Origin of the sequence: Immundisolibacter sp. (assembly GCF_041601295.1) — a bacterium.
GTDB lineage: Bacteria > Pseudomonadota > Gammaproteobacteria > Immundisolibacterales > Immundisolibacteraceae > Immundisolibacter.
Genome location: NZ_JBFIII010000010.1, coordinates 1 through 41,242 on the forward strand (window position 1 = coordinate 1; position 41,242 = coordinate 41,242).

Annotated in this window: 38 protein-coding genes, 1 tRNA gene and 3 pseudogenes; 17 read left to right on the forward strand and 25 right to left on the reverse strand. The window is 63.8% G+C overall.

All coding sequences use genetic code 11. The features are described from left to right. Positions 1 to 16 precede the first annotated feature (16 nt). The 3 genes and pseudogenes from ABZF37_RS02375 to ABZF37_RS02385 form a co-directional block, all read left to right on the forward strand. A pseudogene (locus ABZF37_RS02375) lies at positions 17 to 265 on the forward strand (His/Gly/Thr/Pro-type tRNA ligase C-terminal domain-containing protein); the annotation flags it as partial. A gap of 275 nt (positions 266 to 540) precedes the next feature. Beyond that, entirely contained in the window at positions 541 to 1,755 is a 1,215-nt protein-coding gene (gene fic / locus ABZF37_RS02380) for a protein adenylyltransferase Fic (RefSeq protein WP_372716363.1), read from the forward strand. A gap of 21 nt (positions 1,756 to 1,776) precedes the next feature. Then, positions 1,777 to 2,331: pseudogene (locus ABZF37_RS02385) on the forward strand (type IIL restriction-modification enzyme MmeI); the annotation flags it as partial. Between the two features lie 74 nt (positions 2,332 to 2,405). On the opposite strand, the gene ABZF37_RS02390 reads toward ABZF37_RS02385, so the two are convergent. Both ABZF37_RS02390 and ABZF37_RS02395 read right to left on the reverse strand, forming a co-directional pair. Beyond that, positions 2,406 to 2,651: a hypothetical protein gene (locus tag ABZF37_RS02390; protein WP_372716365.1), complete on the reverse strand. Its 246-nt coding sequence runs from the start codon at positions 2,649 to 2,651 to the stop codon at positions 2,406 to 2,408. Between the two features lie 117 nt (positions 2,652 to 2,768). Beyond that, positions 2,769 to 2,844: transfer RNA gene (locus ABZF37_RS02395), tRNA-Phe, on the reverse strand. A gap of 250 nt (positions 2,845 to 3,094) precedes the next feature. Between ABZF37_RS02395 and gloA the strand changes: the two genes are divergently transcribed. The 4 genes from gloA to ABZF37_RS02415 all read left to right on the forward strand — a co-directional run bounded on the left by gloA (position 3,095) and on the right by ABZF37_RS02415 (position 7,886). After that, positions 3,095 to 3,502 carry a lactoylglutathione lyase gene (gene gloA, locus ABZF37_RS02400; protein WP_372716367.1) on the forward strand — a complete coding sequence of 136 codons (408 nt, stop codon included), beginning with the start codon at positions 3,095 to 3,097 and terminating at the stop codon, positions 3,500 to 3,502. Between the two features lie 220 nt (positions 3,503 to 3,722). Further along, the gene (locus ABZF37_RS02405) at positions 3,723 to 5,276 is read left to right on the forward strand and encodes a glycosyltransferase family 39 protein (protein WP_372716369.1); all 1,554 of its coding nucleotides are present in this window, start codon (positions 3,723 to 3,725) and stop codon (positions 5,274 to 5,276) included. 4 nt (positions 5,277 to 5,280) lie between these two features. Continuing rightward, complete coding sequence (locus ABZF37_RS02410) at positions 5,281 to 6,978, forward strand: ABC transporter ATP-binding protein (protein ID WP_372716371.1); 1,698 nt, start codon at positions 5,281 to 5,283, stop codon at positions 6,976 to 6,978. Continuing rightward, positions 6,978 to 7,886, forward strand: a complete 909-nt coding sequence (locus ABZF37_RS02415) for a lysophospholipid acyltransferase family protein (RefSeq protein ID WP_372716373.1) — start codon at positions 6,978 to 6,980, stop codon at positions 7,884 to 7,886. The genes ABZF37_RS02410 and ABZF37_RS02415 overlap by 1 nt, the downstream gene beginning before the upstream one ends. Here ABZF37_RS02415 and ABZF37_RS02420 read toward each other — a convergent pair whose 3' ends face one another. The 7 genes from ABZF37_RS02420 to rpmH form a co-directional block, all read right to left on the reverse strand. After that, complete coding sequence (locus ABZF37_RS02420; RefSeq protein WP_372716375.1) at positions 7,887 to 8,678, reverse strand: SDR family NAD(P)-dependent oxidoreductase; 792 nt, start codon at positions 8,676 to 8,678, stop codon at positions 7,887 to 7,889. 27 nt (positions 8,679 to 8,705) lie between these two features. Continuing rightward, complete coding sequence (locus ABZF37_RS02425) at positions 8,706 to 10,352, reverse strand: flavin-containing monooxygenase (RefSeq protein ID WP_372716378.1); 1,647 nt, start codon at positions 10,350 to 10,352, stop codon at positions 8,706 to 8,708. 135 nt (positions 10,353 to 10,487) lie between these two features. After that, complete coding sequence (mnmE, locus tag ABZF37_RS02430; protein WP_372716437.1) at positions 10,488 to 11,822, reverse strand: tRNA uridine-5-carboxymethylaminomethyl(34) synthesis GTPase MnmE; 1,335 nt, start codon at positions 11,820 to 11,822, stop codon at positions 10,488 to 10,490. Beyond that, positions 11,819 to 13,459 carry a membrane protein insertase YidC gene (gene yidC, locus ABZF37_RS02435; RefSeq protein ID WP_372716380.1) on the reverse strand — a complete coding sequence of 547 codons (1,641 nt, stop codon included), beginning with the start codon at positions 13,457 to 13,459 and terminating at the stop codon, positions 11,819 to 11,821. The genes mnmE and yidC overlap by 4 nt, the downstream gene beginning before the upstream one ends. 34 nt (positions 13,460 to 13,493) lie before the next feature. After that, positions 13,494 to 13,715 (reverse strand): membrane protein insertion efficiency factor YidD, encoded by a 222-nt coding sequence (gene yidD, locus ABZF37_RS02440; RefSeq protein WP_372716382.1) that lies wholly within the window; start codon positions 13,713 to 13,715, stop codon positions 13,494 to 13,496. Further along, the gene (rnpA, locus tag ABZF37_RS02445; protein WP_372716439.1) at positions 13,712 to 14,068 is read right to left on the reverse strand and encodes a ribonuclease P protein component; all 357 of its coding nucleotides are present in this window, start codon (positions 14,066 to 14,068) and stop codon (positions 13,712 to 13,714) included. The genes yidD and rnpA overlap by 4 nt, the downstream gene beginning before the upstream one ends. Continuing rightward, entirely contained in the window at positions 14,065 to 14,202 is a 138-nt protein-coding gene (gene rpmH, locus ABZF37_RS02450; protein WP_372716384.1) for a 50S ribosomal protein L34, read from the reverse strand. Before rpmH ends, rnpA begins: the two co-directional genes overlap by 4 nt. Before the next feature lie 173 nt (positions 14,203 to 14,375). On the opposite strand from rpmH, the gene dnaA reads away from it, so the two are divergent. From dnaA to gyrB, 4 genes are all read left to right on the forward strand, one after another. Continuing rightward, complete coding sequence (gene dnaA / locus ABZF37_RS02455) at positions 14,376 to 15,695, forward strand: chromosomal replication initiator protein DnaA (protein WP_372716387.1); 1,320 nt, start codon at positions 14,376 to 14,378, stop codon at positions 15,693 to 15,695. Between the two features lie 210 nt (positions 15,696 to 15,905). Continuing rightward, positions 15,906 to 17,009 (forward strand): DNA polymerase III subunit beta, encoded by a 1,104-nt coding sequence (gene dnaN / locus ABZF37_RS02460; RefSeq protein WP_372716389.1) that lies wholly within the window; start codon positions 15,906 to 15,908, stop codon positions 17,007 to 17,009. A gap of 10 nt (positions 17,010 to 17,019) precedes the next feature. After that, on the forward strand, positions 17,020 to 18,090 hold the full coding sequence (locus ABZF37_RS02465) for a DNA replication/repair protein RecF (protein ID WP_372716391.1): 1,071 nt from the start codon (positions 17,020 to 17,022) through the stop codon (positions 18,088 to 18,090). Positions 18,091 to 18,097: 7 nt separating this feature from the next. Beyond that, positions 18,098 to 20,500 carry a DNA topoisomerase (ATP-hydrolyzing) subunit B gene (gyrB, locus tag ABZF37_RS02470; protein ID WP_372716393.1) on the forward strand — a complete coding sequence of 801 codons (2,403 nt, stop codon included), beginning with the start codon at positions 18,098 to 18,100 and terminating at the stop codon, positions 20,498 to 20,500. Positions 20,501 to 20,528: 28 nt separating this feature from the next. Here the strand turns inward: gyrB and topA are convergent, their stop codons facing one another. From topA to ABZF37_RS02490, 4 genes are all read right to left on the reverse strand, one after another. Continuing rightward, positions 20,529 to 22,835 carry a type I DNA topoisomerase gene (gene topA, locus ABZF37_RS02475; RefSeq protein ID WP_372716395.1) on the reverse strand — a complete coding sequence of 769 codons (2,307 nt, stop codon included), beginning with the start codon at positions 22,833 to 22,835 and terminating at the stop codon, positions 20,529 to 20,531. 81 nt (positions 22,836 to 22,916) lie between these two features. Further along, entirely contained in the window at positions 22,917 to 23,399 is a 483-nt protein-coding gene (locus ABZF37_RS02480; protein WP_372716397.1) for a DUF494 family protein, read from the reverse strand. Between the two features lie 17 nt (positions 23,400 to 23,416). Beyond that, a complete protein-coding gene (dprA, locus tag ABZF37_RS02485; RefSeq protein WP_372716442.1) occupies positions 23,417 to 24,514 on the reverse strand; it encodes a DNA-processing protein DprA in 1,098 nt (365 codons plus the stop codon). Next, positions 24,511 to 25,533, reverse strand: coding sequence for a LysM peptidoglycan-binding domain-containing protein (locus tag ABZF37_RS02490; protein ID WP_372716399.1), 1,023 nt, complete (start codon positions 25,531 to 25,533; stop codon positions 24,511 to 24,513). The genes dprA and ABZF37_RS02490 overlap by 4 nt, the downstream gene beginning before the upstream one ends. Positions 25,534 to 25,701: 168 nt before the next feature. On the opposite strand from ABZF37_RS02490, the gene def reads away from it, so the two are divergent. After that, a complete protein-coding gene (def, locus tag ABZF37_RS02495) occupies positions 25,702 to 26,211 on the forward strand; it encodes a peptide deformylase (protein WP_372716401.1) in 510 nt (169 codons plus the stop codon). Beyond that, positions 26,208 to 27,152, forward strand: a complete 945-nt coding sequence (gene fmt / locus ABZF37_RS02500; protein ID WP_372716403.1) for a methionyl-tRNA formyltransferase — start codon at positions 26,208 to 26,210, stop codon at positions 27,150 to 27,152. The genes def and fmt overlap by 4 nt, the downstream gene beginning before the upstream one ends. A 37-nt stretch (positions 27,153 to 27,189) precedes the next feature. On the opposite strand, the gene accC is transcribed toward fmt, so the two are convergent. The 9 genes from accC to ABZF37_RS02545 all read right to left on the reverse strand — a co-directional run bounded on the left by accC (position 27,190) and on the right by ABZF37_RS02545 (position 34,417). Beyond that, on the reverse strand, positions 27,190 to 28,536 hold the full coding sequence (gene accC, locus ABZF37_RS02505) for an acetyl-CoA carboxylase biotin carboxylase subunit (protein ID WP_372716405.1): 1,347 nt from the start codon (positions 28,534 to 28,536) through the stop codon (positions 27,190 to 27,192). An 11-nt stretch (positions 28,537 to 28,547) separates the two neighbouring features. After that, positions 28,548 to 28,982: an acetyl-CoA carboxylase biotin carboxyl carrier protein gene (accB, locus tag ABZF37_RS02510; protein ID WP_372716407.1), complete on the reverse strand. Its 435-nt coding sequence runs from the start codon at positions 28,980 to 28,982 to the stop codon at positions 28,548 to 28,550. A gap of 8 nt (positions 28,983 to 28,990) precedes the next feature. Further along, positions 28,991 to 29,449 carry a type II 3-dehydroquinate dehydratase gene (aroQ, locus tag ABZF37_RS02515; RefSeq protein ID WP_372716409.1) on the reverse strand — a complete coding sequence of 153 codons (459 nt, stop codon included), beginning with the start codon at positions 29,447 to 29,449 and terminating at the stop codon, positions 28,991 to 28,993. 152 nt (positions 29,450 to 29,601) lie between these two features. Next, positions 29,602 to 30,486: a Dyp-type peroxidase gene (locus tag ABZF37_RS02520; protein WP_372716411.1), complete on the reverse strand. Its 885-nt coding sequence runs from the start codon at positions 30,484 to 30,486 to the stop codon at positions 29,602 to 29,604. 220 nt (positions 30,487 to 30,706) lie between these two features. Further along, positions 30,707 to 30,952, reverse strand: a complete 246-nt coding sequence (locus ABZF37_RS02525; protein WP_372716413.1) for a YdcH family protein — start codon at positions 30,950 to 30,952, stop codon at positions 30,707 to 30,709. A 120-nt stretch (positions 30,953 to 31,072) separates the two neighbouring features. Then, positions 31,073 to 32,131 carry an HAD hydrolase-like protein gene (locus tag ABZF37_RS02530; protein ID WP_372716415.1) on the reverse strand — a complete coding sequence of 353 codons (1,059 nt, stop codon included), beginning with the start codon at positions 32,129 to 32,131 and terminating at the stop codon, positions 31,073 to 31,075. After that, positions 32,128 to 33,048: an AEC family transporter gene (locus tag ABZF37_RS02535; RefSeq protein WP_372716417.1), complete on the reverse strand. Its 921-nt coding sequence runs from the start codon at positions 33,046 to 33,048 to the stop codon at positions 32,128 to 32,130. The genes ABZF37_RS02530 and ABZF37_RS02535 overlap by 4 nt, the downstream gene beginning before the upstream one ends. A 98-nt stretch (positions 33,049 to 33,146) precedes the next feature. Next, on the reverse strand, positions 33,147 to 33,749 hold the full coding sequence (locus ABZF37_RS02540) for a glutathione S-transferase family protein (RefSeq protein WP_372716419.1): 603 nt from the start codon (positions 33,747 to 33,749) through the stop codon (positions 33,147 to 33,149). A gap of 20 nt (positions 33,750 to 33,769) precedes the next feature. Continuing rightward, entirely contained in the window at positions 33,770 to 34,417 is a 648-nt protein-coding gene (locus tag ABZF37_RS02545) for a class II aldolase/adducin family protein (RefSeq protein ID WP_372716421.1), read from the reverse strand. Positions 34,418 to 34,537: 120 nt separating this feature from the next. Here ABZF37_RS02545 and ABZF37_RS02550 point away from each other — a divergent pair, with 120 nt between their 5' ends. After that, positions 34,538 to 35,236, forward strand: a complete 699-nt coding sequence (locus tag ABZF37_RS02550; RefSeq protein ID WP_372716423.1) for a glutathione binding-like protein — start codon at positions 34,538 to 34,540, stop codon at positions 35,234 to 35,236. 8 nt (positions 35,237 to 35,244) lie between these two features. Next, complete coding sequence (locus ABZF37_RS02555) at positions 35,245 to 35,826, forward strand: VOC family protein (protein ID WP_372716426.1); 582 nt, start codon at positions 35,245 to 35,247, stop codon at positions 35,824 to 35,826. A 16-nt stretch (positions 35,827 to 35,842) separates the two neighbouring features. Here ABZF37_RS02555 and ABZF37_RS02560 read toward each other — a convergent pair whose 3' ends face one another. After that, on the reverse strand, positions 35,843 to 36,379 hold the full coding sequence (locus ABZF37_RS02560) for a hypothetical protein (RefSeq protein ID WP_372716428.1): 537 nt from the start codon (positions 36,377 to 36,379) through the stop codon (positions 35,843 to 35,845). A 164-nt stretch (positions 36,380 to 36,543) separates the two neighbouring features. Between ABZF37_RS02560 and mrcB the strand changes: the two are divergent. Both mrcB and ABZF37_RS02570 read left to right on the forward strand, forming a co-directional pair. After that, positions 36,544 to 38,790: pseudogene (mrcB, locus tag ABZF37_RS02565) on the forward strand (penicillin-binding protein 1B). A gap of 218 nt (positions 38,791 to 39,008) precedes the next feature. Beyond that, a complete protein-coding gene (locus ABZF37_RS02570) occupies positions 39,009 to 39,302 on the forward strand; it encodes a tetratricopeptide repeat protein (protein ID WP_372716430.1) in 294 nt (97 codons plus the stop codon). Between the two features lie 34 nt (positions 39,303 to 39,336). On the opposite strand, the gene ABZF37_RS02575 is transcribed toward ABZF37_RS02570, so the two are convergent. Together ABZF37_RS02575 and ABZF37_RS02580 are read right to left on the reverse strand one after the other, a co-directional pair. Further along, positions 39,337 to 40,311, reverse strand: a complete 975-nt coding sequence (locus tag ABZF37_RS02575; protein ID WP_372716432.1) for a PdxA family protein — start codon at positions 40,309 to 40,311, stop codon at positions 39,337 to 39,339. A gap of 156 nt (positions 40,312 to 40,467) precedes the next feature. Continuing rightward, on the reverse strand, positions 40,468 to 41,242 hold a 775-nt coding region (locus ABZF37_RS02580; RefSeq protein WP_372716435.1), incomplete at its 5' end, for a TCP-1/cpn60 chaperonin family protein.

Consider the following 41,242-nt stretch of genomic DNA (forward strand, 5'->3'; position numbering starts at 1 on the left):
GCCGGGGGTGGCGTAAGCGACCGAGCGCCTATACGCCGAACTGACCGCCGCTGGCGTGGAAGTGCTGCTGGATGATCGCCCGGAGCGGCCCGGCGTGATGTTCGCCGACATGGACCTGATCGGCATCCCGCACCGGCTGGTGGTGGGCGAACGCGGCCTCAAGGACGGCACGGTCGAGTACAAGGCTCGCCGCGCGGAGGAAGCGCAGAACATTCCGCTGGCCGAGACGACCGGGTTCATCCGCCAGGCGCTGGCCGGGAGCTGAGCAACGCGTGGGGTAGGGCAATCCCGCCCGCGAGGACTCACAGCGCAAGGCCGCGAAAGTTGCATAAGGGGCGCTTCGGACGCGTCTTACGCAACTTTAAGTGCCTCAAGATTGCATAAGAGCTGCGCAGACCGACTGCAACCACGGGCGCCTCGCATAACATGTCGAACAGTTTGTTCATATTCGACACGAAAATCGAATATGTCGCCGACTTCGACATATGTCCTACCTATGTCGCACCCATGTCCTACCCCCACCCCTAACGGAGGCCCGAGATGGCCTGGTCCGGTCCAACGGTTCCTTACGACGAATTGCCCCGGCTCCCGCCAGCAACGGAAATTGAAACCCGAGCGGTGCTCAAGGCATGTATCGAGGCGCGCGCTGCTCTGGCCGAGCTCAAGCAGCTCGGGGCCCTGATTCCAAATCCCACCGTTCTCATCAACGCCATCCCGCTACTGGAAGCACAGGCGAGTTCAGAGATCGAGAACATCGTCACTACCACTGACAGGCTTTTCCGCTACGCAGATGGCGCCGATCCTGGTGACCCGCCAACACGCGAGGCACTGCGTTACCGCGCCGCGCTACACCACGGCTGTCGATCGCTGGTCGAGCGCCCGGTGTGCGCGCGCCTGGCCGTGGAGGTGTGCGGTCTCATCAAGGACCGGGATATGGACATCCGCCGCATACCGGGTACGGCACTTGCCAACGACGCGATCGGCGAAGTGATCTACACCCCACCGGCCGGCGAAGCCCGGCTGCGCGACCTGCTCGCCAACTGGGAACGCTTTCTTCACGAAGCCACCCATCTGGACCCGCTGGTGCGCATGGCCGCGGCGCATTACCAGTTCGAAGCCATCCATCCTTTCATCGATGGCAACGGTCGTACCGGCCGCATCCTGAACCTGCTGTATCTGGTGGAGCAGGGCCTGCTGAGCCAGCCGGTGCTGTACCTGTCCCGCTACATCCTGCACAACAAGACGGATTACTACCGCCTGCTGCTAGGCGTCACCCGCGAAGCAGCCTGGGAGCCGTGGTTGCTCTACATGCTGGCCGCCGTCACCGACACCGCGCGCTGGACCAGCTCGCGCATCCAGGCCATCCGCGAACTGATGGACCACACCAGGGACTACGTGCGTCGCGCAGCGCCGTCGATTTATAGCCGCGAGCTGGTGGAGCTGATCTTCGTGCAGCCGTACTGTCGCATCGCCAATCTGGTCGCCGCCGGCATCGGCCACCGGCAGACTGCTTCGTCTTATCTCCAGCAGCTATGCGCCACTGGGGTTCTGGAGGAGTGGCGCTCCGGTCGGGAAAAGGTATTCCTGCACCCACGCTACCTCGAACTTCATGACGCGCGAGGCCACGGCTTACAGATCGTATCCGCAGCCCGACATGGACGCCGGATCGCGTCCGCGCCCATGACCCAACCAACCCCCGCCCGCCTCACCTGGGCCGACATCCGCGCCCGCACCGTGGCCTTTGCCCGCGACTGAGCCAACGGCGCCTCGGAACGTGCCGAGTCGCAGACCTTCTGGAACGAGTTCCTGGCCGTGTTCGGCGTGCACCGGCGGCGTGCGCAGGTGGTGTTCGAGCGCGCCGCGGCGCGTTTCGGCCGGCCCGGCATGGGGCGCATCGACGTGTTCTGGCCAGGCCTGCTGCTGGCCGAGCACAAGAGCGCCGGTGCCGATCTGACCGCCGCCTACACGCAGGCCACCGACTACTTCGCCGGCATTCCTGGCCCCGAGCCGCCGCGCCATATCGAGCGCTTCGGCTTCATCGCCGGCTACGCCGACGTGCGCGTGCGCGACCAAGACCCGCTCAACATCCGCGCCATCGAACAGGCCGCGCAAGCCGTACTAGACACTAGACGCCCTCGCCGCCCCGACGGCGGCGCCCGCAGCTATGCCGGCGACGGGGTCCCAGCGCGTTGCGTTCTATTCACCCGCTACGCCGCGCTGACTGCGCCGCTGGTCCGATCGGGCACAGGCCGCGGCCAGGCAGGGTCGGGAGAAGTAGACGCTCGTACGGACACCGCGGGCCGAACCGGGCCGGTTGGTTTCAACGCGTAACTGGAGAGATTCCCGGCTCGGAATGTTCACTTCCATGTCCGCGTCGGCAACATGCAAGTCTCTGCAAGGGCCGCTCACATGGACTCGACAGATATACCCTCCGCCGGCAGGTTGCGGCGAACCTGTTCGGCTTTTTGGCGGCTGGAGAAGGTGATGGCCATATCGATCCAGGGCACCCAACACACCGGGTCGACGCTGTTGAGGTAGCTCTCGCGGTCGGTTGCGACGCGTTCGCGCTCGAAAACCTGTCCGTTTTCCCGGTCGAGGAACTTGCCTTTGGAAAGAGTTTTTTTGGTTTGCTTGACGATCAGGTAGGGCATAAGACCTTGGGCTAAAGATACAAGCGGGCGCGCCCGCCACGACTCCGACAGCTTTGGCCTGGGCGCGGAAAATCACAACACGCGACCCCGTCTTAGCGGGATTACCCACGTAAAAAATGGTGGCCAGGGGCGGAATCGAACCACCGACACGTGGATTTTCAGTCCACTGCTCTACCGACTGAGCTACCTGGCCACACCTCGAACTGGAACCCTGCCGCTGGCACGGCTGGCCACGGGTAGGCTTGCGATCCGCCAGGCAAAACCTGGAAAACACCATGTTTGCGGACCGCGGGTCGATTCAGCCGTTGCGGCGCGGCGCGGGGTGCGTATTAGATGCGCCGCTGGACAGTGGCGTCAAGACGCGCGGTACCATCAGGCAGGCCAGTATCGGCTCCGCTTGGCTGCCGAGCGCGGAGCCTTCAGTCATTACCCAGGAAAGCGTCTTGCGAATTCTGCACACCATGTTGCGAGTCGGCGATCTTGACCGCTCGATTGCGTTCTACACCAGCGTGCTGGGCATGGGCCTGGTGGCGCGCCACGACTTTCCGGCCGGTCGCTTTACCCTGGCGTTTGTCGGTTACGCGTCGCAGCCGGGCGTTTCGCCCAGTTCGGCCGGCACGCCGCTGATCGAGCTGACGCACAACTGGGACACGCCATGCTATGACTTGGGAAGCGGGTTTGGTCACATTGCGATTGAGGTCCAGGACGCTCACGCGACCTGCGAGGCGATCAAGACACGTGGCGGCAAGGTGGTGCGCGAGGCCGGCCCCATGCAGCACGGCAGCACGATAATCGCATTTGCCGAGGACCCCGACGGTTATCGCATCGAGCTGATCCAGCAGCAACGCTAAGGAGACGCTGAAGTATTCAGTGTTTACCGCAGCGCAAGGATGCGCTGCCAAAATCTGTGGCCGACAGCCACGGATTTTGTGAGCCATCGGAAAACCACGCTTTTCCGATGGCGGGCGCTGAGAAAGCCAGGATGGATTTATTCAGCGCTTCCTTAAGGGCCGACCGGCGCCCGCGGCAGGGGCGGTATCATGCCGCGCCCGCTCATAAAACCATCTGCCAGTGACTGCATCCCCCCCGGCGACATCCCTGACTCTGCCGCTAACCACGTTACCAGGAACGGGTCTGCTGGCCTTCGCCGGGTTCTTCGTGGCCCTGCGAGTGCTGTTTTTTCCGCTCGCCGACCCCATCGTCGACGAAACGTATTACTGGCTCTACTCGCAACACCTGGAACTCGGCTTTCTGGACCACCCGCCGCTGGTGGCCTGGCTGAACTGGCTCGGTACGCATTTGCTGGGTAACACGGCGGCTGGAATGCGTCTGGGAGCCATAGGCTGCGGCCTGATCACCCTGACTTATGTCTACCGGCTGGCGCGCGAGGTGGGTGGCGGCCACCAACTCGCACTGGCGGCAGTGCTGCTGGGCTGCGCTCTGCCGGGGTTTTTCCTGTCCGGCTTTCTGATGACACCGGATGCGCCGCTGGTGGCGGCGTGGTCGGCCGGGCTGTTTTACCTGCATCGGGCATTGGTGCGGGATGACGCGCGTGCCTGGCTGGGAATCGGCCTGGCAATGGGCATCGGCCTGCTCGCCAAGTATCCCATCGTGCTGCTGGCCGGCGGCGCTGCTGGCTTTGTGCTGACCGACCCGGCGGCGCGGCGCTGGCTGAGTCGCCCGCAACCGTATCTTGCAGCACTGATGGCGCTAGTATTGTTCTCGCCAGTATTGGTCTGGAACCTGCAACACGACTGGGCATCCTTCGCATTCCAGGGCAGCCGACGCCTGCAGGAGAACTACGAGTTCTCGACCCACTTGCTGGTGGTCCACGTGCTGCTGCTGCTGTTTCCGACCGGCGCGCTGGCCGCCTGGGGCCTGCTCAATCGCCCGGATTGGCGTGCCGAGGCGGTCCCGGATCGCCGCAGCCGCCGCTTCTTGCTGTGGGCGGCCGGTGTGCCGTTTAGCGTGTTTTTTTTCTTCAGTCTGTTCAACTACGCGCATTTCCATTGGACTGGGCCCGCGTACCTGGCGCTGCTGCCGTTGCTGGCAATGACGCTGCTGCCACCGGGCGGTGCGGATGACCCGCTGCGGCGCTGGCTGTATCGCGCCTGGCGGCCTAGCTTGCTGCTACTGGCCGGCATTTACGCCACGACCGCCGTTTACATCGTCTTTGGTCTGCCCGGCGTTCCGTACCCGACGCACAACGTGGGTTATCTCGCTTGGCGCGAGGCGACAGCGGCGGTATACACACTCGAACAGCAGGTCGAACGTGACACTGGCCAGCGCCCACTGGTAGCCGGCATGAGCAAGTGGTCGATTGCCGCCGGTCTGGCCTTTTACGACACCGACGGCCGGCGCGACAACATCACCTCGCGCAACATCGTCGGGCGCACCGGAGCGATGTTCGAGTACTGGTTCGACGACCCAAGCGACGGTCGGCGGCCGGTATTGCTGATCGATTTCGAGCGCAAGGATCTGGAGGATCCCTCCGTCGAGGCGGCTCTGGTCGACGTCGGCCCCATCCGCGAGCAGACCCTGCGTTGGCGGGGCCAGGTGATCCGCCACCTTTACTACCGTATCGCTGCCGGCTATCGGCCCCAGTCCGTGCGACGGGTACCCTGACCCCATGCGCCTGTTACTACACTTTGCGCGAGCCTATCCGGCGCGCGGTCTGCTTACCCTGCTGGCGCTATTGCTGGCCGGCTTGCTGGACGGATTAGGCCTGTCCTCGCTGCTCACCATGCTGGTGTCGGTATCGGGCGACAGCGCCGGACTGCCGTTGCCGGCTCGACAAGTCACGCAGTTCCTGGCCGCCATGGGCATCCCGCCGGGCCTGGGTCCGCTGCTGGTACTTATGGTGGCGGCCATGGTGGCCAAGGCGCTACTGACGCTGGCCGCCAACGCGCAGGTCGGCTACACCGTGGCACGCGTAGCGACCGACCTGCGTCTGGGCCTGCTGCGAGCCGTGCTGGCAAGCCGCTGGGAGTATTACCTGCACACGCCGATCGGCGGGCTGTCGAACGCGATTTCCGGCGAGGCCAACCGGGCGTCCAATGCCTATTTCAACGCCGCCCAGATGATCGCCCTGTTGGTGCAAGCGGTTATTTACACGGCGCTGGCGCTGCTGGTGTCCTGGCAGGCCACCTTGGTCGCACTGGGCATCGGCGGCGCGTTAATGGGCGCCATGGGGGGACTGGTACGCCGCGCTCGCCGGGCCGGCGCGCGTCAGTCCCAGCTCACTGCCGCCCTGGTTACCTATCTGACGGATGTATTGCAGTCGGTAAAACCCTTGAAGGCCATGGGCCGCGAGGATCTCGCCGACGGAATTCTGGCCAGCCAGACGCGGCAGATCGACAAGGCCCTGCGCAAGCAGGTCATCGCCAAGGAAGCCCTTCCGGCGGTGCAGGAGCCACTGCTGGCGTCCCTGGCAGCCGGCGGGCTGTACTTGGCCATGGTGCATCTGGGGATGTCGCTGGCGGCGGTGATGGTGGTGATTTTCCTGCTGGCACGGGTGCTCGGTTATTTCACCAAAGTGCAGCGGCAGTACCAACACATGGTGAGCTCGGAAGCCGCGTATTGGCTGCTGCACGCCGCGATCACCAAGGCCCGGGCAGCGGCCGAACCCCCGGCCGGTGGCGCCCGGCCCTGCCTTGAGCACGGCATCGCGCTGAAGCACGTGCGCTTCGCCTATGGCGAGCAGGCGGTGTTGGACGATATAAGCCTCGACATCCCGGCGGGCCAGTTGACGACGCTCATCGGCCCTTCAGGTGCTGGCAAGACAACGTTGGTCGATGTCGTCATCGGCCTGCTGAGCCCTCAATCCGGTGAAGTGCTGATCGACGGCCAACCGCTGGCGCAGCTCGACCGGCGGGCCTGGCGGCGCATGATCGGCTACGTTCCGCAGGATACGCTGCTGCTGCACGACAGCGTGCTCGCCAACGTGACACTGGGGGACCCCGCACTCGGCCGCGATGACGCCGAGCGGGCGCTGCGCCTGGCCGGCGCCTGGGAGTTCGTCGCAGAGCTGCCAAATGGGTTGGATACGCCGGTTGGCGAGCGCGGCGGCAAGCTGTCTGGCGGCCAGCGCCAGCGTATCGCCATCGCGCGCGCCCTGGTGCACCGCCCGGCGCTGGTGATCCTGGACGAGCCGACCTCGGCGCTCGACGCCGCTGCCGAGGCTGCCGTTCGGGATACCCTGCGCGAGCTGAAGACCCACTACACGCTGCTCGCCATCACCCACCGACCCGCACTGCTGGACGTGTCGGACCATGTCCACCACATCGTCGGCGGCAGGCTACGCACGGCGAACGAGCCGGTCACCTGATGGCGACGACGGCCCGGCGCCTGCTGCGACCTGTTCGCCGCCTGTGGCGGCGCAGCCTGTTTCGGGTACTGCACCGTCTGGCACGGACGCTGGCAATGCGCCCCCATGCAACGCGCGCCGTCGGGCGATTTTTTGGCACCCTCAACTACGCCCTGCGCCCTGGTGATCGACGACGCGATCTGGCCAATCTGCGCCGGGGCCTACCGACGCGGCCGCAAACGGAACTGCCCGCCATTGCGCGCGAGTCGCTGTGCGACGCCAGCGTCGGGGCACTCGAATTCCTGCAGCTGGTGGATGGCGCGATCGACGCCGGGCAGTTCCTGGGACCGGTCGCGGCACATGGCCGCGAGCATCTGGATCAGGCGCTGGCCGGCGGGCGTGGCGTATTGGCCGTGGGCCTGCACCTGGGGCACTTCGCCAAGGTACCCCTGTGGCTGGCACAGGCCGGTTACCCGGCCACCATCGTCATCCGCGAGGCACGCCAGGTGCCGCCCGGTTTTTATATTGCGGCGCTGGAGCGCCTGGGCATCGAGGCAATTCGCATCGAACACGACCAGGCCGCCGCGCCGCGCGTGCTGGACGCGCTGCGCCGCGGCCGGGTGGTGATGATTTACCTGGATCAGGGCGTCAAGAACGACGGTGGTATCGAGATCGAGTTCCTCGGCAAACGGGTGCCGATGCCAGCCGGCCCGTTCGTGCTCGCGCGCCGGGCACGAGCCCCGATCCTGCCGATCTTCCTGCATCCGGCCGAGCACGACGTGGTCATCCATCCGGCGTTGCCCGCTCCGGCGGCGGCCCTGCGCGAGGACGACCCGACCCTACAAACGCTGTACCGGTTGGCCGAGGCGGAAATCCGTGCTCATCCCGCTTACTGGCAATGGCGTTACCGGCGCTGGGGACGCGACTAATCAGAACGGGCTGCGCACGATGCCGCCATCCGCCCGCAGCGCGGCGCCGGTGGTGGCACTGGCCAGCGGGCTGACAATGTAGGTCACCATGGCCGCAATCTCGGCCGGTTCTGCGAATCGCCGGATGAGCGAACTGGGCCGGGCGCGGTTGAAGAACTCGCGTTCGATATCCGCCACCGGCTGGCCCGCTTCCGCGGCCACTTTGTCCAGAAACTCGACCACGCCACGTGAGCGGGTCGGTCCCGGCAGCACACTGTTGACGGTGATGCCGGTGCCGGCCAGCGACTCGGCCAGGCCTCGCGAAACGGCCAGCTGGGCGGTCTTGGTCATGCCGTAGTGCACCATCTCGGCCGGGATGTTGATGGCGCTTTCGCTGGAAATGAACACGATCCGCCCCCAGTCGCGCTCGCGCATGGCCGGCAGATAGGCTCTCGCCAGGCGCACCCCAGCCATCACGTTGATCTCGAAAAAACGCTGCCAGTCTGCGTCCGGAATGTCCACGAAGGGCTTGGTTTCGAAAATGCCGAGACTGTTGACCAGGATTTCCACGTCCGGGTAGGCCGCCGCCAATGCTTCGCAGACCGCCGCGTCGCCCAGATCGCCGGCAAAGCCCAGCCCGGGCACGCCCGTGTCGGCACGCAGACTGCCGAGCGCCTCGTCCACGCCCGCCTGGGTACGGCCGGTGATGATGACGCGCGCCCCCTCGCGCGCCAGGCTGGCGGCGATCGCATAACCGATGCCGGCGGTGCTGCCGGTGATCAGCGCCAGTTTGCCGGTGAGCTGTAAATCCATTGTGTTCTCGTGTTGCGTGGTCTGTCGTCAGGCGGCGACTGGCTGACGGCTGAGTTCAAACCCTTCGTAGCCGTTCGCCGCCACCTGCTGGCAATGCTGGCGGTACGGCCCCACGCCGCCCAGGTACGGCGTGAACACGCGCGGCTTACCGGGCACGTTGGCGCCTACGTACCAGGAGTCTGTCTGCGGCAGCAGCGTGCTGTTGGCTACATCGGCCACGTGCGCCACCCATCCGGCCTGCGCCTGCGGGTTGGCTTCGATACACGCGAGGTCGTGTTCACGCAGGTACGCCAAGCACCCGGCGATCCACTCCACGTGCTGCTCGATCGACACCACCATGTTCGAGAACACCGACGGGCTCTGGGGGCCGGTGATCAGGAACATGTTCGGAAAGCCGGCGCTGGCCAGGCCCAGGTAGGTCTGCGGCCCACCGGCCCAGGCCTGTTTCAGGGCCAGGCCGTCCCGGCCGCGGATGTCGATGCTGTTCAACGCGCCGGTCATGGCGTCGAAGCCGGTAGCGAAGATCAGCACATCCAACGGATATTCCGCTGCGCTGGTGCGCAGGCCATGCTCGGTGATCTGCTCGATCGGCGTGGCACGCAGGTCCACCAGGGTCACGTTGTCGCGGTTGTAGGTCTCGTAGTATTCGGTGTCCAGGCACAGGCGCTTGGTGCCCAGCGGATGGGTGGTCGGGCACAGCATTGCCGAGACCTTCGGATCTTTTACCGTGGCGCGGATTTTCTCCCGCACGAAGTCCGCCACCAGTGTGTTGGCCTCGGCATCGGCGATCACATCCGGTGCGGCCGCCAGCAGGCTCATTGCACCGCCTTGTGCCCACAGCGTCTCAAGTGTCTGACGCAGCTCGTCAGGCGGTATGTCGCGGGTGCGCCGTGGTGCCGCTGGCATGGCGACCGGTACCCCGAACAGCGATTCCCGGCTCAGCCGACGGCGGCTTGGGTACTGCGCCTTGATGCGCTGCTGATCGGATTGCGGCAAGGGGCCATTGCGCGCGGGCACGCTGAAATTCGCGGTCCGTTGGAATACGGTCAGATGGGCGGCCTGCCTGGCGACCTGCGGAATCACCTGGATGGCCGTCGAGCCGGTACCGACCACGCCCACGCGCTTACCGGTCAGGTCCACGTCCTGCTTGGGCCAGGCGGCGGTCAGGTACCAGTCGCCGGCAAACTGATCCACACCCGGAAAGTCCGGTCGCTTGGGCAGCGACAGGCAGCCGGTGGCCATCACGCAATAGCGCGCCGTAACGCGCTGGCCGCGGTCGGTTTCGACTTGCCACAGACCGGCCTGCTCTTCGAAGTGCGCCGCCGTGACGCGGGTCTCCAGGTGGATGTCCCGGCGCAGGTCGAAGCGATCTGCCACATGGTTCAGATAGGCCAGGATTTCCGGTTGGCGCGGGTAGCGCTCGCTCCATTGCCATTCCTGCTCCAGTTCGGGCGAGAAGGAATACGAGTAGTCCACGCTCTCGATGTCGCAGCGGGCGCCCGGGTAGCGGTTCCAGTACCAGGTGCCACCGACGCCGGTGCCGGCTTCGAATACGCGCGCCGAAAAGCCGGCCTCGCGCAGTTTGTGCAGCATGTACAAGCCGGCGAAACCGGCGCCGACGATCACTGCGTCGAAATCGGTTGCCGGTTGCGGTGGACTACGCGAGTCGTTCATTGTTGGCTCCTGTTGCTGCCCTGCTTGTGCTTTGCGCCGGTCGATTCAGCCGCCGTTGATCGAAACATACACTGTCAGGCGGAGGTTTAGAACGACCCGCGCCCGAGCTGGCACCGCGCCGGCTATTGCGCCCGGTTACTTGCCCAGACAGAAGCTGCTGAAGATACGCCCCAGCAAGTCGTCGCTACTGACCGTACCGGTGATTTCCCCAAGCGCCTGCTGCGCCAGGCGCAGCTCCTCGGCCGCCAGCTCCGACCCGGCGCCAGTTGCCAGCAGCGTGGCACTGCGCGTGGTGGCCTCGGTTGCCTGGCGCAGTGCCTCGACGTGCCGGCGCCGCGCGCTGAACTGTCCCTCCGCGCCTGCGAAACCGGCCGCGGCGCAAATTCTCGACCGAAGCAGATCCAGTCCGGCGCCGGTGCGGGCCGACAGATAGATGTCGGTCCAGACGCCCACCACCGAGCGTGGTAGGTCATGGCTTATGTCGATCTTGTTGATGACCCGCGTCACCGCCGCCGCCTGGGCCAGCAAGTCCGGGGGAGGCTGTTCCGGCGCGCCGGCCTGCGTGACGAACAACAGGTGGTCGGCGCGGGCGATCTCCAGGCGCGCGCGGCGAACGCCTTCCTGCTCGATCGGATCCTGACTGTCGCGCAGGCCGGCGGTGTCAACCAGGTGCAGTGGCAGGCCGTCGATGGCCAGATACTCGCGCAGGACATCGCGCGTGGTACCGGCAATGGCGGTAACGATGGCGGCCTCGCGCTGCACCAGCGCATTGAGCAGGCTCGACTTGCCCACATTGGGGGAGCCGGCGAGTACCACCGTTACGCCATCGCGCAGTAAGCGGCCCTCGCCGGCGCGCTCGACCAGGGCGCCCAGGTCATCGGCCAGGGCCGCGGCCGCGGCGACCAGGCGGCCGTCAGCCAGCAGGTCGAGTTCCTCGTCAGGAAAATCGAGGCCAGCCTCGATCTGCACGCGCAGCTGAATCAAGCGCTCGGACAGCGCCGCAACTTCCCGCGACAAGGCGCCGTCAAGGCTGCGCAGCGCCGCCCGGGCGCCAGCCGTACTGGCCGCGTCGATGAGGTCGGCAACCGCTTCGGCCTGGGCCAGGTCGAGCTTGTCGTTCAGGAACGCGCGCTGGCTGAATTCGCCCGGCCCAGCCTGACGAGCGCCTAGCGCCAGCACGCGGGCGAGCAGCATGTCCATCACCACCGGCCCGCCATGGCCGTGCAGCTCGACCACGTCCTCGCCCGTGAACGAGCGTGGCGCGGGGAAATACAGACATAGACCCCGGTCGATGGCCTGAGCGTCGGCATCGTGGAAGCTCGCCAGCTGCGCCTGCCGCGGCGGTGGCAAACTGCCGGTCAGAGCCTGACAAATCGCGGCCGCCGCGGGCCCGGAGATACGCACCATACCGACCCCGCCCCGTCCCGGGGGCGTGGCGATAGCGGCGATGGTATCCGTGGCTGCGCTCAGGCCGTGGCCTTGCGATCCAGCTGATGATTGATGAACCACTGCTGGGTAATCGACAGCACATTGTTGACGAACCAGTACAGCACCAGCCCGGCCGGGAACAACGCAAAGAACACTGTGAACACAAGCGGCATGGACAACATGATGCGCCGCTGCATCGGTTCCATGCCGATCATGGGCGTCATGCGCTGCTGCAGAAACATCGACACGCCCATCAGGACCGGTAGCACGTAATAGGGATCGGCGCTGGCCAGGTCATGAATCCATAGCATGAAAGGCGCGTGGCGCAACTCAACGCTCTCCAGTAACACCCAGTACAGGGCTATGAACACCGGAATCTGCACCAGGATCGGCAAGCAGCCGCCCAGCGGGTTGATCTTCTCGCTGCGATACAGCTCCATCATCTTTTCGTTAAGTGTTTTCTTGTCTTCCTTGTAGCGCTCGCGCAGGGCCATGATCTTGGGCTGGACCTTGCGCATGTGCGCCATTGACCGATAACTGGCCGCCGACAGCTGATAGAAGGCGAGCTTGATCAGCAAGGTCACCAGAATGATGGCAAAACCCCAGTTACCGACAACGCCGTTAATGGTGCTCAGAAGCCAGAACACCGGCTGGGCGAGCACCGTCAGCATCCCGTAGTCGACGGTCAGGGCCAGGCCCGGGGCGACATCCTCCAAACGGTCTTGGTCCTTAGGGCCGGCGTAGATTCGGGTCTCCCAACTCTCCGTTTGCCCGGGGGCGACGCTCAGCGGCTGCGCCAGGCAGCCGATCAAGTATTTTTCCTCAACCAACGCGCGGGTATAGCAGTTGCTGGCTTCGTCCTTGGGCAGCAATACGGCCGCGATGAAGTAATGTTCGCTCAGGCCAACCCAGCCGTCGCCCAGGGTGGTTGCCAGAGGCGACTTGAGCATTTCGTCATAGCTCAGCTTGTGGTACTTGCTGGCCGCGCTGTAGTAAACCGCCCCCTGAAATGAAGCGGGCATGAACATATTGCCTTTCGCGTCCGCGCCTTTTTTTCGCAACAACTGCGCATAGGGCTGGGCCTGCCACGGCCCGGCTCCGGTATTGCGCACCTCGTATCGCAGGCCGATGTCGTAACTGCCGCGTCGAAACTGGTAAACCTTGCGCACCTCTATGCCATGGGCGGTGTCGGTCCACACCAAAGGCACTTCCAGCTGATCGACACCATCCTGCAGCCGGTACTCGCTCGCCAGCGAGACGAAGTTCGCCTGATGGTCCGGCGCCCGGGCAGGGTCTGACGCCAACCAGCCGCTTTGCGGATAAAACAGCCGTGGCGCGGCTGCATTGAGCATGGGATAAGCCGCTGCCAGACGATCGCGGCTGACCCGATAGCGAGTGAGATCCAGGGCTTGGATGTCACCGCCAGCGGTATCGATCTGCAACTGCATGACATCTGTCGCAACGGCGATACGCTGGCCGCGAGGCGATGGCTCGGTCGGCGCCAGTGCCGAGGCCGCTGCCTTGCTGGGCGCTGGCGCGGTGCCGATCGCCTTGGGCAACGTGCTTTGTTCGACCGCCTGCGGCACAACCGGACGCGGCCGTTGCACCTGCCAGGCCTGATAAATGAAAAACGTGATGACCAACAAAACAGTCACCAGCATCAGCCGGATGGTTTCCATGTTAATTCCGGTTAAATCGACGGCTCGAGGGCACTTACGACCATTGCTCGGGCACCGGGTCGATGCCACCGGCGCACCATGGGTGGCAGCGCAGCAGGCGCCTCAAGGCAAGCCAGCTCCCGCGCCAAGCCCCAAAGCGCCGCACGGCGACAGCGGCGTAATTTGAACAGCTGGGCTGAAAGCGGCAGTGTTGCCCGACAAACGGGCTAAGCAGGATTCTATAGCCGCGCAGCAGGATCAGCAGAACGCGACTCATGGCGCTGCTCCACACAGACGCTCCATGGCCGCCTCGACTTGCGCGAACGTAACGACCTGGCCACGCACCTGAAGGATGATGTCGCCGACCGGCAGGCGCTGCTGCCGCCGCCGAAAGGATTCACGCGCCCAACGCTTGATGGTATTGCGCCGCACGGCCAGCTTTACGCAGCGCTTTGGGACCACCACGCCCAGACGGGGTTGGCCGAAGTCATTACTCAGCGTAATCAACTCTAGGCTATCCAAACGCAGGCGCCGACCGCGCCTGAATATGTTCTTGAACTGGCCGGCTGTGAGCAGTCGCTGCTGGCGTGTGAACCGCTGCCCGGAAACCGCCGGCTCAGGCAGGTTCAGACGCTGCTGATGCGGTGGCGGCCTTTGGCGCGGCGGGCATTGATCACTCTGCGACCACCGACGCTACGCATGCGGACGCGAAAACCGTGCGTTCGCGCGCGGTGCAGGTTACTTGGCTGGTAGGTCCGCTTCATGGCCGCAACTTCCGGATGTGACAGGGGAAAAATGGCGCGAGAGCTTACCGAGAGCGAGCCTCGCAGTCAACCGGGTTTTTAGTTGTCCACACTCGTTAGCGGCTCCAGCTAGGGGGTAAACTTACCGGCCGCTCCGGCTTTCGGAACCGGGCCGGCAGCCGTCGAGGGCGCCCTTGAAAAACACTTGGCATAGCTGTCTCGCGCAGCTGGAAAGCGAGCTGTCGCAACAGCTTTACAACACATGGATCCGACCGCTGCAAGCACAGCTTGTCGATAGCACCGTGCACCTGCTGGCACCGAATCAGTTTGTGCTGGAGCAAGTCAGCACGCGCTTTCAGGCCCGCATCCGGGAACTGCTGGCTGATCGAGGACTCTCCCTGGTTCTGGAAATCGGTAGTTCCGTCGAACAGACAGCACAGACGTCGCCACATGGCAGGTCATCACCGCCTGCCACACAGCGCAAGCGCAAATCGGCGCCCGTGGTCGATGTTCATCTCGATTTCGATTCGTTTATCGAAGGTAAATCGAATCGGCTAGCGCGGGCCTCGGCGCTGCTAGTCAGCGAAAATTGCGGCGGGATCTACAACCCGTTACTGTTGTACGGCGGTGTCGGCCTGGGCAAGACTCATCTGTTGCATGCCATTGGCAATGCTCTGTTGACACAGCAGCCCGGCGCGCGCGTCGCCTATGTGTCGGCCGAGCGCTTTGTGGCCGACATGGTGTCGGCACTACAGCAGAACCGGGTTGACGGGTTCAAACAGTTTTACCGCAACCTCGACTTACTGCTGGTAGACGATATCCAGTTTCTCGCGGGTAAAGAACGCTCACAGGAGGAGTTTTTTCACGTTTTCAACTCCCTACTGGAAAGCAAGAACCAACTGGTCATGACATGTGACCGTTACCCCCGCGACATCAAAGGCTTGGAAGACCGGCTGAAGTCCCGATTCGGATGGGGCTTGTCCGTCGCCGTAGAAGCTCCTGACATGGAGACCCGGGTTGCCATCGTACTGAGCAAAGCGGCGCTGGCCAGGCAAACCGTTCCTCAGGAAGTGGCCTTCTTTATCGCCCGCCGGGTGCACTCGAACGTACGCGAACTTGAGGGCGCGCTGCGCACGGTCATGGCCTACGCCACGCTTACCCATAGCCCCATCACACTAGAACTGACGCGCGAAGCCTTGAGAGACATAGTCAAGGCTCAGGACCGCCAAGTGGCGCCCGACCAAATCGTCAAAGCGGTCGCCGAGTACTACCGCATCCGAGCCGCTGACCTGACCTCGCGTAGCCGCAAGCGCTGCTTTGCTCGGCCCAGACAAATGGGTATGGCCCTGGCAAAGGAATTGACCTCCTGCAGCTTGCCAGAAATCGGTACGGCTCTTGGCGGTCGCGATCACACCACCGTACTGTACGCCTGCGAACGCATCACGGCCCTGCGCCGCGATGATGAAACAATCGCCGAGGATTACACCAACCTCGTTCGAATCTTGACCAGTTAAAAGCTGTGGATAAGTTGTGGAGGCTGAACGACCAACCCGGGCTAACTCGATTGCCGGGCCATACTTTGGTCAAGTAGTGAGAAAGATACCCTAGCGATCCACAATCCAACTTACTGAAAATAAATGCTATTTTTACCTTATCCAGTTACTAACAGCCCTTAATAGTAATAAGCCTTAAATCAATAAGTTTGAGTATTAACGAGGCCACCCATGAAAATCAGCGTTGAACGCAGTCAGCTCATGACACCACTACAGGTGGCGCACGCTGTGGTTGAACGGCGCCAAACCCTGCCTATTCTGGCTAATGTGCTTATCCGAGCGGATGCTGATGGCTTTCGTCTATCGGCAACGGATCTAGAGGTCGAGCTGTTGATTCCAGGCAAACTGGAAAAATGCCTGGCTGAGGGCGCCACGACTTTGCCGGCCAGAAAACTGCTGGATCTTTGTCGCGCCACGCCGGAAGGTACCCTGTTAACTATCGAGACAAACGGCGAGCGAGCATCTGTCAGGGCTGGACGAGCGAGATTTTCTCTTAGCACCCTTCCGGCCGCCGAGTTCCCCGGTATCGATGTCAAGGGCGATGAACTGCCGTTGGTGTTGTCCCAGCGGGATTTGCGTCGGGCCATTGAGACCACCTATTTTGCAATGGCGCAACAGGACGTGCGCTATTACCTGAACGGCATGTTGCTGGAGATTGAGGGCGGCAAGGTGCGCTTCGTGGCGACCGATGGCCACCGCATGGCGGTGACGGATCTCGCCGTCGAGGTGCCGCCGGACGCCAGTCGTCGCATCATCGTGCCGCGCAAAACGGTGGTAGAGACGTTACGCATCTTGAACGACGTCGATACGCCGGCGACTTTGAGTATCGGCCGAGACCACCTGATTCTGTCTGCCGCGGATGTCGTGTTCAAATCCAAAGTGATCGATGGCACCTTCCCGGATTACGAGCGGGTTATTCCCCGTAACCAGGACAAGACGATTGATATTGACCGGTTGGCGTTTCGCGAAGCGCTGGGTCGGGTCGCGATTTTTGCCAACGAGAAGTACCGGTCGGTGCGCTTGAAGCTGGAGCCGAACCTGCTGCGCCTGTCCGCCAATAATGCTGAGAATGAGGAAGGTGAAGAAGAGCTGGAGATCGAGTACAGCGGCGGCGAGCTGGAAATTGGGTTCAACGTCAGCTACTTGATCGATGTATTGGGCGCCCTGCGCAGTGACGCGGTGTGCTTGCAGCTGGCGGATTCAGGCAGCAGTTGTCTGCTTACCGAGCCGGGAGGCGGGCCAAGTCGCTATGTCATCATGCCAATGCGCCTTTGATCTTTGTTGAATGCGATTGACCCGCCTCATCGCTCGTGACGTGCGCAATCTGAAGGCAATCGACTGGCGCCCAGCACCGGGCCTGAACCTATTGGTAGGACCCAATGGGGGTGGAAAAACCTCTGTGCTTGAAGCGATTCATTTGGCGGCGCTCGGGCGATCGTTCAGGACCCGCGATACCAGTCAGATCGTGCGCCATGGAACGCTGGGCTTGAGTATAAGTGCCTGGTTCGAGACCCCCGATCAGCGGGATTTCCACGTCCGCATGGACCGGGATGGGAGCGGTACCCGGCTTAGCCTGGATGGCCGCCAGCTTAGGGCTGCGTCTGAGTTGGCGCGTACCTTACCCATTTTGCCGTTGTCGCAGGACGGGGTACGCCGATTCAGGATGAGTCGCGGCGAGCGACGTTCCTTGCTGGATTGGGGGTTGTTTCACGTGGAACCCGAATTTCACCGCAGCTGGGTTCGCTATCACACGGCGTTGGCTCAGCGTAATGCGGCTCTTCGCTCGGGTCAGCCGAGCAAGCCGTGGCTGGAGGCATTGGTTGGAGATGGGGAGCTTCTGACGAAAAGTCGAGAGGCCTACGTGCTACGCCTACAGTCCCACGTTGAACGCGTAAGCGAGCGCTTGGAACTCGGCTTGGAAGTGACGCTGGAGTTCAGTCGTGGTTGGCGAGATGGTTTGCCCCTGGCTGCGTACTGGAGTGAGGCGGAAAATAGCGACCGGAAACTCGGTTACACCTCTGGCGGTCCGCACCGGGCAAATCTAGGCTTTCGCTCGCGTGACCGACTTGGCATGGAGCAGATGTCTGCTGGCCAGGCCAAGCTTTTGTACCTCGTGCTGCGGCTGGCGCAACTCGACGAATTGCTGGACGGCCAGCCGGAACCCACCCCAATAGTGTTTGTCGACGACCTCGCTGCCGAGCTTGACAATCGCCACGTGACGGCGGTGTTGGCTACGTTGGCCGCCCACAAACTGCAACGATTCGTGACCTCCCCCGCGTTTGACGCGGACCTTGTCGCCGACGCTGATGCTCTGTTCCACGTGGAACAGGGTGCCCTGCTATCCGCGCCTCATTGAGAACCCCATGACTGAATCTAACGTCTACGACTCTTCCAGTATCAAAGTGTTGAAAGGCTTGGACGCCGTGCGCAAGCGGCCCGGTATGTATATCGGAGACACCGACGATGGCAGCGGTCTGCACCATATGGTGTTTGAAGTAGTGGACAACGCTATTGATGAGGCGCTTGCTGGTCATTGCAGGAACGTCACCGTTACGATCCACGAAGAGGGGGCCAGCATCGAAGACGATGGTCGAGGGATTCCCGTCGATATTCATGAGGAGGAAGGCTGTTCCGCGGCGGAAGTCATCATGACTACCCTGCACGCGGGCGGCAAGTTCGATGACAACTCGTACAAGATATCCGGGGGCTTGCATGGCGTAGGCGTATCGGTAGTGAACGCTTTGTCGGAGCACCTGCAGCTGACAATCCGCCGTGACGGCAAGGTTCACGAGCAAATTTACCGGGACGGCGTGCCACAGGCATCGTTAGCCGTGATCGGCGAAACGACCACCACCGGAACCCGCGTTTTTTTCAAGCCGAGCGCCAAGGTGTTCACCGATGTCGAGTTCCATTTCGACATTCTTGCCAAGCGCCTGCGAGAGTTGTCGTTCCTTAACTCCGGAGTGCGCATAGAACTGAATGACGAGCGCACGGACCGCCATGAGGTCTTCGAGTATCTCGGTGGGATCAGCTCGTTTGTGGAGCACCTGAACCGGAACAAGACGCCCATGCATCCGACCGTGTTCCATTTCCTGGATCAGCGTGGCGACATTGGGGTAGAGATCGCCATTCAGTGGAACGATTCCTACCAGGAGACCATGTTCTGCTTTACCAATAACATTCCACAGCGGGACGGCGGCACCCACTTGGCTGGTTTCCGCAGTGGTCTGACGCGTACTCTGAACCAGTACATGGAGAAGGAGGGCATCGCCAAGAAAGCCAAGGTGGAAACCAGCGGAGAGGACATTCGAGAAGGCTTGACTTGTGTCTTGTCGGTGAAAGTGCCAGATCCGAAGTTCTCCTCGCAGACCAAGGAGAAGTTGGTCTCTTCCGAGATCAAGGGTGTGGTCGAGGCGGCAATCGCTGAAAAGCTCAACGACTTTTTACTTGAACGCCCCGCTGAAGCGCGAGCGATTGTTTCAAAGATCGTAGACGCGGCGCGGGCCCGTGAAGCCGCGCGCCGCGCCCGCGAGATGACGCGGCGCAAGGGTGTGCTGGATATCGCCGGCTTGCCTGGCAAACTTGCCGATTGCCAGGAAAAAGATCCCAGTTTGTGCGAGTTGTACCTGGTGGAGGGTGATTCGGCCGGTGGGTCCGCCAAGCAGGCCCGTGATCGTCGCTCGCAAGCCATCCTGCCGCTGAAAGGCAAGATACTGAACGTAGAGAAGGCGCGTTTTGACAAGATGTTGTCATCGGCCGAGGTAGGTACTCTGATCACGGTGCTCGGCTGCGGCATTGGCCGCGACGAATACAACCCGGACAAACTGCGCTACCACCGCATTATCATCATGACCGACGCCGACGTCGACGGCGCCCATATCTGCACGTTGTTGCTTACTTTCTTCTATCGGCAAATGCCCGAGCTTATCGAGCGTGGCCATTTGTATATCGCCCAGCCGCCGTTGTATCGGGTAAAAAAAGGCAAGCAGGAGCGTTACCTCAAGGACGAGCGTAGCCTAAATTTGTATCTGCTTGAGCTCGCCCTCCAGAACGTAACCTTGCGCCCAACAGCGGACGCTTCGCCGTTGCCGAGTGCGGACTTCGAAGCGTTGGCGAAAGACTACACGACAGTGTTGGCGCTGATTGAACGGGCGAGCCGGCGAGTCGACCGCCGTATTCTGAATGCCCTGCTGGATCAGCCGCAGGTAACTGATGCGCGCCTGCAGGACCTCCCTGCCATGACTGCGTTGGCACAAGGGCTCGAAGCAGCCTTGGCCACGGCGACTGCCCGCTTCAACGTGAGCTGGCAGGTAGCGGAAGGTGGCGAGGGTATGTTGCTGGCGCAGCGCCTGGAGCATGGCGTGGCAACGTCGTTCGCGCTGGGTCGAGCCTTTTGGCACTCGCCGGAGTATCGCGGTATCGGGGCGATGGCAGCGCGTCTGGCCGGATTGATCGGGTCTGGCGCTACGCTACAGATTGGGGACAACAATCGCCCGATTGCCACCTTTGGACAGGCCTTGGAGATACTACTCGCCGAAGGGCAACGCGGAGTCGGAGTGCAGCGTTACAAGGGACTCGGTGAGATGAACCCGGAACAGCTGTGGGAGACCACCATGGACGTCGCAGCCCGTCGCCTGTTGCGGGTGCGAGTCGAGGATGTGGTGGCCGCCGATCAGATGTTCAGTACGCTGATGGGAGATGACGTCGCGCCGCGGCGTGAATTTATCGAAACCAACGCTTTGGCGGTCGCCAATCTGGACGTCTGAGTTCGTCCGGATCTAGGCCGGCACCAGCTCAGGCGGCTGGTGCTGGTAAGGCGTCCTGGGGCGCTGGCTCGCGGTGCCCGCAGGTTTTGTCCGGGCAAACTTTCTCGGCGCCGCGTCGCTTGCCTATCTTGAGCGTCATGATCGCGTGGCCACACTTTGGACAAGGCTCGGCTAAGGGAGGGTCCCAGACCGCGAATTTGCAGTCTGGATAACGGCTGCACGAGAAAAATAGCTTACCGTACCGTGACTTGCGCTCCATCAGAGTGCCCTGTTTGCATTCGGGGCAGGCGACGCCGGTATCCTTCGGTTTGTTGAGCGGCTCTACGTGTTTACAGGTAGGGTAGTTCTGGCATCCGATGAAGCGGCCATAACGGCCTCGTTTGTAGGCAAGGTCGCCTTCGCACAACGGGCACTTGCGATCCAGAAGCTCGGGCGCAGGTTCGGGCTCGCCATTGGCAGGTTTGATATCCCGGGTGTATTTACATTCAGGGTACGTTGTGCAGCCAATGAAATTGCCGCGTTTGCCAAGTCGTATGGCGAGCGGCTTACCACATTCCGGACAGGCTTCGTCAAGGAGTTGCTGCGTGACGTCCTTTCGAGCGACCGAGGTTTCAGTTTGTACCACGAGCTCGTGAAACGGCTGCCAGAAGCGTTCCAGCACCGGTAGCCACTCGGCCTCACCGCGTGACACGGCGTCGAGTTCGTCCTCCAGGCGGGCGGTGAAGTCGTAGTCGACGTACTGTGTGAAGAACTCGGTCAAGAACCGGCTCACGACACGGCCAACGTCGGTCGGCAGGAAGCGCTTGCCATCCAGGGCCACATATTCACGCTGCTGGAGTGTGGTGATGATATTGGCGTAGGTTGACGGCCGGCCGATGCCGTATTCCTCCAGAATCTTGATCAAACTGGCTTCGTTGTAGCGCGGGGGTGGTTCGGTAAAGTGTTGATTTGCCGCAAGTTCGCGCAGCTCCACTTCGGCATCCTGCTCCAGGGGCGGCAAGGATGACTCGTCCTGTTCGCCCTCCTCGCGGTTGTCGTACAGGGCCAGAAAACCCGGCTCCCGCACCGTGGAGCCGGTGGCCCGCAGCAGCGTCTCGGGGTGTGCTGGCGGACACAGATCCACGGCGACGGTATCAATCTGTGCCGGGGTCATCTGGCTCGCCAGCGTGCGGTTCCACACCAATGTATAAAGTTTGAGCTGGTCTGCGCTCAGGTGCGCCTTGAGCTTGTCCGGCGTAAGGGCGGCCGAACTTGGGCGAACGGCTTCGTGCGCTTCCTGTGCGTTCTTGCTCTTGGTCTTGAATACGTTGGGCGAGGCGGGCAGCGCCGGGTTACCGAAGCGCTCGAGGATAAGCTCGCGAATCTCCTGAACCGCCTCGGCCGCGAGACTGGTGGAGTCGGTACGCATATAGGTGATCAAACCCATCGGGCCACTGCCGATGTCCACACCCTCGTAGAGCTGTTGTGCAATCCGCATGGTGCGCTGGCCGGTAAAGCCAAAGCGTTTGGACGCCTCCTGCTGCAGGGTGGAGGTTATGAACGGTGGGGCAGGATTACGCTTGCGCGAGCGGCGGGTAATCGCCGCGACCCGCAATGTGCCGTTGGCCTGGGTTGCGATGGTGGCGCGCACCTGTTCGGCGCGCTCGCCTGTGACGATGCTGAACTGCTCGACTTTATCGCCTTCGAACTGCGCCAGCTTGGCAGTAAATCCGGCCTTGCCCTTGCCCGCCGTGGCATCAAGGGTCCAGTACTCCCGCGGCGTGAAGGCCTCGATTTCTTCCTCGCGCTCGACGATCAGTCGCAGCGCCGGGCTCTGCACCCGACCCGCCGACAGGCCGCGGCGGATCTTCTTCCATAACAGCGGCGAGATGTTGAAACCGACCAGATAGTCCAGCGCCCGCCGGGCCTGCTGGGCATTGACCAAATCCATGGAGATATCTCCCGGATTTTGCACCGCTTCCTGAATCGCCCGCTGGGTGATTTCGTGAAAAACCACCCTTCGGACCGGTTTGTCCTTGATGGCACCCCTTTCCTTGAGCAGCTCGGCCAGATGCCAGGCGATGGCCTCTCCCTCGCGGTCGGGATCGGTGGCTAGCAGCAGTTGATCCGCGGCGCGTAACGCCTTGGCGATGGCGTCCACATGGCGCTGGTTGCGCTCGATGCTCTCGTAGCGCATGGAAAAATTTCGGTCGGTCTCTACCGCCCCTTCCTTGGCCACCAAGTCACGCACGTGACCGTAGGACGCGAACACCTCGTAGTCCGCTCCGAGATATTTCTTGATGGTTTTGGCCTTGGCCGGGGACTCGACGACGACAACAGTTCTTGGATTGTTCATAAGACGGGCTGCGCCCGTGGCAGTGGTACGGTGAGTGTCACGCGCTTGCGTAGGGATGGGGGAGCGTCGGCCAAGGCAGTTCTACTGCAGACGCCGCAGCGCTTCGGGTTGAGCCATTTCCTCCATGTAGGCGTACAGATGGGCCGTGTCAGGCCGGTTGTAAAGGACCATAAGGGCGATCCATTTGATGGCATCGAGGTCAATTTCGTCCAGTTCGAGTGCCATCGCTCGATCGACGACCCGTTCGAGGGAGGGTTTGTCGATCATGGGGTTCTGCCCGAGCAGAATCAGAAAACCCTGCGCTTCCAGGCTCAGCCGGTATTGCTCCTGCGCGCAGAAGTGGCGCAGCGCATTCTCGCCCCAGGCGCTACAGGTTTCTTGCTGCACTTCGTCGTCGTCCGCGAGGCTTTCCAGCCAGTCGAAGGCGTGGTCTATTTCACCATCCCCAAAACCCATGCTGGCCAGTTGGCCAGCAAGATTGTCACGAGCGTCGTCGTCCAGGGTGCCGCCGTCGCTGTAATGGTCCAGCAAGAACATCAGCACGTCGAGAACGGATTCCTTCATCGATATCCTCAGCATCCCTACATCCGGCCTTGGCGGCTGAACAAGCCGCCGGGCTGGGGTGCTACCAAACCATCCAGTTGCAGCGTCAAGAGCATGGTGGAAACTTCGGCCACCGTCAATCCGACGCGTGCTACCAGAAGGTCAAGACTGACCGGACTATCGCCAATACAGGCCAGCACCCTGGCCGCCATGGGGTCCAGCGCGGGAGCGACCAGCGGTAAGCTGTGCGTGCTATGACCCACAGACAGTTGCGGGAGTTCCTCCAGGATGTCCGCCGCCGATTCGACCAGCTTGGCGCCTTCGCGGATCAGCGCATGACAGCCGCGCGCGAGCGGGTTGTGAATGCCGCCCGGGATCGCGAACACCTCTCGCCCCTGTTCGGCCGCCAGACGGGCGGTAATCAGCGAGCCGCTGCGGGCTCCGGCTTCCACGACCAGGACGCCTAGCGACAGACCACTGATGATCCGATTGCGGCGCGGGAAGTTGAACGCTCGCGGCGGCGTCCCCACCGGTTGTTCGCTGACCAGCGCGCCGACGAGGCGCAGTTGGTCAGCGAGTTCGGCGTGCTGGCCCGGATACACCCGATCAGGGCCGGTGCCAAGTACCGCGAGGGACTTGCCCTGCGCGGCGAGAGCGCCACGGTGCGCAGCGCCGTCGGCACCTTCGGCAAGCCCACTGGTCACCACCAGCCCGCAACGAGACAGGGCGCCGGCCATGGCAAACGCGGTTTCTACACCGGCCGGGGAGGCATTGCGGCTGCCGACAATGGCGATCTGTGGCGCAAGCAACAGCGCCGCGGCACCCTCGACCAGCAGCGCCAGGGGTGGGTCCGCAATCTGCGCCAGCTGCTGTGGATAGCCTGGCAAATCCAGGAACAGCGCCTGGCGATCGGGCGCCGCCTCAAGCCACGCGAGGTCGGCTTGAGGCGGGTGCTGGGCGGCAGCGGCGATAGCCTTGCCTAGGCGCGAGTTAGCGCCCAGCGCGCTCGCCAGTTTTCGGGGCGATGCCGCCAACGCTCCGGCCGGGGACCCAAATTCGCCGAGTAATCGGCGCCAGGCAACAACGCCCAGGCCCGGCGTACGCGCCAGAGCCAGGCTGGCCGCAGCGGGTGTCAGGGGGGCGTCACCTCGTCCAGCACGTGCATCGGTCGGCTGGCGCGCATAACCAGGGCGTAGCTCACCCGCTCGAACAGCCGAAACACAATAACCGCACCGGCTGGCTCGCTCGGGGGTTGCACCCGCTGGCGTGCGACGGGGTCATCGATTGGCTGTTGTATCTGGCGTACCTGCAGTACGTGGCCCAGTTCCAGGCCGTCGCGACGCCCGCGACTGAGGGCTACGACGCTGTACTGGCCGATTTGCGAGACGCCATCGACCACGCTGATGATGTGCCCGCGTACCTCAGAGCTTGGCGCGTGTGGGAGGTAAGAAGCCTGCATGGGCCGGTCGTCGGTCGGGATCAGCACATCGCCGGCGAGAACCTCCCGCCTGGCTTTGATTACCGCCAGCGTGGCCGGGTCACCCGAACGCTGTACCTTGCCCTGGCCGATGAACAGTGCAGCGTAGCCCAGCGCCTCCCCAGTTTCGGGGTCGAAATACGGATCACCGATGCGATAGATATCCAGCATCTGGCCCGTTTCGGCGGAAGTCTGGCGTGCATAGACGCGATCCCCCGCACCTACCGTCAGGTGCTCGTCCGCGGCCGCGGCTACGTAGGCAAAATCACTTGGCTGGTTGCTGCGCAGCACGACGGCTTCTTCCAGGAAAGCCTGGACGTGCTTGAACGGGATAGGGGGTATGGCAGTGTCGATAGCGCTTGAGCGAACTTGCGGCGACAGCCGGTCCGGCCCCCCGCCGCCGTCGCGTATGAGGCGCGGCCCATCCGCCGTCATAACCAATCGCAAGCGGTCGCCTGGATAGATAAGATGCGGATTGCTGATCTGGGGGTTTACGCCCCACAATTTCGGCCAGTACCAGGGTTTTTCCAGGAAGCGCCCTGATATGTCCCACAGCGTGTCGCCGCGCACCACCACGTACTCGTCCGGATGGTCCGGGCGCAGTGCCAGGTCGTCAGCGCCTGCCAGGAGCGGCCACAGAAAAAAAAGAGATAACAGCCAATAGCGGGTTCTGGTCATGGGTGAGTTCCGGCCAGTATGATTATTTCGCTCTCGCGGGCCCGCAAGCCTAATCACTCACGGATGGGTCGGGCACCATTAGCCGACACGTCGGTCAGCGGCGCCATAGTCCTAAGGGCACTCTCAGTGTAGCCCAGATAGCCAATCTCACCACCTAACATCACCCCCATGGCCCTGCTTCCTATACTCACCTACCCCGATCCGGCTCTGCGGCACCGAGCGCGCCCGGTTGATTCCATAGACAACGCGCTGCGACAGCTCGCGGCAGATATGGCGCAGACCATGTATGCCGCCAAGGGCATTGGTCTTGCCGCGACCCAGGTCGGCGAGGCCAGGCGGCTTCTGGTGATGGACCTCAGCGCTGAGGGCGACGCCTTGCAGGTGATGGTGAACCCACAGATCCTGGTCCGTGACGGCAGTCAGATCAGCGAAGAAGGGTGCCTTTCGGTGCCCGAGGTGTTCGAAACAGTGGAACGTGCCGAGCGCATTACCGTACGTTTCCTCGATCTTGATGGTGAGATCCAGCAGCTTGACCTTGATGGCCTGCTGGCAGTGTGCGTGCAGCACGAGATCGATCATCTCGATGGCAAGCTGTTCGTGGACTATTTGTCGCGCCTCAAACAGGATCGTCTTCGCAAGAAAGCTGACAAGCGTGGGCGGGAAGGGACACGGCTGTGAGCCTTAACGTCGTCTTCGCCGGCACGGCGCCATTTGCCGTGCCGAGTCTGCATGCCCTGCTGGCGGCCGGGCATGCGGTACGTGCCGCGTACACACAGCCGGACCGTCCAGCCGGGCGAGGGCGCAAGCTCAGTCCGTCGGCGGTCAAGGTGGCCGCACTGGCGGCGGGCGTCAAGGTTCTCCAGCCGGCCAGCCTTCGGCAGGCCGAAGCCGCCACGCAGCTGGCCGGGTTTGGGCCTGATCTGCTGGTGGTGGTGGCCTATGGTCTGATCCTGCCGACAGCGCTGCTCGCCGTGCCGCGCCTGGGTGCGCTCAACGTCCACGGCTCACTGCTGCCGCGCTGGCGGGGCGCGGCCCCGGTTGAGCGGGCATTGCTGGCCGGTGATGCGCAGACCGGAGTGTGCATCATGCAGATGGACGCGGGCCTGGACACCGGGCCGGTGTTTCTGGAGCGCCGCGAACCGATCCGGCCGGACGACACCGGGGGCAGTCTGCGTGAGCGCCTGGCTCAGCTCGGTGCGGCGGGTCTGGTACAGGTGCTGGCTGGTCTGGAGGCGGGTGGCATGGTGGCCCGGCCACAGCTGGTCGACGGTGCGTGCTATGCCGCCAAGATCGACAAGCGCGAGGCGCAGCTGGACTGGGCCCAGGCGGCGCAGGTGCTGGACAGAAAAGTGCGAGCGTTTGTCCCGGCGCCGTTGGCGTGGACCGTCTGGCGCGGGCAACGCTTGCGTATAGGCGCCGCGCGGCTCGGTTCGGGCACGGGCCCCGCCGGTCAGGTCTTGGCGGTCGGGGCCGCGGGAGTCGAGGTCGCTTGCGGTACCGGTAGCCTGTGCCTCACAGCGTTGCAGCCGGAAGGTGGACGGATGCTGTCGGCGCGCGAATTCCTTGCCGGACGGCGCATCTCGTCCGGGGAATATCTGGAATCGCCCGCCGCCGGTTGAGTGGCGCCATGGCTTGGTTGGTCTACCCGCCGTCGGGTCAGGTAGAGCTGGCCAGCAGCTTTTCCAGGTAATGGATGCTGACCCCGCCGCGGCGAAAGTCGCCTTCATCCACCAGCCGCAGATGCAGCGTCGTGTTGGTCTGGATGCCTTCCACGATCAGTTCCAGCAGGGCCGTGCGTACCCGCGCCAGGGCGATGGTGCGGTCGGCGCCGTGCGCGATCAGCTTGCCGATCATCGAGTCGTAGTTCGGCGGCACCGTGTAGCCGGCATACAGGTGCGAATCGAAGCGGATGCCCGGTCCGCCGGGCGCGTGAAACTGCCCGACCCGGCCTGGTGAAGGCACGAAGCTGGTTGGGTTCTCGGCGTTGATGCGGCACTCGATGGCGTGGCCACGCCAGGTGATGTCTTCTTGCCGATACCCCAGGCCGAGACCCGCCGCGATGCGCAGCTGTTCACGTACCAGATCAACGCCGGTCACCGCTTCGGTCACCGGATGCTCGACCTGAATGCGCGTGTTCATCTCGATGAAGTAGAACTCGCCGTTTTCGTACAGAAACTCGAACGTGCCCGCGCCGCGGTAGCAGATCTTCCGGCATACGTCCACGCATAACTCGCCCATGCGCATGCGTTGTTCGTCGGTGATGCCCGGCGCGGGGGCCTCCTCGATAACCTTCTGGTGGCGGCGCTGAACGGAGCAGTCGCGTTCCCCGAGGTGAATCGCCTCACCCTCGCCGTCGCCCAGGACCTGGAACTCGATGTGCCGCGGCTGGGTGAGGTACTTCTCCATGTACACGACATCGTTGCCAAATGCGGCGCCAGCCTCGCGGCGTGTGGTGGAGATGGCCGCGCCGAGCGCTGCCTCTGTGTGCACCACGCGCATGCCGCGTCCCCCGCCACCACCTGCGGCCTTTATCAAAACCGGGTAGCCGAGGCGGTCGGCAATCCGCAGGTTTTCGGCCTCGTCGTCGCCGAGTGGGCCGCCCGAGCCCGGCACCGTGGGCACGCCCAGCTGTTTCATCAGGGCGATGGCTTCGAGCTTGTCGCCCATCCGGCGGATCGTGTCCGGCCGCGGGCCGATGAACACGAAACCGCTTTCCTCCACACTTTCGGCAAATTGCGCGTTCTCGGACAAAAAGCCGTAGCCAGGATGGATAGCCTCGGCGTCAGTGACCTCCGCCGCGGCGATGATGGCCGGGATGTTGAGGTAGCTCTTGCCAGGCTCCGGCGGGCCGATACACACCGACTCGTCAGCCAGGCGCACATGAATCAGCTCACGGTCGGCGGTGGAATGCACCGCCACTGTGCCAATACCCAGCTCGCGGCAGGCGCGCAGCACGCGCAACGCAATCTCGCCGCGGTTGGCGATCACTACTTTTGAGAACATGGCGCGGCCCGTCAGGCAATAACAACGAGGGGCTGGCCGAATTCCACTGGCTGGCCGTCTTCAACCAGGATAGCGGCTATCACGCCGCCTTTCTCGGCCTCGATCTGGTTCATCAGTTTCATGGCTTCGATAATGCAAATCACGTCGCCGGCCGAGATCTGCTTGCCTACCGCGATAAACGGCGCACTTTCAGGTGACGCGGCCCGGTAGAAGGTACCGACCATCGGTGCGGTTTGAGTGTGACCCGCGGGCTGAGCAGGCGCGGGCTCGATGGCTGGTAGCGGAATTGTCGGCGCCGCGGCGACGGGCGCGGCAGCCGCGGTCACCACCGTGCCGACAGGAGCCTTGCTCAGACGTATCGACTCCTCGCCTTCGCGAACTTCCAGCTCGCTGATGCCCGACTGCTCCACCAGCTCCATGAGCTTCTTTATCTTGCGGATATCCATCTGTGTCCTTAGGTTTTTGCAGATGATTGATTGCCGAGCCAGCGCAGCGCGGCGGTCAATGCCAACTCATAGCCGAGGGCGCCCAGACCACTGATGGTGCCAAGCGCCAAGTCTGAAAAATACGAATGCTGGCGAAATGGCTCGCGCGCGGCCACGTTCGACAGATGCACCTCAATGAACGGTAGCGCCACTGCTGCCAGCGCGTCGCGCAGGGCCACGCTGGTATGGGTATAACCGCCCGGGTTGATGATGATGAACACAACGCCATCGGCCGGCGCCGCCTGCACCCAATCGATAAGCTGATGTTCGGCGTTGCTTTGCTGGCAGCACAGCTCAACGCCAGAGGTCTTGGCCAGCGTCGCGCACGCAGCGTCGATTTTCGCCAAGGTATCGTGGCCGTAGATAGCCGGCTCGCGGCGGCCGAGCAGGTTCAGGTTGGGACCGTGCAATATAAGTATCTTGGCCATGCGGGCAATCGTGGGGCGCGATAGGCAGGGTGAATTGTTGGCCAATTGCGCCGACTTGTCTACAACGGCGGCGAATTGGCGGGGAACAGTCGCGAAGAGCCCCTTGTTCCGGCACCGACCGCCACGGCGACTGCGCCGCAAAGGTGACTGAACTAGCCCAGTCCGAGCGCCCGCAGATCCAGCCGGCCGTCCGTAACCGGAGGACACCAGAAAAATGCCCCGGTGACGGGCCGGGTGAAGCGAAACAGAGCATCGGTGATGCCGTCCTCGGCGCCCACCATGCGCCGCAACTGTGCCTCAAACGCATCGAAGCTGTGGCCGAAGGCGACGAACATCAGCCCTGCTTCCAGGCCATTGGCCCACGGCATGGAGCGGCGCAGCACGAAGGCGGGCGGTGTGAAGGTTTCCTGCGCCGTGCGTTTGACATGGGCTGACGGCGGTGCGTCGGCGATTTCCTCGTTTCCTTTGCGGTGGCGGCCGACACTCAGATCCTGCTGCTCGGCCGACAGGGCATCGAAGCGGCTGAGTTCGTGAACCCAGCGCTGGACGGCGACAAAGCTCGATCCGTCCAGTCCCGGTCCACGGCCCTGTACCACAGCAGCCGCCTCGGCGGCCTGGTCCTTGGGATTTTCCGTGCCGTCCTCGAAGCCGGTCAGGTCTTGTCCATCCTGGTACTGAAACCCGTCCACCGCTTCGCGCAGGTAAAACGCCGGCAGTACCGCGGCTTCCAGTTGCCGTGCCCGGTGCAGCAGCTGGCCGCGATCCCCACCGCGCAGCCACAGCCACAACCCTGCCGGCGTGGCGGGCACGTCCACGCCCGGGCCGCTCATGGCCGTGAACGGGCGCAGGCCCTGCACCCGCTGGCCTAGCGCCTGCGCCACCGAGCTACCGAGTCCTGCCACTACCTGCTCACCATCCACCACCGTGCACAGACGCGCCAGCGCGCCACCGACATCGCTGCCGACCGCCAAGTCAAAACTCAGGTAAACGGCCAGCGGCGGCGGCGGCAACAAAATGCCGGCTTGGGCAGAGGTCATGAGGCCACTCCGGGTCGGATCTGCCCACAGTTTAAAGACAAATACCCACCCGCCATCGTCGGCTGCTCGTTCACGGCCAGGCACGCTCGGTCGGCCGACAAAGCCGCTGACTACCGGCCTGCACCACGTCGCTCAGGAAAACGTAAGCCCACACGACCGGAAGGCCGGGCGAACATTGGACGCAGATGCCCAATCAGGGCCGCGGCGAGTCCGGGAGCTTCTACCCGGCCCAGGCGCGCAGCCGGGAGTACAGCTCGTCCTTCAGGCGTAGGCGCTCTTTCTTGCGTTGTTCGAGGTAGGCATCGGAGGTGTTCTCGACCCCGGTTTCTATGCGGTGCACTTCGTGGTCGATGTCGTGGTACTGCGCGAACATGGCCGCAAAGTGCGAGTCACCGAGCTTCAAGGCGTGGATGGCTTGGTCGTACTCCGGAAAATCGTGGTGCAAGTCGTGCTTTTCGAGGCTCATGGGGGCTCCTTCAAGGCCTGGCCAGGCGTCGGTCGCCCGGCATTGGCCAGTCAGGCTAATCGTGAGGGGTCACGGTTGCATTGACTGAGGGCAACCGGGGCCACTCGCATCGGCTTCGGTTCAGGAGACCGGCACGTAACCGAGCTGGGCTGCGAGCGTTACGGCGGCCCGCGTCGGCTGGTTCAGGTCCATGCTTGCGACCTGCGCGGGGCTGTACCAGCCGATGTCAGTCGATTCGTAGTTCTTGCGCGGCTGTGGGCGGCCGCTGACGCGTGATACATAGTTGATGAGCAGGAAGTGCCGCGGCTCCAGGAATTCCGGGCTCTCTATGCAGTCCTGCACGCACAGCCAGTCGGCGTGCTCGACCCGGATGCCGGTTTCCTCGCTGATTTCGCGCCGGTAGGCATCGAGCATGGTCTCGCCGTAGTGGATTTTGCCGCCTGGCAGACCCCACAGCCCAGACCACTTGGCGGTGCGTATCAGCAACATTTCGCCGCTGCCGGCCACTAACAGCCCGCCTACAGTGGCAATCACGCGCCGCTCGCTCGCCAGCAGGTGCTCACGGTCGATCAGGTCGATCAGGTCGCGTACCTCGGCAAAGGCGTGATCCGGGCGCTGCGCCTGCAGGCGCTCCTCGGTGGCGTAGCCATACAGCGCCGCTCCGGCGATGACCGCAGCCGCGTGGGCGGCCTCAAGGTCATGTGGCGTGTCGCCTACATACAGCGTCTCGTCGGGGCGAAATGGCGCCTGCGCGACGATTTGCCTGAGCACGGGAATCTTGTCCGCCGCGCCGCCACCGATGTGGCGGAAAAAACCACGCAGGCCAAGCCGCTCCAGCAGCGTGTCGAGTATCTCGGTCGGCACGCTCGAACAAATGCTCAGCGCCACGCCCCGCAAACGGCACAGATGCAGCAAGGCCGGCACATCGGCAAACAGCTCCGCCTGTGCCATGCGTGCGGCAAAGTGCCGAAAGAACACGGCATCAATGGTTTCGCGCGGCAGGTCGCCAATGAAACGGCGGTAAAAGCGTTCCACCGGCAGAGTGAACTCGCGCCGGTAAGTGTCCTCGTCGACCGGCGGTGCGCCGAAATGGGCCAGCGTGTCATTGGTGGCGGCCAGGGTGAGCGCACGGTCGTCGGCCAGCGTCCCGGCCCAGTCCAGAATCAGGTGACGGATCATCGCATCAGCAACCAGCGGTACAGCGGTGCCAGCGCAAGATAACTCAGGATCGAGGCGGTCAGCACGGCGCCATAAAGCTCGATATCCAGCCGGAAGCGATGCGCCAGGATCACCCCGACCGCCGGGCAGGCCGAAGCCATGACGACACCCAGTATCGCCAGCGTTTCGCCGCGCACCCCGAAGGCAAAGGCAAAGGCCAGACCCATCGCGGGTCCGGCCACCTGGCGAATGAACAGAGCTGGCAAAGCGACGGGCAGGCGGCGCAGCGCGCCCAGGCGCAGCGACAGGCCGACCACGAATACCATCAGCGGAATGCTGGCATCGCCGACGTAGCGCAACGCGGTCACGGCGCGTTCGGGCACCGGCATGCCCAGCAGATTGACGGCGAGCGCAATCATCACTGCCCAAGCCGGCGGCAGGCGCAGGATCTCCCGGCCCAGCGACAATCGCTCCTGGCCGGCTGCGTGACGCGCCGCCACCGCCACGCCGACGGTCCAGATCAGCAGGGTGGTGGCGATCAGGTCATACGCGAACACGGTTGCCATGCCCGTGTGGCCAAACAGGCTCACCACGACCGGTAACGCAATCGAGCCATTGGCGAAGCTCGCCGCCAGCAGCAGCGCGCCGCGTCCCCCCGGCGTCAGCCCGGACCGATTGCCCCACAGCCGATACACACCCGCCGCCAGGGCCAGACCGCCGAGGCTGCATACGTAACCGGCTGCTGGAATGATGGTCAGCGCCAGGTCCAGCCTGGCCTGCGACATGATGGCGAAGATCAGCGCCGGGCCGGTCAGGTAGATCATCAGCATGTTCAGCGCCAGCGCCATCTGCTGGGCGTCGACACCACCGGGCGCATGGCGCCGCCATAGCCAGCCAGCGGCGAGCGCGAGGAATACCGGTAACAGGTCCAAATACACGAGGGAATCTTCCGCAAAGGAATTACCACCGCAGTGGGCGCTGTGGCCCGCTGCGTGGGTGTGTGAGAGTCAGGGCGAGGCGACCGACCGTAAGTCCGTCAGGGCCGCGGTGGCTGGGTCGCCTGCATCGACGGCCGCTGGCTGAATTCGGACAGCCAGGCGGCAAGTGCCGGATGACCTTCGCGCCAGCCTACGTCCGGGAAGCGGAAATCGAGGTACTCCAGCGTCACGGCAAACTCGATGTGCGCCAAGGTCACTGTCGCGCCGAGTGTGGCAACGTCCTGCTCCATGACCGCAAGGCCACGGCCAATAGCGCGCTGCTGGCGGTCGGTCCACGGCGCCCAGCGTATGGCTTCCGGTCGCAGCAGTTCCAGACGGGCGGTGACGGCGGCGTCCAGCACCCCGTCAGCCAGAGCTGCCCGGCGCAGCAGGGCAATGCGCGCGGTGCCGCCCGGAATCAGCCGCGGCTGGGACGTCAGGGTGTCCAGGTATTCACAGATTACCCAGCTGTCATACAGACAACTACCGTCATCCAGGCGCAGCGCCGGCACCTTGCCCAGCGGATTGACCTCCAGCAGCGCGGTTGGGTCTTCCAATGGGCTGACGATGATTTCGCTCACCTGATCAGCGAGGCCTTTTTCGAGCAAGGTCACCCGCACCTTGCGCGAGTAGGGCGAGGGTTTAGCGTAAACGAGCTGCATCGGGAGGCTCCTGTCGTGGCTTAGTCAAAATCCTGTCTGCCGTAACTTTCGAAGCGCACCACCACCCGAGCCATCTCAGCGTGATCCAGCAGCACTGGCGCGCCCAGCGCCAGAGTGGCGCAGTACTGGCCAGCCAGCGCCTCGACCTCCTCGGCGAGGGCAAGCGCGGCATCAAGGCTTGCGCCCACGGCAATGGCGCCGTGATTCGCCAGCAGGCAGGCGTGGCGGTCTTGCAGGGCCACCAGTGCATTGGCCGATAACTCGGCGCTGCCAAAGGTTGCATAGTCGGCACAGCGCACGCTGTTGCCTCCGGCGATAGCCACCATGTAATGGAAGGCCGGCAGCTCGCGCCGCATGCAGGCCAACGTGCTGGCGTAGCGGGAATGGGTGTGGACAATCGCGGCCACCTGCGGTCGGGCGGCGTAGATATCGCAGTGGAATCTCCACTCGGACGAAGGCTTCAGTTGCCCTGGGGCGGCCACGCCGTGGGCGTCCAGGCACACCAGGTCGGCCGGGGCTAACTGCGGGTAGGGAATGCCGGTCGGCGTCACCAGCAACCCACCCGGCAAGCGAACGCTGAGGTTGCCTGAGGTGCCGCGATTCAGACCCAGGCGCACGCTGGCGCGGGCCGCCTCGACTAACTGTTGGCGAAGGGCGCTCTCGTCCAAGGGCGGACCGTGCGGCGGGGCGGGAGGGCCGGCCACAAGTGGGCGCCAGCCGGGCGCCGCAGTATGCCACAGGCAATGTCACAGCCTAGAATGCTGCACCTGCCGCTCGCCGGAGACAGCATGATCGATCTCTATATGTGGCCGACGCCCAACGCCCACAAGGTGACTCTGTTCCTGGAAGAAACCGGCCTGCCGTACCGGACGCACGCGATCAACATCGGCGACGGCGATCAATTCACGCCGCAGTTTCTGGCCATCAGCCCGAACAACAAGATGCCGGCCATCGTCGACCCGGATGGTCCGGACGGCCAGCCGATCAGCGTGTTCGAGAGCGGTGCGATTTTGATTTATCTTGCTGACAAGACTGGCTGCTTCATGCCCACGGCGGCACGTGCCCGCTACGACGTTCTGCAGTGGCTGATGTTCCAGATGGCGAGTGTTGGCCCGATGCTGGGCCAGGCGCATCACTTTCGCGACTACGCGCCCGAAAAACTGCCCTACGCCATCGACCGCTACACCAATGAATCGCGGCGCATCTACAACGTGGTCGAAAAGCGCCTGGCGGACCGCGACTACGTAGCCGGCGAGTACTCCATCGCCGACATGGCGATCTTCCCGTGGTTTCTGCACTACGAACGCCAGGGCGTGGACCTGGGCGAACTGCCCAGGGTCAAACGCTGGATGGATGCCATCAATGCCCGCCCGGCAACGTCACGCGCTTTGGCCGTCATGGCCGACCGGCGACCACCCAGGCCCGGTCCGCAGAACGACGAACAGCGCGAAATCCTGTTCGGCAAGAAACAGTTCCAGAAACGTTGAGGTTGGTCGTGCGAAACGTCATCGCCGTGGGTCTGTTGCTGGCGTGCGTCAGCGCCGGGGCACAGGTGCCGGGCTTGCGTGGCGTCGACCACGTCGGCCTGACCGTGCCGGACCTTAAACAGGCCGAGGCTTTCTTTGAAAAGTTGCTCGGCTGCCAGACACTGGCGCGTAACGGGCCGCTGCGGGCCGATGACGACTGGCTGGTCCGCCATGTCGGCGTGGATGCGCGGGCCGAGATTCGCGCCATGTCCCTTATGCGCTGCACCACTGGCGCCAACCTTGAACTGTTCGAATGGTCGGCGCCGGACCAGGACCAGCGCCAGCCGCGTAATAGCGACCACGCCGGACACCACCTGTCGTTTTACGTGGACGACATCGAGGCGGCCGCGCGTTGGCTGCGCGAGAGCGGCATCGAGACCTACGCTGGCCCGTTCAGCTCCACCCAGGGCGATTACGCCGGACAATGGGTGCTGTATTTCCGCACCCCATGGGGCGCGCATCTGGAGCTGGTGTCCTATCCCAAGGGGATGGGTTACGAGCGCAAGGGTGGCCAGCGCTTGTGGGATCCGCGAGCGCCCATAGCCCGCTGAAGCGTCGCTTGCCGGTTCAGCTGCTAAGGCGGGCCGAATAGGCCAGTACCTTTTCGAAGGCGTACGGCTCCTCGGCGCCGCTGTCCGGATCCCACAAGCTGCGACCGGGACGCTGCATCAGGTCGCCACCGTACACATGCAAGCCACCGTTCATGCCAGTCAACGGATTGGCCACGGCGTGGATCAGTTCCGGATCCATCACGAACACGTCGCCCGCGCGCAGGCTGCGTATGCCGTCGTTCTCCAGACCCTCGGCACCGCGTCGGTACAGGTGGTTGTCTTCTTGCCCGGCGTAGATGCCGATCACGCCCCACATGCGGTGGTTATGCACCGGACTCAGGCTGCCAGGTGCGCTGATGACGTGCGCCACGGTCAGCGACTCGGAGCGAAACAGCGGCACCACGCCCGGCTTGTCGGCACCCGCCGCGAAGGCAGCGGCAAGCGCCTGAGGCTCGCGCAGTGCCACGGTCAGTAACTCGGCAATGCCAGCCGCCGGGTTGGTACCGACCAACGCCGCCTGACACGCCGCGACAAAACGGTCGGAATCGAACATGACGGGCCTCCTTGTGCAACGGGCGCCCGCTGGCCACGAACACAGGCCACGGGACGGCAGGCTAGACTAGTACGTTAAGTCCGCTGACGCACCATCGCCTGTCACCCATGCCCAAATCGCGATCTCGCACCCCTGCCCGTCGTCGTCGCTGGATGGGCTGGCTTATGCCGTTAATCCTTACCGGACTGGCGGGGCTGGCGCTGTATGCGGTGCATCTGGATCGGGTGATCCGGCAAAAATTTGAAGGCCAGCGCTGGGCGCTGCCAGCCCGGGTTTTTGCCCGACCGCTCGAACTGTATGCCGGCGCGGCACTTAACCCGCGCCGTCTGAGTGAGGCGCTGGACCGGCTCGGCTATACCCGTGACGAGCCGATCGGCGCCGGCAGTTACAACATCCGCGGCACGCGCATGATTGTGTATACCCGTGGCTTCCAGTTCTGGGATTCGGTCGAGCCACCGCGCAAGGTCAACGTTCAGTTCGACGGCCAGCAAATCGCGGGGTTGCACACCGAAGAGGGCGAATTGCCGTTGCTGCGCCTGGAGCCCGAGTTTATCGGCGGTTTCTATCCGGCCAGCAACGAGGACCGCCTGCTGCTGCGCCTGGACGAAGTGCCGCAAGCGCTGGTACAGGCGCTACTGACGCTGGAGGATCGCGACTTCTACCGTCACCATGGCGTATCGATGCGCGCCATCGCTCGCGCCCTGTGGGCCGATCTTCGGGCTGGCGCGGTGGTCCAGGGCGGCAGCACCCTGACCCAGCAGCTGGTGAAGAACTATTTCCTTACCGCCGATCGCACGGTCTGGCGCAAGCTCACCGAAGCCATCATGGCGGTACTGCTCGAAACCCACTACGACAAGAACGAGATCCTCGAGGCGTATCTGAACGAGGTGTTCCTGGGCCAGATCGGCACCCGCAGCGTGCACGGCATGGCGCAGGGAGCAATGCTGTACTTCGGCCGTCCGCTCGGCGAACTCGATGCCTCGCAACTGGCCATGATGGCGGCCATGGTGCAGGCGCCGTCCTACTATGATCCACGCCGGCACCCGCAGCGCGCCACGGCGCGGCGCAACCTTGCGTTGCGTCTGCTGGCCGAACAAGGCTTGCTGACGCCGGATCAGGCCGCCGCCGAACAGGCCAAACCCCTGCGCGTGGTCAAGCGCACCGCCCTGACGCTGGCACGCTATCCGGCGTTTCTGGACCTGGTGCGGCGGCAGTTGCAGCGGGACTATCCGGAAGACGTGCTACGCAACGAGGGTCTGCGCATTTTTGCCAGCATGGACCCTGCGGTGCAGGCGGCCGCCGAGGCGGCCGCCACCAGCCAGGGCGAGCAGATTGCCGCTCAGCGCCGCTTGCCCAAGCTGCAAATGGCCGCGGTGGCGGCCGACATCGCCACCGGCGAGGTGCTGGCCCTGGTTGGCGATCGGGACCCGCGTTTCGATGGGTATAACCGGGCGTTGGATGCGCGCCGGCAAATCGGTTCGCTGGCCAAGCCGGCGGTTTACCTCACTGCTTTGGAGCAACCTGAACGCTTCAATCTGGCCAGCAGGCTCGACGACCGGCGCATGTCGGTACGGTTGCCCAACGGCCAGAGCTGGCGACCGCGCAATTCGGGCGACGATTACCGCGGCGAGGTGTCGCTGTTGCAAGCACTGGCTGAGTCGCGCAACAGCGCCACGGTCGCGCTGGGGTTGTAGGTGGGCGTGCCGGCGGTGCTCAAAACCCTGCGCTCGCTTGGCGTTGGACGCGAGCTGCCGGCGGTGCCGGCGGTGCTGCTGGGCGCGGTGGAACTCACCCCGCTGGAGGTGACCCGCATGTATCTGACGCTCGCCGCGGGAGGCTTCAGGCTTCACCTTCGCGCCATCCACGCGGTTACTGACAAGGATGGCAAGCCACTGGCGAGCTACCCGCTGTCGGTGGAACAGAAACTCGACCCGGGGTCGGTGTTCCTGGTCAACACCGCCCTGCAGGAAGTGGCCCGCAACGGCACCGCTCGCGCACTCGGGCGGGTGCTGCCGGGCATCAACGTGGCCGGTAAAACCGGTACCACCAACGACAGCCGGGATTCCTGGTTTGCCGGCTTTACCGGCAATACGGTCGCGGTGGTTTGGATGGGTCTGGACGACAATGGCGAGACCGGCTTGTACGGAGCCAGTGGCGCGATGCGTGTCTGGGCCGACATGATCGGTCGCCTGCCAGCTTCACCGCTGACGCTGGCCGAGCCGCAGGGGATTCAGTGGGTACAGGGACCCAAAGGGCCGTGGTTGCCGGCTGCCCAATGTCCGGGTGGTTTCGGTATCCCGGTGTTCGATGGCGGCGCCCCGCCGGGCGCGGTGCCCTGCGGCAGCATGTCGGCGCCATCTCCCGAAGAAGAGGACGACGAGTCATGGCGTTGGTTTCGCAAGCTGTTTTGAGGCGCGGCCGGCGACTGGCGCTGTGCGGGACGCTGCTACTCGCCGGTTGCATCGTTGCGCCGCCACAGCGGCCGGCTCCTGCGCCACCACCACCACCGCCCGCCGGGAGCGTACCGGCACCCCTGCCTCCGGCGCAGCCGCTGCCCCGTCCGCAGCCACCGGCGAGTGCGGTCATCCGTCCCGGGCCACCGCCATCGGCGCCGCCACCACCTGCGAATGTGATCCCGGCGCCCCAGCCGGCGGCCACCGGCTCGCTGGTAGCGCTTGCCGATCAGCAGGCAGCGGCCGGTGACTACGCGGCGGCTGCCTCACAACTTGAGCGCGCGCTGCGCATTCGGCCGCAGGATCCGGTGTTGTGGCAAAAGCTGGCCTGGCTACGCCTGCACAACGGCGAATGGGACCAGGCCGCGAGTCTGGCCGCCCGATCCAGCGCCCTGGCCGGCAACAACGCCACGCTGCGTTTGCAAAATCAGCGCATCGCCGATCTGGCCCGGGCTCGCCAGCGACCTTGAAGCACTGGCTTTTTTGGGGCCGCCGCATACCAAATCAGTGCGCCAGAAAACCCTTTCCGGCCGCGAACTGGGCGCACTGGTTGAGCGCCGAAAGAATCATGGCATGGCTGGCGATACCCTTGCCCGCAATATCAAAGGCGGTGCCGTGGCCAACGGTCATGAACAGGTACGGCATGCCGATGAAGCCACCGCAGTTACCCTCGAAACCCCAGGTCTTGAGTGCGATGTGGCCCTGATCGTGGCACATGGCCACGACCACATCGTAGCGGCCGTCGATGCAGTGACGAAACACCGTGTCGGGCGAAATCGGTCCGCTCACGTCGATGCCCTCGCTTCGTGCAATCGCCACGCCGGGCGTAATGGCGGCGTCCTCTTCAGGGCCGTGGGCGTGCGGGTTAAGACCCGCCACACCGATCCGCGGGCTCGCCACGCCCCAGCCGCGCAGGGTGTGTTCGGTCAGGCGGATCGAGTGCGCCACCAGGTCGGACGTCAGGCCGGCACACACGTCGCGTAAATAGATGTGATCAAAGATGTGGGTTATACGCAGCGGCCCCGAGAACAGGGTCAGCAGACGCTCACCGGGTTCCGCGTTCATCAAGGTGCCAAGCGCACCGGCAGCGGCCATCGCCTCGGAGTTGATCGGGCCCATCACCAGGCCCGCTACTTCGCCTCGGGTGGCCAGCGCCTGCGCCTGACCGATCCAGGTGGCCACGGCCGCACCGCACGGCGCCCGTTCTTCGCCAATCACGATTTCCGCCGGGTCCAGGACGCCGCTGTCGAGTATTGAAATCACGCGTGGGTCATTGCCGACCTCGGCGACCGAGCTGACCGGTTTGACGCCGAGGTCCACCCCGGCGACGGCGATTCCCCGGCGCATGGCATCGGCGCTACCGATGAAAAGCATCCGCGCTTTTTGTTGTGGTTCACCACTGGCCATGGCCTTGGCCAGGATCTCCGGACCGATGCCGCAAGGATCCCCAATGGTGACGGCGAGTGCGGGTTGATTCATGAAAATACCTGTGATTGTCAGTCTGTGAATGGGGGCTTGACCCAGACCCAAGCCACGGCGATTGTCCCCGATTCTAAGCCGTCCCTGGACAACAAAAACCCCGGGCTCCTTTCGGCGCCCGGGGTTTTTTTCTTGCGAAAAGGTGCGCGGCAGCGCTTACATCATGTCCATGCCGCCCATGCCACCCATTCCGCCCATTCCGCCCATGCCACCTGGCATGCCGCCGCCACCGGCTTCCTTCTTCTCTGGTGCTTCCGCCACCGCAACCTCGGTGGTGATCAGCAGGCCGGCAATGGAAGCCGCATTTTGCAGCGCTACGCGCGCCACCTTGGCCGGGTCCAGGATGCCCATGGCAAGCATATCGCCGTACTCGCCGGTGCCGGCGTTGTAGCCGAAGTTGGCGTCTTTGCTCATACGAACCTTGTCCAGCACCACCGACTGCTCGTCACCGGCGTTGGCGACAATCTGCCGCAGCGGCTCGTCCATGGCACGCAGGGCAATGCGAACGCCCACGTTCTGGTCCTCGTTGTCGCCCTTGAGGTCCTTGATCTTGACCGCGGTACGCACCAGCGCCACGCCGCCACCGGGCACTACGCCTTCCTCCACCGCCGCACGGGTCGCGTGCAGGGCGTCTTCGACGCGCGCCTTCTTTTCCTTCATTTCGACCTCGGTGGCTGCACCGACCTTGATCACGGCCACACCGCCAGACAGCTTGGCAGCGCGCTCCTGCAGCTTCTCCTTGTCGTAGTCGGAACTGGTGTCCTCGACCTGACGGTTGATCTGCTTGATGCGGGCCTGAATATCCGCGGCCTTGCCGGCGCCATCGATCAGGGTGGTGTTGTCCTTGTCGATTTGTACCTTCTTGGCTTGTCCCAGGTCTTCCAGGGTGGCCTTCTCCAGGGTCATGCCGGTTTCCTCGGCAATGACGGTA

What these genes read in the sequence shown, in the direction of transcription:
- ABZF37_RS02525 (WP_372716413.1), bottom strand. Translation starts at nt 30,952, where the DNA reads ATGAGCCTCGAAAAGCACGACTTGCACCACGATTTTCCGGAGTACGAC.
- dnaN (WP_372716389.1), top strand. Translation starts at nt 15,906, where the DNA reads ATGAAAATCAGCGTTGAACGCAGTCAGCTCATGACACCACTACAGGTG.
- ABZF37_RS02560 (WP_372716428.1), bottom strand. Translation starts at nt 36,379, where the DNA reads ATGTTCGATTCCGACCGTTTTGTCGCGGCGTGTCAGGCGGCGTTGGTC.
- ABZF37_RS02550 (WP_372716423.1), top strand. Translation starts at nt 34,538, where the DNA reads ATGATCGATCTCTATATGTGGCCGACGCCCAACGCCCACAAGGTGACT.
- def (WP_372716401.1), top strand. Translation starts at nt 25,702, where the DNA reads ATGGCCCTGCTTCCTATACTCACCTACCCCGATCCGGCTCTGCGGCAC.
- accC (WP_372716405.1), bottom strand. Translation starts at nt 28,536, where the DNA reads ATGTTCTCAAAAGTAGTGATCGCCAACCGCGGCGAGATTGCGTTGCGC.
- ABZF37_RS02390 (WP_372716365.1), bottom strand. Translation starts at nt 2,651, where the DNA reads ATGCCCTACCTGATCGTCAAGCAAACCAAAAAAACTCTTTCCAAAGGC.
- ABZF37_RS02540 (WP_372716419.1), bottom strand. Translation starts at nt 33,749, where the DNA reads ATGCAGCTCGTTTACGCTAAACCCTCGCCCTACTCGCGCAAGGTGCGG.
- ABZF37_RS02425 (WP_372716378.1), bottom strand. Translation starts at nt 10,352, where the DNA reads ATGAACGACTCGCGTAGTCCACCGCAACCGGCAACCGATTTCGACGCA.
- ABZF37_RS02415 (WP_372716373.1), top strand. Translation starts at nt 6,978, where the DNA reads ATGGCGACGACGGCCCGGCGCCTGCTGCGACCTGTTCGCCGCCTGTGG.
- ABZF37_RS02530 (WP_372716415.1), bottom strand. Translation starts at nt 32,131, where the DNA reads ATGATCCGTCACCTGATTCTGGACTGGGCCGGGACGCTGGCCGACGAC.
- aroQ (WP_372716409.1), bottom strand. Translation starts at nt 29,449, where the DNA reads ATGGCCAAGATACTTATATTGCACGGTCCCAACCTGAACCTGCTCGGC.
- ABZF37_RS02420 (WP_372716375.1), bottom strand. Translation starts at nt 8,678, where the DNA reads ATGGATTTACAGCTCACCGGCAAACTGGCGCTGATCACCGGCAGCACC.
- topA (WP_372716395.1), bottom strand. Translation starts at nt 22,835, where the DNA reads ATGAACAATCCAAGAACTGTTGTCGTCGTCGAGTCCCCGGCCAAGGCC.
- ABZF37_RS02410 (WP_372716371.1), top strand. Translation starts at nt 5,281, where the DNA reads ATGCGCCTGTTACTACACTTTGCGCGAGCCTATCCGGCGCGCGGTCTG.
- ABZF37_RS02480 (WP_372716397.1), bottom strand. Translation starts at nt 23,399, where the DNA reads ATGAAGGAATCCGTTCTCGACGTGCTGATGTTCTTGCTGGACCATTAC.
- yidD (WP_372716382.1), bottom strand. Translation starts at nt 13,715, where the DNA reads ATGAGTCGCGTTCTGCTGATCCTGCTGCGCGGCTATAGAATCCTGCTT.
- ABZF37_RS02490 (WP_372716399.1), bottom strand. Translation starts at nt 25,533, where the DNA reads ATGACCAGAACCCGCTATTGGCTGTTATCTCTTTTTTTTCTGTGGCCG.
- rpmH (WP_372716384.1), bottom strand. Translation starts at nt 14,202, where the DNA reads ATGAAGCGGACCTACCAGCCAAGTAACCTGCACCGCGCGCGAACGCAC.
- fic (WP_372716363.1), top strand. Translation starts at nt 541, where the DNA reads ATGGCCTGGTCCGGTCCAACGGTTCCTTACGACGAATTGCCCCGGCTC.
- accB (WP_372716407.1), bottom strand. Translation starts at nt 28,982, where the DNA reads ATGGATATCCGCAAGATAAAGAAGCTCATGGAGCTGGTGGAGCAGTCG.
- ABZF37_RS02520 (WP_372716411.1), bottom strand. Translation starts at nt 30,486, where the DNA reads ATGACCTCTGCCCAAGCCGGCATTTTGTTGCCGCCGCCGCCGCTGGCC.
- ABZF37_RS02575 (WP_372716432.1), bottom strand. Translation starts at nt 40,311, where the DNA reads ATGAATCAACCCGCACTCGCCGTCACCATTGGGGATCCTTGCGGCATC.
- yidC (WP_372716380.1), bottom strand. Translation starts at nt 13,459, where the DNA reads ATGGAAACCATCCGGCTGATGCTGGTGACTGTTTTGTTGGTCATCACG.
- ABZF37_RS02465 (WP_372716391.1), top strand. Translation starts at nt 17,020, where the DNA reads ATGCGATTGACCCGCCTCATCGCTCGTGACGTGCGCAATCTGAAGGCA.
- gyrB (WP_372716393.1), top strand. Translation starts at nt 18,098, where the DNA reads ATGACTGAATCTAACGTCTACGACTCTTCCAGTATCAAAGTGTTGAAA.